Annotated in this window: 57 protein-coding genes and 1 tRNA gene (1 of these 58 cut by a window edge); 36 read left to right on the top strand and 22 right to left on the bottom strand. The window is 65.4% G+C overall.

The genetic code is table 11. The features are described 5' to 3' along the window. On the top strand, window positions 1-706 hold the 3' portion of the coding sequence (locus AOP77_RS03105; protein WP_062209219.1) for a ribose-phosphate diphosphokinase. Its footprint begins 275 nt before the window's first position; 706 of the gene's 981 nt are visible here — the last part of the coding sequence; its start codon lies off the left edge, out of view; its stop codon occupies window positions 704-706. Between the two features lie 38 nt (window positions 707-744). Here AOP77_RS03105 and AOP77_RS03100 read toward each other — a convergent pair whose 3' ends face one another. The 3 genes from AOP77_RS03100 to AOP77_RS03090 all read right to left on the bottom strand — a co-directional run bounded on the left by AOP77_RS03100 (window position 745) and on the right by AOP77_RS03090 (window position 3,014). Continuing rightward, the gene (locus AOP77_RS03100) at window positions 745-1,392 is read right to left on the bottom strand and encodes a hypothetical protein (protein ID WP_062209216.1); all 648 of its coding nucleotides are present in this window, start codon (window positions 1,390-1,392) and stop codon (window positions 745-747) included. A gap of 101 nt (window positions 1,393-1,493) precedes the next feature. Continuing rightward, entirely contained in the window at window positions 1,494-2,216 is a 723-nt protein-coding gene (locus AOP77_RS03095) for a phosphatase PAP2 family protein (RefSeq protein ID WP_084622230.1), read from the bottom strand. Window positions 2,217-2,219: 3 nt separating this feature from the next. Continuing rightward, window positions 2,220-3,014 (bottom strand): DUF1206 domain-containing protein, encoded by a 795-nt coding sequence (locus AOP77_RS03090; protein ID WP_062209213.1) that lies wholly within the window; start codon window positions 3,012-3,014, stop codon window positions 2,220-2,222. A 184-nt stretch (window positions 3,015-3,198) separates the two neighbouring features. On the opposite strand from AOP77_RS03090, the gene AOP77_RS03085 reads away from it, so the two are divergent. Further along, entirely contained in the window at window positions 3,199-3,825 is a 627-nt protein-coding gene (locus tag AOP77_RS03085; RefSeq protein ID WP_062209210.1) for a 50S ribosomal protein L25/general stress protein Ctc, read from the top strand. Between the two features lie 219 nt (window positions 3,826-4,044). Beyond that, entirely contained in the window at window positions 4,045-4,638 is a 594-nt protein-coding gene (pth, locus tag AOP77_RS03080) for an aminoacyl-tRNA hydrolase (RefSeq protein ID WP_062209206.1), read from the top strand. Between the two features lie 11 nt (window positions 4,639-4,649). On the opposite strand, the gene AOP77_RS03075 is transcribed toward pth, so the two are convergent. The 7 genes from AOP77_RS03075 to AOP77_RS03045 form a co-directional block, all read right to left on the bottom strand. Beyond that, a complete protein-coding gene (locus AOP77_RS03075; RefSeq protein WP_160300032.1) occupies window positions 4,650-5,231 on the bottom strand; it encodes a hypothetical protein in 582 nt (193 codons plus the stop codon). A 282-nt stretch (window positions 5,232-5,513) separates the two neighbouring features. Continuing rightward, the gene (locus AOP77_RS03070) at window positions 5,514-6,248 is read right to left on the bottom strand and encodes an amino acid ABC transporter ATP-binding protein (RefSeq protein WP_062209200.1); all 735 of its coding nucleotides are present in this window, start codon (window positions 6,246-6,248) and stop codon (window positions 5,514-5,516) included. Beyond that, window positions 6,245-7,111 carry an amino acid ABC transporter permease gene (locus AOP77_RS03065; RefSeq protein WP_062209197.1) on the bottom strand — a complete coding sequence of 289 codons (867 nt, stop codon included), beginning with the start codon at window positions 7,109-7,111 and terminating at the stop codon, window positions 6,245-6,247. The genes AOP77_RS03070 and AOP77_RS03065 overlap by 4 nt, the downstream gene beginning before the upstream one ends. A 33-nt stretch (window positions 7,112-7,144) precedes the next feature. Further along, on the bottom strand, window positions 7,145-8,038 hold the full coding sequence (locus AOP77_RS03060) for an ABC transporter substrate-binding protein (protein WP_062209195.1): 894 nt from the start codon (window positions 8,036-8,038) through the stop codon (window positions 7,145-7,147). A gap of 63 nt (window positions 8,039-8,101) precedes the next feature. After that, window positions 8,102-8,542 (bottom strand): cupin domain-containing protein, encoded by a 441-nt coding sequence (locus AOP77_RS03055; RefSeq protein WP_062209193.1) that lies wholly within the window; start codon window positions 8,540-8,542, stop codon window positions 8,102-8,104. Beyond that, a complete protein-coding gene (locus AOP77_RS03050) occupies window positions 8,539-9,852 on the bottom strand; it encodes an amidohydrolase family protein (protein ID WP_062209191.1) in 1,314 nt (437 codons plus the stop codon). The genes AOP77_RS03055 and AOP77_RS03050 overlap by 4 nt, the downstream gene beginning before the upstream one ends. Continuing rightward, window positions 9,849-11,411 (bottom strand): adenosylhomocysteinase, encoded by a 1,563-nt coding sequence (locus tag AOP77_RS03045; protein ID WP_062209189.1) that lies wholly within the window; start codon window positions 11,409-11,411, stop codon window positions 9,849-9,851. Before AOP77_RS03045 ends, AOP77_RS03050 begins: the two co-directional genes overlap by 4 nt. A 166-nt stretch (window positions 11,412-11,577) precedes the next feature. On the opposite strand from AOP77_RS03045, the gene mfd reads away from it, so the two are divergent. Next, window positions 11,578-15,144, top strand: a complete 3,567-nt coding sequence (mfd, locus tag AOP77_RS03040) for a transcription-repair coupling factor (RefSeq protein WP_084622228.1) — start codon at window positions 11,578-11,580, stop codon at window positions 15,142-15,144. Between the two features lie 5 nt (window positions 15,145-15,149). Here the strand turns inward: mfd and AOP77_RS03035 are convergent, their stop codons facing one another. Further along, window positions 15,150-15,887 carry a GntR family transcriptional regulator gene (locus AOP77_RS03035; RefSeq protein ID WP_062209187.1) on the bottom strand — a complete coding sequence of 246 codons (738 nt, stop codon included), beginning with the start codon at window positions 15,885-15,887 and terminating at the stop codon, window positions 15,150-15,152. A 122-nt stretch (window positions 15,888-16,009) separates the two neighbouring features. Between AOP77_RS03035 and AOP77_RS03030 the strand changes: the two genes are divergently transcribed. From AOP77_RS03030 to AOP77_RS02925, 22 genes are all read left to right on the top strand, one after another. Further along, complete coding sequence (locus AOP77_RS03030) at window positions 16,010-17,116, top strand: substrate-binding domain-containing protein (protein WP_084622226.1); 1,107 nt, start codon at window positions 16,010-16,012, stop codon at window positions 17,114-17,116. Window positions 17,117-17,151: 35 nt separating this feature from the next. After that, window positions 17,152-18,240, top strand: a complete 1,089-nt coding sequence (locus AOP77_RS03025; protein WP_062209185.1) for a mandelate racemase/muconate lactonizing enzyme family protein — start codon at window positions 17,152-17,154, stop codon at window positions 18,238-18,240. Further along, complete coding sequence (locus tag AOP77_RS03020; protein WP_084622224.1) at window positions 18,240-19,370, top strand: ABC transporter permease; 1,131 nt, start codon at window positions 18,240-18,242, stop codon at window positions 19,368-19,370. Before AOP77_RS03025 ends, AOP77_RS03020 begins: the two co-directional genes overlap by 1 nt. Then, complete coding sequence (locus AOP77_RS03015) at window positions 19,367-20,389, top strand: ABC transporter permease (RefSeq protein WP_062209183.1); 1,023 nt, start codon at window positions 19,367-19,369, stop codon at window positions 20,387-20,389. The genes AOP77_RS03020 and AOP77_RS03015 overlap by 4 nt, the downstream gene beginning before the upstream one ends. Further along, window positions 20,386-21,915, top strand: coding sequence for a sugar ABC transporter ATP-binding protein (locus tag AOP77_RS03010; protein ID WP_062209179.1), 1,530 nt, complete (start codon window positions 20,386-20,388; stop codon window positions 21,913-21,915). The genes AOP77_RS03015 and AOP77_RS03010 overlap by 4 nt, the downstream gene beginning before the upstream one ends. A gap of 1 nt (window position 21,916) precedes the next feature. After that, window positions 21,917-22,906, top strand: coding sequence for an aldo/keto reductase (locus AOP77_RS03005; protein ID WP_062209174.1), 990 nt, complete (start codon window positions 21,917-21,919; stop codon window positions 22,904-22,906). Next, on the top strand, window positions 22,903-24,225 hold the full coding sequence (locus tag AOP77_RS03000) for an enolase C-terminal domain-like protein (RefSeq protein ID WP_062209171.1): 1,323 nt from the start codon (window positions 22,903-22,905) through the stop codon (window positions 24,223-24,225). Before AOP77_RS03005 ends, AOP77_RS03000 begins: the two co-directional genes overlap by 4 nt. Then, window positions 24,222-25,097, top strand: a complete 876-nt coding sequence (locus tag AOP77_RS02995; RefSeq protein ID WP_062209168.1) for an amidohydrolase family protein — start codon at window positions 24,222-24,224, stop codon at window positions 25,095-25,097. Before AOP77_RS03000 ends, AOP77_RS02995 begins: the two co-directional genes overlap by 4 nt. Continuing rightward, complete coding sequence (locus tag AOP77_RS02990; RefSeq protein WP_062209165.1) at window positions 25,094-25,945, top strand: fumarylacetoacetate hydrolase family protein; 852 nt, start codon at window positions 25,094-25,096, stop codon at window positions 25,943-25,945. The genes AOP77_RS02995 and AOP77_RS02990 overlap by 4 nt, the downstream gene beginning before the upstream one ends. Continuing rightward, window positions 25,942-26,709: an SDR family NAD(P)-dependent oxidoreductase gene (locus tag AOP77_RS02985; protein ID WP_062209162.1), complete on the top strand. Its 768-nt coding sequence runs from the start codon at window positions 25,942-25,944 to the stop codon at window positions 26,707-26,709. Before AOP77_RS02990 ends, AOP77_RS02985 begins: the two co-directional genes overlap by 4 nt. Next, window positions 26,709-27,032, top strand: coding sequence for an L-rhamnose mutarotase (locus tag AOP77_RS02980; protein ID WP_062209159.1), 324 nt, complete (start codon window positions 26,709-26,711; stop codon window positions 27,030-27,032). The genes AOP77_RS02985 and AOP77_RS02980 overlap by 1 nt, the downstream gene beginning before the upstream one ends. Before the next feature lie 11 nt (window positions 27,033-27,043). Next, window positions 27,044-28,270: an alpha-hydroxy acid oxidase gene (locus AOP77_RS02975; protein ID WP_062209156.1), complete on the top strand. Its 1,227-nt coding sequence runs from the start codon at window positions 27,044-27,046 to the stop codon at window positions 28,268-28,270. Window positions 28,271-28,325: 55 nt separating this feature from the next. Further along, window positions 28,326-28,937, top strand: coding sequence for a hypothetical protein (locus AOP77_RS02970; protein ID WP_062209153.1), 612 nt, complete (start codon window positions 28,326-28,328; stop codon window positions 28,935-28,937). Next, entirely contained in the window at window positions 28,930-29,625 is a 696-nt protein-coding gene (locus AOP77_RS02965) for a nucleoside triphosphate pyrophosphohydrolase (protein WP_236685739.1), read from the top strand. Before AOP77_RS02970 ends, AOP77_RS02965 begins: the two co-directional genes overlap by 8 nt. Window positions 29,626-29,697: 72 nt before the next feature. After that, window positions 29,698-30,981, top strand: coding sequence for a phosphopyruvate hydratase (eno, locus tag AOP77_RS02960; RefSeq protein ID WP_062209147.1), 1,284 nt, complete (start codon window positions 29,698-29,700; stop codon window positions 30,979-30,981). Window positions 30,982-31,065: 84 nt separating this feature from the next. Continuing rightward, window positions 31,066-31,857 carry an FtsB family cell division protein gene (locus AOP77_RS02955; protein ID WP_084622220.1) on the top strand — a complete coding sequence of 264 codons (792 nt, stop codon included), beginning with the start codon at window positions 31,066-31,068 and terminating at the stop codon, window positions 31,855-31,857. After that, window positions 31,854-32,393, top strand: a complete 540-nt coding sequence (locus AOP77_RS02950; RefSeq protein ID WP_062209142.1) for a DUF501 domain-containing protein — start codon at window positions 31,854-31,856, stop codon at window positions 32,391-32,393. Before AOP77_RS02955 ends, AOP77_RS02950 begins: the two co-directional genes overlap by 4 nt. Next, the gene (locus AOP77_RS02945) at window positions 32,393-33,349 is read left to right on the top strand and encodes a Ppx/GppA phosphatase family protein (protein WP_062209140.1); all 957 of its coding nucleotides are present in this window, start codon (window positions 32,393-32,395) and stop codon (window positions 33,347-33,349) included. Before AOP77_RS02950 ends, AOP77_RS02945 begins: the two co-directional genes overlap by 1 nt. 70 nt (window positions 33,350-33,419) lie before the next feature. Beyond that, window positions 33,420-33,493, top strand: a tRNA-Leu gene (locus AOP77_RS02940). Window positions 33,494-33,545: 52 nt separating this feature from the next. After that, window positions 33,546-33,914: an META domain-containing protein gene (locus AOP77_RS02935; RefSeq protein ID WP_062209138.1), complete on the top strand. Its 369-nt coding sequence runs from the start codon at window positions 33,546-33,548 to the stop codon at window positions 33,912-33,914. A gap of 99 nt (window positions 33,915-34,013) precedes the next feature. Continuing rightward, window positions 34,014-34,868 (top strand): Bax inhibitor-1/YccA family protein, encoded by an 855-nt coding sequence (locus AOP77_RS02930; protein ID WP_062209136.1) that lies wholly within the window; start codon window positions 34,014-34,016, stop codon window positions 34,866-34,868. A gap of 13 nt (window positions 34,869-34,881) precedes the next feature. Continuing rightward, the gene (locus tag AOP77_RS02925; protein ID WP_062209134.1) at window positions 34,882-35,868 is read left to right on the top strand and encodes an acetylxylan esterase; all 987 of its coding nucleotides are present in this window, start codon (window positions 34,882-34,884) and stop codon (window positions 35,866-35,868) included. Here AOP77_RS02925 and AOP77_RS02920 read toward each other — a convergent pair. Continuing rightward, window positions 35,865-36,377, bottom strand: a complete 513-nt coding sequence (locus AOP77_RS02920; RefSeq protein ID WP_152649749.1) for a hypothetical protein — start codon at window positions 36,375-36,377, stop codon at window positions 35,865-35,867. The genes AOP77_RS02925 and AOP77_RS02920 overlap by 4 nt on opposite strands. A gap of 94 nt (window positions 36,378-36,471) precedes the next feature. Beyond that, window positions 36,472-37,128 (bottom strand): peptide-methionine (S)-S-oxide reductase MsrA, encoded by a 657-nt coding sequence (msrA, locus tag AOP77_RS02915; RefSeq protein WP_062209130.1) that lies wholly within the window; start codon window positions 37,126-37,128, stop codon window positions 36,472-36,474. 101 nt (window positions 37,129-37,229) lie between these two features. Here msrA and AOP77_RS02910 point away from each other — a divergent pair, with 101 nt between their 5' ends. Further along, the gene (locus AOP77_RS02910) at window positions 37,230-38,567 is read left to right on the top strand and encodes an AI-2E family transporter (RefSeq protein ID WP_062209128.1); all 1,338 of its coding nucleotides are present in this window, start codon (window positions 37,230-37,232) and stop codon (window positions 38,565-38,567) included. Between the two features lie 84 nt (window positions 38,568-38,651). On the opposite strand, the gene greA is transcribed toward AOP77_RS02910, so the two are convergent. Both greA and AOP77_RS02900 read right to left on the bottom strand, forming a co-directional pair. After that, entirely contained in the window at window positions 38,652-39,137 is a 486-nt protein-coding gene (gene greA / locus AOP77_RS02905; RefSeq protein WP_062209125.1) for a transcription elongation factor GreA, read from the bottom strand. 100 nt (window positions 39,138-39,237) lie between these two features. After that, the gene (locus AOP77_RS02900; RefSeq protein ID WP_084622218.1) at window positions 39,238-39,651 is read right to left on the bottom strand and encodes a DUF4307 domain-containing protein; all 414 of its coding nucleotides are present in this window, start codon (window positions 39,649-39,651) and stop codon (window positions 39,238-39,240) included. Window positions 39,652-39,684: 33 nt separating this feature from the next. On the opposite strand from AOP77_RS02900, the gene AOP77_RS12215 reads away from it, so the two are divergent. Next, window positions 39,685-39,906, top strand: a complete 222-nt coding sequence (locus AOP77_RS12215) for a hypothetical protein (RefSeq protein ID WP_152649748.1) — start codon at window positions 39,685-39,687, stop codon at window positions 39,904-39,906. Here the strand turns inward: AOP77_RS12215 and trhA are convergent. After that, window positions 39,844-40,518, bottom strand: coding sequence for a PAQR family membrane homeostasis protein TrhA (gene trhA, locus AOP77_RS02895; protein ID WP_062209117.1), 675 nt, complete (start codon window positions 40,516-40,518; stop codon window positions 39,844-39,846). The genes AOP77_RS12215 and trhA overlap by 63 nt on opposite strands. Window positions 40,519-40,637: 119 nt before the next feature. Between trhA and AOP77_RS02890 the strand changes: the two genes are divergently transcribed. From AOP77_RS02890 to AOP77_RS02880, 3 genes are all read left to right on the top strand, one after another. Continuing rightward, window positions 40,638-41,402 carry an isoprenyl transferase gene (locus tag AOP77_RS02890; protein ID WP_062209114.1) on the top strand — a complete coding sequence of 255 codons (765 nt, stop codon included), beginning with the start codon at window positions 40,638-40,640 and terminating at the stop codon, window positions 41,400-41,402. Window positions 41,403-41,724: 322 nt separating this feature from the next. Further along, complete coding sequence (gene phoH2, locus AOP77_RS02885) at window positions 41,725-42,981, top strand: RNA 5'-3' helicase PhoH2 (protein WP_236685767.1); 1,257 nt, start codon at window positions 41,725-41,727, stop codon at window positions 42,979-42,981. A 106-nt stretch (window positions 42,982-43,087) separates the two neighbouring features. Next, window positions 43,088-43,678 (top strand): thymidine kinase, encoded by a 591-nt coding sequence (locus tag AOP77_RS02880; protein ID WP_062209112.1) that lies wholly within the window; start codon window positions 43,088-43,090, stop codon window positions 43,676-43,678. 30 nt (window positions 43,679-43,708) lie between these two features. Here the strand turns inward: AOP77_RS02880 and AOP77_RS02875 are convergent, their stop codons facing one another. The 6 genes from AOP77_RS02875 to AOP77_RS02850 all read right to left on the bottom strand — a co-directional run bounded on the left by AOP77_RS02875 (window position 43,709) and on the right by AOP77_RS02850 (window position 50,156). Further along, complete coding sequence (locus AOP77_RS02875) at window positions 43,709-44,548, bottom strand: siderophore-interacting protein (protein ID WP_062209108.1); 840 nt, start codon at window positions 44,546-44,548, stop codon at window positions 43,709-43,711. Between the two features lie 77 nt (window positions 44,549-44,625). After that, complete coding sequence (locus tag AOP77_RS02870; protein ID WP_062209104.1) at window positions 44,626-45,753, bottom strand: ABC transporter substrate-binding protein; 1,128 nt, start codon at window positions 45,751-45,753, stop codon at window positions 44,626-44,628. 70 nt (window positions 45,754-45,823) lie between these two features. After that, on the bottom strand, window positions 45,824-46,618 hold the full coding sequence (locus AOP77_RS02865) for an ABC transporter ATP-binding protein (protein ID WP_062209101.1): 795 nt from the start codon (window positions 46,616-46,618) through the stop codon (window positions 45,824-45,826). After that, window positions 46,615-47,646 (bottom strand): FecCD family ABC transporter permease, encoded by a 1,032-nt coding sequence (locus tag AOP77_RS02860; RefSeq protein ID WP_062209099.1) that lies wholly within the window; start codon window positions 47,644-47,646, stop codon window positions 46,615-46,617. Before AOP77_RS02860 ends, AOP77_RS02865 begins: the two co-directional genes overlap by 4 nt. Beyond that, a complete protein-coding gene (locus AOP77_RS02855; RefSeq protein ID WP_062209097.1) occupies window positions 47,643-48,635 on the bottom strand; it encodes a FecCD family ABC transporter permease in 993 nt (330 codons plus the stop codon). The genes AOP77_RS02860 and AOP77_RS02855 overlap by 4 nt, the downstream gene beginning before the upstream one ends. Window positions 48,636-48,860: 225 nt before the next feature. After that, a complete protein-coding gene (locus tag AOP77_RS02850; RefSeq protein ID WP_160300031.1) occupies window positions 48,861-50,156 on the bottom strand; it encodes a glutamyl-tRNA reductase in 1,296 nt (431 codons plus the stop codon). A gap of 52 nt (window positions 50,157-50,208) precedes the next feature. On the opposite strand from AOP77_RS02850, the gene hemE reads away from it, so the two are divergent. The 5 genes from hemE to AOP77_RS02825 all read left to right on the top strand — a co-directional run bounded on the left by hemE (window position 50,209) and on the right by AOP77_RS02825 (window position 55,246). Further along, window positions 50,209-51,306: a uroporphyrinogen decarboxylase gene (gene hemE / locus AOP77_RS02845; RefSeq protein WP_062209092.1), complete on the top strand. Its 1,098-nt coding sequence runs from the start codon at window positions 50,209-50,211 to the stop codon at window positions 51,304-51,306. Continuing rightward, window positions 51,306-52,703, top strand: a complete 1,398-nt coding sequence (locus AOP77_RS02840; protein ID WP_062209089.1) for a protoporphyrinogen/coproporphyrinogen oxidase — start codon at window positions 51,306-51,308, stop codon at window positions 52,701-52,703. The genes hemE and AOP77_RS02840 overlap by 1 nt, the downstream gene beginning before the upstream one ends. 146 nt (window positions 52,704-52,849) lie before the next feature. Then, window positions 52,850-53,524, top strand: coding sequence for a hydrogen peroxide-dependent heme synthase (gene hemQ / locus AOP77_RS02835; protein ID WP_062209086.1), 675 nt, complete (start codon window positions 52,850-52,852; stop codon window positions 53,522-53,524). Then, window positions 53,521-54,756 carry a ferrochelatase gene (locus AOP77_RS02830; protein ID WP_152649746.1) on the top strand — a complete coding sequence of 412 codons (1,236 nt, stop codon included), beginning with the start codon at window positions 53,521-53,523 and terminating at the stop codon, window positions 54,754-54,756. Before hemQ ends, AOP77_RS02830 begins: the two co-directional genes overlap by 4 nt. Before the next feature lie 7 nt (window positions 54,757-54,763). Then, entirely contained in the window at window positions 54,764-55,246 is a 483-nt protein-coding gene (locus AOP77_RS02825) for a hypothetical protein (RefSeq protein ID WP_062209083.1), read from the top strand. The last annotated feature ends 128 nt before the right edge of the window (window positions 55,247-55,374 follow it).

The following is a 55,374-nucleotide window of genomic DNA, read 5'->3' as shown; positions in this document are numbered from 1 at the left end:
GGCCATCACCGTCATCATGCCTTGCTACGGCTATGCGCGTCAGGATAAGAAGCACAAGGGCCGCGAGCCCATTTCGGCCCGCCTCATGGCCGACCTCTTCAAGACGGCCGGCGCTGACCGCATCATGTCAGTCGACCTGCACACTTCGCAGATTCAGGGATTTTTTGACGGCCCCGTGGACCACCTGTGGGCCATGCCCTTGCTCGCGCAGTACGTGCGCACCCGTGTCGCCTCGGACAACCTCACCATCGTCTCCCCTGACGCTGGCCGTGTGCGACTGGCCGACCAGTGGTCGGACTACCTCGGTGCACCGCTCGCCATCATCCACAAGCGTCGCGACCCGTCCGTGCCCAACCAGGTCAAGGTTCACGAGCTCGTGGGTGAGGTGAAGGGCCGCACGTGCGTCCTGGTGGACGACATGATTGACACTGGTGGAACCATTGTGCAAGCTGCGGAGGCGCTGTTCGAAAACGGCGCCAAGGATGTCATCGTGACCTCCACGCACGGCTTGCTGTCCGGCCCGGCCGTGGACCGTCTGCGCGACTCGGGTATCTCCGAGGTCGTCGTCACGGACACCCTGCCCATCAGCGAGGACAAGCAGTTCGACAAGCTCACGGTGCTGTCGATCGCCCCGCTAATCGCCCGCGCAGTGCGCGAGGTCTTTGACGACGGCTCGGTCACCAGCCTGTTCCAGGGCAACGTCTAGCGCCCAGTACGCTGCGGGCGTTGAGCCCGCAGCGCGCGCTAGCCGAGTAGGTCTTGCGTTGCCTTCACGTCAAAGCGGAATACATCGGCAAGATCGATACCCCGAACCGAGTCATCGGCGTAGTAGGCGATGCCCCATTCCTCAATGAAAGACTGATCTGCGAACGTGCACGGCACAAAGACCGTGTCGATGGGATCGTCTGTGTTGACCATCCCGCCGCCGGATGCATCGTCTCCGAATGATGAGGCGCCGCCAATTTGCGCGCAGAGTGCCGCTGCTGGATTGCCGCTGGGTTTGCCTTCTGGCTGAGTCTTGGCCAAGTACGCGAGGGCCGCGAGCGTGGGCTGTTCGCTGTAAAGCGTGGTGAGGTCGACGTAGATGCGGGAGTCGTCATCGCCGAGCGTTTGGAAGCGGCACACGGAGGTGGCGTCGCCGAGTTCCACCCAGGACGACTGATCGTTGTTGGTTCCGAAAGTGGGCTGACGCTCCTGAACCTCGCCCCCTTGATCGGTGCAGTAGCCTTCAGCGGCACTAGCGTTCGAACTGGAGTCAGTGCCAGCAGACGAATCGGCCGTGGGCGACGGGTTCGTGTCGCCTTCAGCGGAGCAGGCCGCCACAGACGTCGCAACCACAAGTGCAGCGGTGCCAGCGAGCAGAGGGCGGACGATCTTTTCCAGAAGTGACACGGTCTCTCCAAGGGTCGATAGCAAAAAATTCTGGTGCCATGCTAGCGCTAGGTCCACGGAGGGCAGGCTCTGACACCACGACGTCGAACCAGGTTGGTGGTCTACCGGGGTTCCATATCGCGCGTATGTGGCTGGGACCTTTTCCCGGCTACCTCGTTCGGGGCGCGCGTGGGAAGCCAGTTCCACGCGATGATCGCGCAGGTGGCGCCGATTCCCAACCCCACTACGACATCGGTGGGGTGGTGCATGCCGCGATACACGCGTGACAGCGCCATTCCGATGGGTATCAACACGCAGATGATCTGCACGGTGACGCGCAGCCACACGTTCTGGATGCGCGTCGCGCACAGGGCCACGGCTAGATACACGCTGGTGGTCGCACCGGTGTGGCCACTGGGGAAACTTGAGGTAGGTGCCGCTTGGTCCAACTGCTCGACGTCCGGACGTTCACGCCCAATCAGCAGCGATGTGGTGAGGAAGATGCTTACTTGAACGGTGAGTGAGATGGCGGGCACAATGGCGAACCACCACATCCGCGACTGCCACCAGATGAACAGCACAATGACGGCACACGTCCCCATCAAGATGGGGGTGTTGCCCATCGAGGAGATGAAGTGCGTGACCGTGTCCCACTGGTCACTCCTCGCATCGACAAACGACTCGCTGAGCGCACTCTCGTCCAGTTGGAAGACGTCGACGATGAGGAAGCCAACTCCAGCAACTGCTACCCACAGCACGATGCTGGGTAGCAAGACGCGCTTCAGAAGGCCGCGGCCTACCTCAGCGCCAGTGGGCGCAATCGTCCCAGGTCCCGGTCCTAGCATCGGCTACATCCTTGCGTAACGCGCGCGAGCAAACGAGTACAGGCCGTAGGCCGCGAACCCGATGCCCACCAGCACCACGAGAATTGGTCCGCCCGGTGCGCCAAGCAGCGTCTCCACCGCGCCGTCCAGGCCCTTGGCCTTGTCCGGGTCGGCGGTGATAGCAGCATAGGTGAAGAGCACGCCTACCACGCCAAGCGCGGCGCCCTTAGCGATGTACCCGACGGTTCCCAGGGTGCGCACGGCCTTGGACAGTTCGCGGCCGCCGGTGGCCGCGAGGTCTTGAAGGAACTTCTTGGTCCACCCCTTGTGGACGTGATAGACCGCGCCGGCGATGATGCCGAGGCCCACGGCACCCACTAGGAAGCGTCCAGCCGGTGCGGACATGAGGCTACTGGCGAAGCCCTCGCTTTGCTCGTCGCCATCGGAGCCTCCGGAGCCCATCGCAATGGAGATGGTCGTGAAGGCAAGCGCCCCGTACAGCACTGCCTTGCCGGCAGCCTTGGCGCGGTCCTTCGCTTCTTGACCGCGGTGGAAGACGTCCGCGAGCTGCCACGCGCCGAGCGCGATGAAGGCCATAGCAGAGATCCATAGGATCACGTTGCCGAGGGGGGCATCGCCGATGCTGCTGAGCGCTGTGCTTTGGTCGGCCTCGCCGCCAGAGCCAAAGCCGATCTTTGCGACGATGAAGCCCAGGAAGATGTGCAGTACGCCAGAGACGAAGTAGCCGCCACGGGCCGCCGTCTCCCACGCGTCACCGCTTTTGCCACTTCGGGCCTGAGAACTCTTATTGTTTGCCATGTCTCCAGACACTACACGCGAGCGCCCACAATGTGGCGTTGCCGGGGCCCCTTAAAAGCGGGTAGACTTGCTCAGTTCCTCGGCGAGGCTGGGCCCCCTGCGGCTTGGCGTTATCGACGCGGCAGATGCTTAAGTGGCCCCTGTCTCGCCCCGGCCACCATCTGACGTCACCAGGAGAATCAAAATGTCTGACAAGCTGAAGCTTGCCGCGGAAGTCCGCACCCAGTTCGGTAAGGGCTTTGCCCGTCGCGCACGCGCCGCCGGCAAGATCCCCGCAGTCCTTTACGGTCACGGCGGAGAGCCCGCGCACGTCCTGCTCCCCGGTCACCAGACCATGATGGCGCTCAAGCACCAGAACGCACTGTTCACCATCACTATCGAGGGCGAAGAGCCTCAGCTCGCGATCGCCAAGGACGTCCAGCGTGACCCCGTTCTGCAGATCATCGAGCACATCGACCTGCTGCTGGTCCGCAAGGGCGAGAAGATCACGGTTGACGTGCAGGTTCACCTCGAAGGCGAGTCCGCTCCCGGCACCATTCACGTGCTCGAGAACTCGTCGCTGTCGATCCTCGCAGAGGCCACGAACCTCCCCGACTCGGTTACCGTGTCGATCGAGGGCCTCGAAGAGGGCGCCAAGGTCACCGCTGGTGAGGTCGACCTCCCCAAGGGTAGCGAGCTCGCCGGCGACCCCGAGCAGCTCATCGTCGCGATCACCGTTCCTCGTGCCTCCGCCGAGGACGAGCAGGTTGAAGAGGAAGTGGCTGCAGAGGCCGCTGCTCAGGCACTTGAGTCGGAAGAGAACGACTCGTAGTCGTCTCCCAAACTCACCCGCTTTCAACGAAGCCCGTCACCTCGGTGGCGGGCTTCGTTGTGTGTGGGTGACGGTGATCGGTAGCCTCTGCACCACAATGCGCCTTGTGGCGCTGGCTCAACCTGACCGCTGTCCGAGGCGTTAGGCTCATCCATTAGTGTCGCAGCGCCCGTCGCCTCCCGCGGCGGGCGCTGCGCTTTCCCGTCGCAATGGTCAAGGATGTGTCACATGAGTGCGCTAGTGATTGGGCTGGGCAACCCCGGCCCCGAATACGCGGAAACCCGCCACAACATCGGCCAGATGGTCATCGCCGAACTGGCCCGTGCTGGCGGCGCGTCGCTGTCAGCCAACCGCAAGGTGAACGCGCGCGTCGCTCAGGTGCGCATCGGTGGCATCGGCCCTGCGGGAGTCTCGGCAACGGTCGCCACCCCGTCTTCGTATATGAACGTCTCTGGCGGGCCAGTGAGCGCACTCGCGAAGTACCTGTCGGTCGAGCCCACCGAGGTGGTGGTGGTTCACGACGAGCTGGACATTCCTTTCGGCACGATCAAACTTAAGCGCGGCGGTGGGTCAGGCGGCCACAACGGGCTGAAGGACATCACCAAGGCGCTCGGCACGCCGGACTACGTGCGCGTGCGTGTCGGAGTGGGCCGCCCGCCAGGACGCATGGACGCTGCGGCCTTTGTTCTTAAGGCGTTCAGTTCGACCGAGCGCAAAGAATTGCCAATGCTGATTAGCGACGGCGCGGATGCCGTGGAGGCCGTAGTAGTCGACGGCCTGGAGGCCGCGCAACTGCGCTTCCACACCAAGTAGCGGCAGGTGACCTAGGCGCAACCTTCTGAGTGGCGCAACTGCGGCAGGCGGCCGGACCTCACCGACGTGACCACTCCATTGCCGTCCGTCTCAAAGAGGATTCCTTCACCAGCCTGCTCGGTCCACAGGCGCTCACCGCGGGGAACGTAGAGCGAATCCTCGCGCTGCAGATCACTGCCGTAGACGGACTCGACATCGGCCTTGGTTGAACCCACGCCAAGGCCCTCGGCGGTGGTGGGGAAGGCCGAGTCGGTCTGTTCGTACGGGTCAACCATGTAGACGTCCACTGGTCCGTCGATGCCCTCGCTGGCGACCAGTACCGACATCGAGGTCAGCGGCTGGTCGGGTCCGAGCAGCCAGGCTCCGCAAGCACCACCGAAGGCCTGCTCGGATTCCTTGATGTCCGCTGAGTAGTCCACCCCAGTGACCGTACTGACCTCTGCGGGGGTCATGTCGACAGTGAGGGGGCCAATGCCGCTGGGTGTGATGGTCCACGTGGCAGGGTCACCATAGTCAGTTGGCGTAGGTGCGCTGTCCGTGGCGCTGGCGCTCGGCGAGGGACTGGCAACGGGGGTTTCGGGCGGTGCAGACATGCTTGCCGCAGGAGTGGGTGCTACGACTGTCGATGAGGGCGCGGCGGACGGCGTCGCACTAGGCGACGCCGTGGGCGAGCCGTCGGAACCGCATCCGACCAGTGCGAAAGATGCGATCGCTAGGATCGCCGCTGAAAGACGAAAGTGGGCCATGTGGCCAGACTAACAGCGGCAAAATTCCTCCGCTTTGAGATGGCGTTGACGCCGGGCCCCTCGGCCGGGCGTCGTGCGGGGTCGTGTCGAGGATTGCCTTGCGCATCAGCGGGGGAGGAGGTCTGAGATCTAACGATGCATGATGCGCGCGAGAAACTCCTGCGTCTCGGGGCGCTCCGGTGCGCTGAAGATCTGCTCGGGGGTTCCGGTCTCGAGAATGCGGCCACCGTGCATGAAGACGATGCGGTCGGCCACCGTGCGCGCAAAGGACATCTCGTGCGTCGCGATCAGCATGGTGGAGCCGCCCTCCTTGAGGTCGCGGACCAGGTCTAGCACTTCGCCCACGAGCATGGGGTCGAGTGCTGAGGTGATCTCGTCGAGCAGGAGCAGCTCGGGGTCAGTCATGATGGCGCGCACTATTGCGACGCGCTGTTGCTGACCGCCGGAGAGGCGATCGGAGTACTCGTCGACCTTGTCTCCAAGTCCGAACTTCTCGAGCAGCGCTACGCCCTTGGCGCGGGCCTTGGCGGCGGGCCATTTGTGAACCCGACGCGCGGCGAGGGTCACGTTGTCGATGACCTTCATGTGAGGGAACAAGTTGAATTGCTGGAACACCACGCCAATGCGCGCGCGGGCCTTGTCGACGTCAGTGCGGGGGTCCGTGATGTCGTCGCCGCTCAGGATCACCTGGCCGTCGTCGACCTGTTCGATGAGGTTGATGGTGCGCAGCAGCGTGGATTTTCCGGAGCCGGAGGCGCCAATGAGTACCACAACGTCGTGTTCCTCGAGTGTGAGGTCCACGCCCTTGAGCACCTCGACGTCGCCAAAGCGCTTCCACACGTTGTTCAGTTTCAGGACGCTCATACGGTGCCTCCGGACTGTTCGCGGCGGGCCATGCGCGCGGAGATGTGATCCGTGACGCGGATGACGGGGAAGGACAGGGCCACGAACAGTAGCGCGGCGACGACGTAGGGCGTGAAGTTGAAGGACTGCGCCACCTCGATTTGTGCGGCGCGGACGGCGTCCACGGCGCCCAGGACGGAGATGAGTCCCACGTCCTTCTGCATGGACACAAAGTCGTTCATGAGCGGCGGGATCACCTTGCGCAGGCCCTGGGGGATGACCACCACGCGCAGCGTCTCCGCGTGGGTCAGGCCGAGCGAGCGGGCGGCAATGCGCTGCGAGGGGTGCACTGCCTCCATGCCGGCGCGCAAAACCTCGGCGACGTACGCCGAGTAGCACAGGGTGATGGCGATTCCGCCCCAGACGCCAGCGGGCAAGCGCGGGAAGATTTCCAGTGCGGGAATGCCGAAGCCCACCAGGAACAGCACGATCAGCACGGGCACGCCTCGGAACAGATCGGTGTAGATGGTGGCGAGGGCACGCAGAGGGAACCAGACGGGTCCGCGCAGTGACCGAATTACGGCCAGCCCGGTGCCCAGTACCGCGACGCCGATGGTCGCAAAGAACAGCACCCGGATGTTGAGCCACAGACCCTGGAGTACCGCAGGCAAGCTCTCCTTTGCCACGGAGAGGTCAAAGAAGGTGGCCTTGACGCTCTCCCACCCGGGCGTGTTGATAAGAACGAGGGCGATTACGCCCACAAACAGGATGGTCGAGACGATCGCGATGAGGACGGAGCGCCCCGAGGCCTTGCGGCGGTGTTGTCGCCGCGCAAGCTCGAGTTCGCTGGGAGCCCAGGTCACCTGGGGCACTCCGTCCGTCACGTCTGTCTCACTTCTTTAGGTGTGGAGCGTGCCTTAGCTGAGGACGGGGATGTCGACCGCGGTGCTGAGCCACTCGGTCTCGATGGCGTCTAGTGTCCCATCCTCGCGCAATGCGTCGACGGCCGCAGTGACGGTCACGGTGTTGGGCGAGCCCTTGGGAAGGACAAAGCCAAACTCGTCGCCACCGGCGTGCGAGTCGAACTGGCCCACAATCACGCCGTTGTCGAGCTCGACCGAGGCGAGGTAGAACGCGGTGGGCAGGTCGGTCACGAACGCATCGATCTGGCCCGAGCTAAGTGCGAGGGCGGTGTCCTCGGTGGAGTTAAACACGGCGAGGCTGTCGGCACCGAGGGCCTCGGCGGCGACGTCGTAGCTAGTGGTACCGCTCGCGACACCCACCTTGACGTGCGACAGGTCGTCGAGCGTGGTGACAGTCGCTGCGGGCGAGCCCTCGGTGGTGAGGATTGCCTGCGAGGTCGTGTAGTACGGGCTCGAGAAGTCGACAGCGTTCTCGCGCTCAGGCGTGATGGAGAACTGCTGGATGTTCAGGTCCCAATCCTTGGGCCCGGGGGCGATCGAGGACTCGAAGGACGCGCGAACCCACTCGACGTCGTCGTGGGCGTAACCGAGCTGCTCGGCAACCGCGTAGGCAATCGCGGACTCGAATCCCTTGCCGTTCGTGGGGTCGTCGTCAACCATCCAGGGCTCGTAAGCCGGCTGGCCGGTGGCGATAGTCAGCTTGTCGGCGGTGACGGTGTCGAGAGCCGCGGTGGCGGGAGCCGATGCGGTGGCTGAGGTCGCCGGGGTCGAAGCCGCCGGGGTGGCCGAGGCATCGTCGTCCGAGGACGAGGAGCAGCCGGCGAGCGCAAGCGCGGCGATCGCGGTGGTGGCAACAATGGTGCTGCGGAACGTAGGCGTGACTGGCATGGGTTCTCCTGTGTAATTGATGAAAGTAGTGAAAACGTTGTGGCGCCATTGCCTACGCGTCAGTTAGTTTACCGGTGGGCTCGCCAGCGACCAATCCGCGAAGTCGAACCCAGGGGAGACGACGCAACTGACGAGAGCCTCAGCATCGGTCGCTAGCCGTGCCGACTGCCATACCCCCGCAGGGACCAGGAGCTGTGCGAGGTCGCCGTCGTGGTGGTTGGGGCCCAGCACGAACTCGGTTGCCTCGCCTGGCGCGTCACGTGAGCCACCAAGCGACAGCGTCAGGGAGCCCGGCCCGTGCCACAGCCAGATCTCGTCGCTCGTCACGACGTGCCATGCGCTGTGCTCGCCGGGCGTCAGGAGGTAGTGGATGCAGGTGGCGGCGGGGCGTACCCCGGCGGCTGTGTCGACCGGGCGGTCGGATGTCCACATTCGGCGGAACCAGCCGCCTTCGGGGTGGGGGGCAAGGTCAAAGGTCTCCGCGGTGCGGGGGCGGGGAGTCATGACGCCACCACACCCGTCTGCGCAGTGAACGCGGCGGTGGCGGCGCGCACGCGGCCATCAATGACGGTTGCCGCGGCCCGGCCCTCGCCGGACTCGGCGAGGATGGTGAGAGTCTCGGTGATGCCATTGACGGGAGTGTCGAAGAAGGCAAGATTCGCGATCGCACCCACCGCCAAATAGCCGGAGCGCTCGGGGCCATCGTCGAGTCCCATCGCGTGCGCCCCTCCCAGGGTCGCCGCGCGAAGTAGGCGCTCCGCCAAGTCGTCGTTGGTGTAGCCCTGCAGGCGCGCAATGCGCATCAACTCAGCCACGTCTGCCATCGGGTCCAGAGAGGGCGACGAGGACAGGGAATCCGTGCCCACCGCAATGGGGCTGCCCTCACGAAGGTAGGCGGCGACGGGCGGGGCGTCGAGGCCAATCACGGCGTTGGAGCGGGGGCACAGCGCGACCGTGGTGCCACGCGCCCGTAGAATCGCGCGGTCACGGTCAGACATGTAGACCCCGTGGGCGACGTGGCAGTCGGGGCCCAGCACGCCGAGGTGGTCAACGTAGTCAGTCGCGGAGGTACCGAACCCGGCCTGGCGCAACTCTCGCAGGCTGCCCAGCCCGGCGGTGTGCCACGGCTCGGCGTGCTCGTGCGCGAACTCGCGCTCGATTCCTGACTCTCCCAAGTGGATGTGGATCCGGCTGCCGCGCTCGCGGACGATGTCGGGGATTTCCAGCAGCGGCACGATCTCGAGTGAGTAGGGGGCGTGCGGCGACAGCCCAGTGCCGGGACGCGAAGGTAGCGAGTCGAGGGCCGCCTCTACTGCAGTGCGGCCGCCGTCGAGCCACTGCTCGTTGGTCCAGTCCAGCACCTCCCAGTACGCGATGCCGTGCATCCCCGCGTCGTGCAGCGCGTGCGCGGCCGAGGGATCGGTGACCACGTCGGCAGCGGCGGTGGTGCCGGCCTCGATCATCATGCGCGCGCCGCGGGCGGAGTCGGCGGCCCAGTCGTGCCCCAGCGAGTACACAGGGTTGAAGCCCTTGACCCAGTCCTCGAAGCCGTCGTACCGTCCCTGGCCCACCACTCCCATGCCGGTGTACTGCAGGTGAGTGTGCGCGTTGACCAGTCCGGGCATGAGGACGCCGGGCCAGCGCACGTGCGTAACCTCGATCCCACGCTCGGCCAGCGCGCGTTCGACCCACACCCGCTCACCTACGTGCAGGATGCGTTCGCCGCGCACTGCGATGGCGCCGTCAAGTATTGGCGGCGCGGTGACGGGCAGTACCAAGTCCGCCGAATACAGCGTGACGGGGAACGCGGTCATGAGATCTCCTGAGAAGAAGGGGGCACGGCCAGGCGGCCGATGCTGAAGCGTCCAGAGTGCCAGGCGTCGCCCAGGGGTGGGGCCGCCGTGGCATCGGCGCTGCTTGGGGTGATGTAGCCGGGAGGGACCGGGGTGGCCGGGGGTGTATCGAGTTTGAGTCCGCGCTCGCGCGCGGCGACTGTGCCCACGTGGGCCACCGCCGCATCGGACAGCGCGTGGACGCCTGTTCCGGGGCGGGTGCTGACGAGTTCGGAGATCGCTGCGAGCTGAGTCGCGAAGGACAGGTCCATGATCTCGATGGGGTTGCCTTCGGCGGCGGTGACATTGATGCAGCCGCCGCGGTCCAATACCAGGGTGCCGGCGGCAGCGAGGCGCTCAACGTCGCGCGCTACTGGCTCGAGCTTGTCGTCTTGAAGGGCCGCGTCGAGCGCGATCTCGCCGGGCACCCCGCCGGCGACCGCGACGGCGAACGCGTCCCGCAGCATCGGCGCGGGAACGGTGCCCGTGACGCCGGTGGCGGACACGACGAGCGCACCCGTTGCAAGGTGGGCGGCGCGGCCCACGCGGTAGCCGTCGTGCTGGGCGAGCAGGGCTCGCACGGGGTCCACCTCCGCCACGCAGACCTCGACGCCAAGCGCTCGCAGGTGGGCCGCGACGCCCACGCCCACAGGGCCGTAGCCAATCACGAGCGCTGGGCGTTCACGGATGTTGACCTGTGCGCTATCGAGCAGGTCCGCGATAGCGAACACGCAGGATTGCCCGGTTCCGTAGCGGTTGTCGAAGCCGGTTTTGGTGGCCGCGTCGTTGACGGCAATCACGGGTGTCGCGAGGACGCCTGCCGCGGACATCGCTCGCAGTGGGGTCAGGCCGCTGGTGGTCTCCTCGCTCACACCGATCCACTGCGCGACCTCGTTAGGCGCGTCCTCGTGCGCGAGCCGCACCAGGTGCGAGCCGTCGTCCACCAGCACGTCGAAGCCGCGCTTGAGGAAGCCCAGTGCCGTAGCGCGTTCCGCCTCGCCGCTGAGAGACTCGCTGCCGTCTACGGGGATGCTGCGCTCGCGTAGGACGTTGGCGACCTCGGGGTCGATCTCGTCAGGGTGGGCGTACACGGCAACTGCGGCGCCCGCGGCGGCCAGGTGCAGGGCGAGCTGGGCTGTCTTGGGCTCTAGCGTCAGGCACACGCCGACTCTCAGGCCGGACAATGTTTCCGCGGCGGCCAGTTCCGCGGCGAGTGCGCGTGTCACGGGCATGTGCGCGCCGGCGAAGTCCACGCGCCCGGCTGCGTTGCCGCGCGACTCGAGGGGCTGGCCACCCAGCGAGATCAGCGCGGGGGCATAGTGGGTGTCGATCTCGAGCAAGTCCGCGGTCACCGGCGCTCCAACTTCAGCTACTACCTGGGCGCCCAGCGCCGAGGCGATGGTGCGCAGGGAGGCGGCCACGGCATCGGCGCCAAGGACCTGAAAAGGCCGCCCGGCAACCAGCAGGTTTGTCTCGCGCGCGAACCGGCGGATGATGCGCGAGGCCTCGTCGAATGCGGAAGAGCGCGCGGGATCGGTCATGTCTCAAGTCTACGGTCGCGCGATCAGGCGAGCGCCTGCGCGTGAGCGGCGCATGTGTTCCGAGAATTGGTGCTTCCCAGCAGTCGCTCAGTGCCGACAAGGACGCGAAACCCGCACTCAGTGACTGCCAGGACGCAGGTAGGCCAGTGCCTGCAGGGGACATACGATGGTGGGTGCCGGCATTCGCCGGTTTTTCGGCGTGCCCTGGAGGACCCTCGTGACCACCCCTGTGCTTGAGCATTTGCTCGATTCGCTGACCGATGCCGCCGTGCTGCCGGCGCTCGAGTCGGTCCCGCCCGAGGCGCTGATTCAGGCAGCCACCTCCGCCGCGCCCGCCGTGGTGGCACTGGCTATTCGCGACCGCGACCGCGCGGGTGACACGTCCCCGCTCGTGGTGGTCACGGCAACTGGGGGCGACGCGGAGACGTTCCAGCACGCGCTCAACTCCTATCTCGACCCCGACACGATCGCGATCTTCCCCAGCTGGGAGACCCTCCCGCACGAGCGCCTCAGCCCGCGTTCGGACACGGTCGCGCGGCGCCTAGCGACCCTGCGCCGCGTGGTCCACCCGGTGGATGTACAGGCCGAGACCGGGCTGCCACCCGTGCGCGTGGTGGTCGCCCCCGTGCGTGCCCTCTTGCAGCCGATGGTCCCCGGGCTTGCCGACTTGGCTCCCGTTCAGGCCGCGAAGGGCCAGGTCATCGACTTGACCGAGTTCACCAACGCGTTGGGCGACGCCGCCTACACGCGGGTCGACATGGTGGAGCGGCGTGGCGAATTCGCGGTGCGCGGCGGAATCGTCGACGTGTTCGCCCCCACGGACCCGCACCCCGTGCGCATCGAGTTCTTTGGTGACGAGGTGGACTCGATCCGCTCGTTCTCCGTGGCCGACCAACGCTCCCTCGCGGACGTCGACCGGCTGTGGGCGCCGCCGTGCCGCGAGTTGCTACTGACCGACGCGATCCGCAGCCGCGCCTCCGAGTTGCGTGACCGCATCCCGGCCGCCGCGGACATGCTTGGTCGGATCGCGTCCGGCGTTCCCGCCGAGGGTATGGAGTCGCTTATCCCCGCGCTCGTGGACCGACTGGTGCCGCTCACTGACGTCCTGCCCACCAACGCGAAGATGGTGGTGATCGAGCCCGAGCGCATCGCCCGCCGCGCCGAGGATCTGCACCGCACCGCGGAGGAATTCCTGTCCGCCGCCTGGGTCGCGGCTACCGCTGGGGCCGACGCCCCGATCGAGGCCAGCGAGGGCTCGTTCCTGTCGCTCGACGAGGTCCGCGAGGGAGCGTCCGAGCGTGGCATCAGCTGGTGGGGCATCGGCCCCTTCGGAGCGGCCGATGCCGTGGCAACTGGCATATCCGAGGTCGAGGATTACCGCGGTCGCCTTTCCGTGGTGCTCGACGCCGTCCGCGCGCGGCTCGCGGATGGCTGGCGCGTGGTTATCACCGCGGCCGGAACCGGAAGTGCGCACCGAATCGTCGAGCAATGTGCGGAGGCGGAGATTCCCGCGCGCTATCAGGGAGAGTTCGAGCCAGTCGATGGCGTGGTCTCCGTGATTCCGCAGATCACGGGCGCGGGCTTCCAAGTGGCGGACGCGAAGTTATTGGTTCTGCACGAGTCGGACCTGACTGGCCGGCGGACCACCACAGCCGGGCCCAAGGTCAAGGTGCCGTCGCGCCGTCGCAACGCCGTCGACCCACTTCAACTGCGCACCGGCGACTTCGTGGTGCACGAGCAGCACGGCGTGGGCAAGTTCGTCGAGCTGACCAAGCGCACGGTGCGCGGCACCGAGCGCGAGTACCTGGTCATCGAGTACGCGCCCTCCAAGCGCGGGCACCCGGGCGACCGGCTGTCGGTCCCCACGGACCAGCTAGACCAGATCACCAAGTACGTGGGCGGCGAGGCCCCAGCGGTGTCCAAAATGGGCGGCGCGGACTGGGCGAAGACCAAGGGCAAGGCGCGTAAGGCGGTCAAGGAGATCGCGGCCGAACTGATCCGCCTCTATAGCGCCCGCATGGCGACCAAGGGACGCGAGTTTGGCGCGGACACGCCGTGGCAGCGCGAGCTCGAGGAGGCCTTCGAGTTTGTCGAGACCCCCGACCAACTCAGCGTGATCGACGAGGTCAAGGACGACATGGAGAAGGCCGTCCCCATGGACCGCCTGATCTGCGGCGACGTGGGGTTCGGCAAGACCGAGATTGCCGTCCGCGCCGCGTTCAAGGCGATTCAAAACGGCGCCCAGGTCGCGGTGCTGTGCCCCACCACGCTGCTGGTCAAGCAGCACGTCGACACCTTCACTGAGCGCTTTGGGCAGTTCCCTGTCAAGGTCGCGTCGCTCTCACGATTCCAGACAGACAAGGAGGCCAAGGAGGTCATCCAGGGCCTCTCCGATGGCACCGTTGACCTGGTCATCGGTACACACCGCCTCATCACTGGCTCGGTGCGGTTTAAGGACCTCGGCCTCATCATCATCGACGAAGAGCAGCGCTTTGGCGTCGAGCACAAGGAGACGCTGAAGGCCCTGCGCACTAACGTCGACGTACTCGCAATGTCCGCGACGCCCATCCCCCGCACACTGGAGATGGCGGTCACCGGCATCCGCGAGATGTCCACGCTGGCCACGCCGCCTGAGGAGCGCCACCCGATCCTCACGTACGTGGGCCCTCAGGAGGATGCGCAGGTGATCGCTGCCCTGCGTCGCGAGCTGCTGCGCGACGGCCAGGTCTTCTACATTCACAACTCGGTCAAGAGCATCGACCGCGCTGCCGCCAAAATCTCCGAGTTGGTGCCCGAGGCGCGCGTCGCCGTGGCCCACGGGCAAATGGGGGAGAAGGCACTGGAGCAGGTCATCGTCGACTATTACGAGAAGCGCTACGACGTGCTTGTCTGCACCACCATCGTGGAGACCGGCCTGGATATCTCCAACGCCAACACCCTGATCGTGGAACGGGCCGACACGTTCGGCCTGAGCCAGCTCCACCAGTTGCGTGGGCGCGTGGGCCGGGCACGCGAACGCGCTTACGCCTACTTCCTCTACCCGCCGGACAAGACACTCACCGAAACCGCTCACGACCGCCTGCAGACCATCGCTGCCCACACGGACCTGGGGGCCGGTATGGCCGTCGCCATGAAGGACCTCGAGATTCGCGGCGCCGGCAACCTGCTGGGCGGTGAGCAGTCAGGGCACATTGAAGGCGTGGGCTTCGACCTCTACATCCGCATGGTGGGCGAGGCGGTCGCGGGTTTCCGCGGCGAGGGCGAGGAGGAGCGCGCCCCCATGACCGTGGACCTGCCGATCGACGCGCACCTGCCCACCACGTACATCGAGCACGAGCGACTGCGCCTGGAGGCGTACCGAAAGATTGCCGATGCTGCGGACGAGGCGACCTTGGTCGCGGTCGAGGAGGAGCTGGACGACCGTTACGGCGCCATGCCGGAGCCGGTCCAGCACCTGTTCGCGATCGCCCGCCTTCGCCTGGAGCTGCGCGACGCCGGCATCACCGACGTGGTCGCGCAGGGCAAGATGGTGCGTTTCGCACCGCTCGAGTTGCCTGATTCCGCCGCCATGCGCATCAACCGCCTGTACCCCGGAACAATGATCAAGCCGGCCGTGCGACAAGTCCTCGTTCCCGCTCCCACCACGGCGCGCATCGGCGGCAAGCCCGTCGAGGGGCCGGCAGTGCTGGACTGGGTGAGGGAGGTCGTCAAGGCCACTGCGGGGGCTGCCTAGCGAAGTCAGATGGGGCTGGAGTCCCCGCCCTGCTGGGCGCGTGCGTAGGCCTCGGGGTGGTCGGCCTTGGTCCGCTCGAGCGACTTCTCAATGTGGCTGGCCATCGTGCGTTCGGCCAGGGTGCCGTCCCCCGCCACGATTGCGTCGGCGATCGCAGTGTGTTCCTCGACCGTATGCGCTCCGTAGGTGCCGTGGAAGGCGAGTCGGAAGGTGTGCAGGTGACAGTGCGTTCGTGAATACGCCTGGCGCGCCAGCTCATTGCCGGCGGCGGCGAAGATCAGGTCGTGGAAGCGGACGTCGTGACTTGACAGCAGGTTGTAGCTCCCGAAGTCACCATCGTCGGTCGATGCACGTCCGAACTCCAACTCCTTCATCAACGCGACGCGGGCTTCCGGCGTGATGCGGCTGGCCGCGCGCGCGGCGGTCTGCGGTTCGAGCAGCAAGCGTAGATCGAACAGGTCCACTACCTCGGAAAGCTGAAGAAGGTCTGTGGTGCGGTAGCCGCGCAAGGCGAACTTCTCGACCAAGCCATCTGACTCGAGGCGGGCTAGAGCTTCGCGCACGGGGGTTGGGGAGACCGCTAGCCTGCGAGCCGCGTCCTCAATATTGATGCGCGTGCCGGGGGGGATGGTGCTTTCCATGATGAGCGTGCGCAGCCGAGCGTAGACCTCGTCGGCAAGTGCCAGGCGCGGTGAAAGGCCGGCGAGCGAGGACGTGTACTCAGTGCCATCCGTGCTTGACATCGGACTGTTCCCAATCTGTTACCGGACTCGTGTTGACATCGAACTGTATATCAGTCAGTCTACATATCGAAGATCAAATAGGATCTTTGACATTGCAACGGAGCAATCATGGAGGCTCAACGATGAGTATTTACACCCACCACCGTAAGTTCGTCCTCGCGGCAGCTGCGGGCGCCGCACTCATTCTCGCGGGATGCACGTCGGCCGACACCGAGGACACCACCAGTGAGGCGCCGGCCACCTCAGCCGCACCGGAGAGCAGCGACACTGCGACCGATTCGATGGAAATGGCCGACTTCTCGTCCGTCCACGTGGCCCTCGTTCCCGGTGGCGCACACCCTTACTTCCAGCCGTGGATCGCGGCTGGCGATGATGCCAAGGCTGACTTCGGGCTAGGCGATATGGTCTATAACGAAACCGCCGAGTGGGACCAGACCAAGCAGAACGACGTCCTCAACTCCCTCGCAGCAAGCGGCACCAACGCGTTCGGAATCTTTGGCGTTTCTCCCACCGACATCAACACCACGTTTAAGACGCTGAAGGATGCCGGCTATGCGGTCGGTTCACTCGCTTCTTGCCCCGCGGGTGACGTGAATGAAGCCGACTTCTGCCTGTCGACTGACACCGAGGAAGCCGCCTACAAGGCTGCCAAGGCCGCCATCGACGCCATCGGCGGCGAGGGCACCATCGCCCACATGACCGGTAACAACGTTGACTCGAACACGCAGCGTCGGATTGTCGGAGTTGAGAAGGCCGTCGCGGAGACGAATGGTGCTGTCACGTTGCTCCCCGCAATCACGGACGTCGACGTCGACCTCACCACCGCTCAGAAGGCTGCAGCTGACCTTCTTGCTGCTAGCGGTAGCGACCTCGATGCCATCGTGACGACCGCCTACAACCCCGCAGTCGCCTCGGCGTCCGCAATCGCAGACTCCGGTCTTGACATCAAGCTCGTGGCAATCGACGACGACCCCACAATTCTCGCGGGAATCGCCGACGGATCGGTATACGGCACCATCGCGCAGAACCCCGTGGGCCAGGCCTACGTCGGATCCTGGGTGCTTGCTGAACTCTCGACCGGTAACTGCACCATGGTCACGCCAGGTGTCATCGTTGACTCCGGTTCGTTCATCGTGATCAAGGACAACGTCGAGACCTATGACGACGAGCGCCAGGCGAAGTCCACGGTAATCATGGAGGAGTTCAAGAGCAACCTGCTCAGCTGCTAGAACTCCAGCGTCACACTCCAGAGAAGGGTAGGGCTATGCCCACGATCAGTGCTGCTCGTGCGTATCTCGTCGATGTTGCTGTCGAGACCGAACGAACCGACGCGGTTCAGAGCTTCATCAAACAAGAGACCATTTTTGTTGAAATCGAGACTGATGACGGCCGCACTGGAACGGGCTATTCCTACACGATCGGCACGGGTGGTCGCGCAGTTTTGAGCATGCTGCGCGACCACCTGTTGCCCCGCCTTTCTGGTCAGGAGGCGGACCGGATCGAATCGGTTTGGATGGACCTCTTTGCCCACACGCGCTCCACCACGACCGGCGCGATCACGTCGCTAGCGCTGGCAGCGGTGGACACCGCGCTGTGGGACCTCAAGTGCCAGCGCGCTGACGAACCCCTGTGGCGCATGGCAGGCGGCTTCCGCCGTGATGTCCCTCTGTATGACACCGAGGGTGGCTGGCTTCACATCGACACCGACGAACTCGTGGCTGGTGCGGTGGCGTCCAAGGCCGCGGGCTGGTCCGGAGTCAAGGTCAAGGTCGGCAAGCCGCGCATTAACGAGGACCGCGACAGGCTCGCGGCAATCCGCGAGGCCGTGGGGCCCGACTTGGACATCATGGTCGACGCCAATCAGTCAATGACGGGGGCAGACGCGATTCGGCGCGCGCACGCCTTTGAGGATATCGACCTCGCGTGGCTGGAGGAGCCGCTGCCAGCGGACGACGTGTCCGGGCACGTACGGTTGGCCCGATCAACATCAATCCCCATCGCCGTGGGTGAATCTATGTACGCGGTCCAGCAGTTCCGTGAGTACCTCGAGCGCGGTGCCGCGTCAGTGGTCCAGGTGGATGTTGCCCGCGTAGGGGGAATCACTCCTTGGCTGAAGGTCGCGCACCTCGCCGAGGCATTCAACGTTGCAGTTTGCCCGCATTTCCTCATGGAGATTCATGTCAGCCTCACGGCGGCGATCCCGAACGGCCGCTATGTGGAGCACATCCCGCAGCTGCGCGCCGTCACCCGTACCGAGATGGAGATTGTGGATGGGCGCGCCCTCGCCCCCGAGACTCCGGGCCTTGGGATCGACTGGGACAACGACGCTATCGACAATAGGAGAGTCGCCTGATGACTACCGTGATGGCCCGTGTCAAGAAGACCGCCGCGAATCCGCGGGTCTTCCTGCTGTTTTTGATCGTGCTGCTGGTGGTGCTGTTCGGCAGCCTCAAGCCCGCATTCCTGAACGGGCCATTCGTGCTCGCGCCGCTGATGTCCTCGATTGCCATTTTTACCGTGGTGGGCCTGGCGCAGATGGTGGCGCTGTCAGTGGGCCATATGAACCTCGCGGTGGGCCAGATGGCCTCACTTGGGGCGATGGTGATGGGCCTGTGTTACGACGTCTTCCGCATGCCGTTAATCCTTGGCCTGCTCGTGGGCCTCGTCGCTGGCGCCGCGGTGGGAGCTCTCACCGGCTGGATTATCGTCAAGACGGGCGTCAACTCGTTCATCGTGACGCTGGCCATGAGCTTCGCGCTTATTGGCCTGGTGCCAGCCATGTATTCGTGGCTGAGTGAGGGTGCGGCTTTCACATCCAAGCCAGCTGGGTTGGACCTTATCGGTCGTCAGACCTTCGCCAGCATCTGCATGGGCAACACTTGCGGCACGGATGCGGTCCCGCTGATCATCTTGCCCGCCATCCTGATCATGGGACTCGTGTGGTATCTCTACAGTCGCACCCGCCTGGGCCGCGAGATCCTGGTGACGGGTTCCAACGTCAAGGCCGCCGAGCTCTCTGGTGTCCCGACAGGTCGCCGCCTCATGTTCGTCCACACGCTCTCAGGCACCCTCGCAGCCGCCGCGGGCTTCATGGTGGCCGCGTCGGTCGGGTCGTTTACACCCGCCATCGGAAGCGAGTTTATGTTGCCGTCGTTCGTCGGCCCCATCCTTGGTGGGACTCTGCTCGCGGGAGGATTCGTCTCCGTCATCGGTACCTTCCTCGGCATCACTCTGACGCTCGTCATCCGCAAGGGACTGGACCTCTTTGGGGTCGGCCTCGAAACCATGAACGTGCTGCTGGGCGTGATCCTGCTCGTCGCGTTGTCGACCGAACGATTCCGGCTCGCCTCAGGCGGCAGGCGCCGCGGTGGTGAGCGGCCCTCTGGTGAGCCGGCCCAGACTGATGACCCAGATCAACCCGACGAAGCACTCAAGGACCCACCTGAATCAGTTCAGACCGAGGACAAGGAGCTCGCGCGATGAAAGCAACAATGAGGTTCCTTTCCTCCTCTCCTAACGTCACGCTAGCCATCATTGTGGCCATGGGAGTCGTGCTGCTGGGCTTTAAGTCGGGTGGCGAGTTCTTTGGCCCCGTGTCGGTCACGACATTCTTCCGGTTCCTGGCAATTCCAATCCTCATTGGCCTCGCTCAGATGATCACCCTGAGTGTGGGGCAGCTCAACCTCGCGGTCGGCTCGATCGGCGGATTCGCCGCTTGCCTCGCGGGTGTCGTCGTCACCGACTTCGGTGTTCCCCAGTGGATTGGTGCCCTCATCGCAGTCGTCGTTGGCGGATTGGCTGGCATCGTCAACGGCGTGCTCATCGTCGTCACCAAGATCAACGGCTTCATCGTGACCCTCGCGACCATGACCATCCTGATGGGAGCGCAGTACGCACTGGTGGGCACGCGAACCATCTCGGCAGACGCGTGGCCCTCGGTCACCCAGTTTGGAAAGTCCGAAATCCTCGGCATCCCGGTGATCTTCATCATGACCCTGATCGTCGCCGGGCTCGTGAGCTTCTACTTCGCGAAGATGGTCGGTGGCCGGCGCCTGCTCGCGACGGGTGATAACGAGACGGCGGCTGAGTACGGCGGCATCTCCATCGACCGCTCCCTGATCACCGCACACGGTTTGTCCGGGCTGCTGGCGGGAGTGGCTGCATTCGTTGCCGTCGCGACGCTCCCCGGCGTCAACCAGTCTGTGGGTGGCGACTGGCTACTCCCCAGCTTCGCGGCACCGATCATTGGTGGGGTGGTGCTCACGGGTGGTGCCGTGGCGGTACTGGGTACGGTGCTGGCCGCCACCATCGTCCGCCTCGTGGACTCGGCGCGCGCCGAGTTCCAATTGGCACCCGCTTGGGTCAACCTCGTGGTTGGCGCAGTGGTGCTAGGAACCGTCGCACTTGGCCGGGTACGCGCCAACCGTGCCGAGGCGCTCATAGTTCAACAGCGGGTGAGAGCCGCGGAAGAGGCACTCGCCGAAGTGGAGGTAGTCCGATGACCGTTCCGGCGCTCGAGATCAAGAATTTGACCAAGACATTCCCCGGAGTCAAGGCGCTTGACCGTGCCACTCTCACCCTTATGCCTGGCACCGTCCACGCCTTGATGGGGGAGAACGGCGCTGGCAAGTCCACGCTCATCAAGGTCGTCACAGGAATTCTGCATGGCGACTCGGGCACCATCAACGTGTTCGGCGAGAACGTCCACTTTGACGGTCCGACCGACGCAATGGACGCGGGAATCGGCGTGGTCCACCAGGAGCGCAATGTCGTGCGCGGATTCACAGTGGGCGAGAACATCTGCCTTAGCAAGATGCCTCGTAAGGGACCGCTCGTCGACTGGCCGGAGGTCAAGATTCAGGCCAAGCGCTGCCTTGACATGCTGGACCTCGCGATCGACCCGGATACTCCTATGACGGAGTTGTCCGCCGCTCAAACTCAGTTGGTGGAGATCGCACGTGGTCTCTACACCGAGACGCGCGTACTGCTGCTCGACGAGCCGACCGCTTCGATCTCGGTGGACGAGGCCATGCGCCTCTTCCGTGTAATCGAACGGTTGAAGGCGGAGGGAACTGCCATTCTGTTTGTGAGTCACAAGCTCGAGGAGGTGTTCGAGCACTGTGACTCGATCACCGTGCTGCGCGACGGCAAGACCGTCGTTGAGTCCCAGCCGCTGGCCGGCTTCACCCGCGACGAAGTCATCGACAAGATGGTGGGCCGTGCACTCGCGCACCTCGAGGCCCCGCAGCGAAGTGTCGACATGACGACCGTGCCGGCACTCGCCCTTAACGCGCTGAGCACCACGGCGGGCCACCGCAATGTGTCGTTCGAACTCCGCCGCGGTGAGATTCTTGGACTTTACGGTTTGGTTGGCGCGGGCCGAACCGAGCTGGCGCGCTCCATCCTCGGGCTCGAGGGAGTGGTCGCGGGAACTGTAAAGGTGAAGGGCGAGGACGTCCGTATCCGGTCGGTGCGAGAGGCACTTCAGAAGTACCGCATCGGCTACGTGACCGAGAACCGCAAGGAGGAGGGGGTGTTCCTCCTCCAGCCCATCACCACCAACATCGCGGTAACAGTCTGGAGCAAGCTCGCGAAGTTCATGGGGTACGTACCGGCAAAGGATGAGCAGTCGCTCGTCGCGGAACAGGTCGCCCAACTCGATATCAAGATCTCGAGTCAGGACCAGATGGCGGGGCAACTCTCCGGTGGCAACCAGCAAAAGGTGTCGCTCGCGAAGTGGCTGGCAGCCAACACCGAAGTGCTCATCATCGACGAGCCGACGGTCGGCATCGACGTGCGTACCAAGCGGTCGTTCTACGACTTGATTTGGAAACTCGCCGACGAGGGCATGGCCATCCTATTGATCTCGTCGGACCTATCTGAGATGATCACGCTCGCGGACCGTATCGCGGTCATGGAGCGATTCGTGGTGCGCGGCGAAATCGAGAACACGCACCATTACGAGGAGATGAGTCAGGCCGTTATTCGCTTGATCCACCCCACGTCGACACCTGCCGCGGGGGAATGAGATGAAGACTCGTGCATTGCGAACAGGGTTGGAACTGACCGAGTTTGGGTTTGGTGCCGCGCAAATTGGCAACCTCTACACGGCTGTCTCCGACGAGGCGGCCGAGGCTGCGGTAAACACCGCCTGGGAGAGTGGGGTGCGCTACTTCGACACCGCGCCGCATTATGGCCTGGGACTGTCGGAGCGCCGACTAGGGCGGGCTCTCGCCAAATACCCGCGCGATGAATTTGTGCTGTCGACCAAGGTAGGGCGTCTGCTCGAGGAGACTCCTGAGAACGCCGGCGAGATGGACAATGACGCGTACGCCGTTCGCGCGGAGCGCCGTCGCGTGTGGGACTTCTCCCGCGACGGCGTCCGTCGCTCCATCGAGGCAAGCCTGGAGCGCACCGGGCTCGGCCACTTTGACATCGTGTACCTTCACGATCCCGACCAGCATTGGGAGGTGGCGTCCGCCACGGGCGCACCGGCCCTCGCGGAGCTTCGCGACGAGGGAGTGATCAACGCGTTTGGGGCTGGAATGAACCAGTCCGAAATGCTCGAGCGGTTTATTCGCGAGTGTGACGCTGACGTGGTGATGTGCGCCAGCCGTTTCACGTTGCTCGAACAGGGCGCGCTGGACGATGTCCTTCCGGCCGCACAGGAGCATGGCGCCTCCGTGGTTGCCGCGGCCCCTTACAACACTGGCTTGCTGAGTCGGGACGTGGTGCCGGACCAGGCAAAGTATGACTACGGAGACGCTCCTGCGGAACAAGTTCAACGCGCCCGCGAGATCGCAACCGTGTGCGCCTCCCACGGCGTAAGTCTGCCCGCGGCGGCCGTACAGTTCGCACTGCGTCATCCGAGCATCGTCTCGGTTGTGGCAGGCGTTCGCACCGTTTCCCAAGCGACGAGCTCGATACAACGTCTCACCGCACCCATTCCTGAGGAGCTGTGGCGCGACCTCAACTCACTTGGGCTTACTCGCTACTACCCGGAAGAGGATCCCGCATGACTATCATCACGGCGGTCACCACGCACGATGTGCGTTTCCCAACGTCCTTGACCGCCGATGGCTCGGACGCGATGAACAAGGACGCGGACTACTCCGCTGCCTACGTCGCGATCGAGACCGACGGGGATCTTGGTGGCTATGGCTTCACCTTCACGATCGGTCGCGGAAACGACCTCTGCGCCCAGGCCGCCGCCCAGTACGGCGAGGAGCTGGTGGGTCGGGATGTCGACGAGATGCTCGACGACCTTGGGGGCATCTACCGCATTCTCAAGAGCGATTCGCAGATGCGATGGCTAGGCCCGGAGAAGGGCGTGGTTCAGCTCGCACTGGGGGCCGTCATGAACGCGGTGTGGGATATGGCTGCCCGCAGGGCCGGTGTACCGCTATGGCGCTTGCTGGTCGACATGACCCCCGAGCAGCTCGTCGATGCCGCGGACCTCACGTACCTGTCCGATGTCTTGACACGAGACGAGGCAATCGAGATCCTGGCCGGTGCCCAGCCCGGGCGAGCCCAGCGAGTCGCGGACCTCGAGACCTTGGGAGGCTACCCGTGCTACACGACAAGTGCAGGCTGGCTGGGCTACAGCGACGAGAAGCTGCGGCGCCTACTGCAGGAATCCGTCGACGCCGGCTACCGACACATCAAGCTCAAAGTCGGTGCGGACCTCGAATCCGACGTCCGGCGCCTCACCATTGCGCGCGAGGTGCTCGGGTGGGATGTTGATCTCATGATCGACGCCAACCAGGTGTGGGATGTTCCGGAGGCCATTGAGTGGGTGAATCGACTCGCGGAGTTTAAGCCTAAGTGGATTGAGGAGCCTACGAGCCCCGACGACGTTCTAGGTCACGCGGCCGTGCGCCGTGGAGTCGCCCCCATCGGCGTAGCAACTGGCGAACACGGCATGAACAGGGTGCTGTTCAAGCAGATGTTCCAAGCGGAGGCGTTGGACTACTGCCAGCTAGACTCCGCTCGCCTGGCCAGCATCAACGAGATCCTTGCGGTCTATCTCATGGCTAAGAAGTTTGACGTGCCGGTCTGCCCCCACGCGGGTGGCGTGGGACTGTGCGAACTGGTCCAACACTTGTCAATCTTTGACTACGTGGCCGTGTCCGGGACGCTCGACGACCGCGTGACGGAGTTTGTCGACCACCTGCACGAGCACTTTGAAGACCCCTGCATCGTTGTCGACGGACGCTACATCGTGCCGAGCCAGCCGGGCTACAGCGCGAAGATGTTCGACCAGACGCTGGCGGAGTTCACGTTCCCGCACGGCTCGTACTGGGCCGGGAGGTTCGCGGACGAGGAGGCGAGAGTGTGACTCAGCGACGCATTATTGACGCACATACTCATATTTGGGACCTGGATCGGGCCGAGTATTCCTGGCTGACTCCGGACCTCTCCCCGATCTACAGGACGTTTCATTTAGACGAGGTAGCGCCGGACCTCGAGGCCTGCGGCATCGATTCGGTGGTGCTGGTCCAGGCCTCAGACACCGACGCCGACACCAACCACATGCTCAATGTCGCCGAGCGTAATCCAATGGTGACCGGTGTGGTGGCGTGGCTTCCGCTCGACGATGCCGACGCACTCGCGGACAGGATTGAGGTGCTGTTGGCGACTGGTTGCGTGGTGGGAATCCGCACTCTCATTCAGGACATGGCAGACGACGAGTGGATACTTCGCCCCGCCGTGCAGCCAGGACTCGACACGATTGCGGAGGCTGGGCTCAGCTTCGACTACGTCACTGCGAATCCGACCGCGCTTCGTCACGTGCCGGCGCTCGCAACCCTTCACCCCAACCTGCGCATCGTCATAGACCACCTTGGCAAGCCCCCGGTGGGTGACGACGCCGATGCCATGGGCCGTTGGCGTGGGCTGCTCGACGAGGCCGCGGCCGCGCCCAACGTGGCGGCGAAGATCTCTGGTCTGACCGCGAGCGTGGGGCCTCCCGACAACTGGACCGTTGATTCGTTTCGCCCTGTCGTTGAGACTGCAGTCGCGGCGTTCGGCGCGGAGCGCCTCATGTACGGCGGCGACTGGCCCGTGGTGAACCTCGCTGGAGGCTATGCGCGGTGGTTTGAGGGCATTTCACAGATCCTCGAGGAACTGTCCGCAGATGAACTCGATTCAATTTATTCAGAAACGGCCACCGCCTGGTACGGCCTTGACAAGAGAAAGGGCACAGTATGAAGTTTGCGCGGCTAGGCACGATGGGCGACGAGATTCCGGTCGTTGTAGACGGCGATTCGACCTATGACCTGACGTCCCTCACCCCCGACTTGGATGGCGCCTTCTGGGCGGCCGATGGTGTAGCCCGGACACGCGCCGCGCTCGCGTCGGGTGACCTGACGGAAGTTGCAGGGGCAGCGAACCTGCGTGTCGGCTCGGCCGTACCGCGCCCCCACAAGATTGTCTGCATTGGGCTCAACTACCGCGAGCACGCGGAGGAGACTGGCGCCGCCATCCCCGCGGAGCCGGTGGTTTTCATGAAGGACCCCATGACGTTGGTGGGGCCTTTCGATGACGTCTTGATCCCGCGCAACTCAAGCAAGACCGACTGGGAGGTTGAGTTGGGTGTCGTGATCGGCAAGACGGCCCGCTACCTGTCAGTCGACGAGGACCCGTTGGCCTATGTGGCCGGCTACGCCGTTTCCCACGATGTCTCGGAGCGCGAATTCCAGCTCGAGCGCGGCGGCCAGTGGGACAAAGGTAAGAGCTGTGAGACGTTCAACCCGTTTGGGCCGTACGTAGTTCCTGCCGACGAGGTCGCCGATCCCCAGGCCCTCGGACTGCGGCTCTCGGTGAACGGCACGTCGCGCCAGGATGGCACCACGGCCACGATGATTTTCTCGGTCGCGCACGTCATCCGCTACCTCAGCCAGTTCATGGTGTTGTACCCCGGTGACATCATCAATACGGGGACGCCGGCCGGCGTCGCGCTAGGCATCGAGGGCAACCCATACCTACGCGACGGAGACGTCGTCGAACTCGAAATTGACGGATTAGGGTCCGCCCGACAGGAAATGGTGCAGGCATGAGCGTGGAACTGAACGACTTTGACGGCCTCGTCGCAATTGTCACCGGAGGCGCGTCAGGCATTGGGCTCGCAGCGGCGACTGAACTCGCGAGCCGCGGCGCCACCGTGGCAGTGCTCGACCTCAACCCCGAGGTGGAAGCCCCACTCACTGGCTTCAAGGCGGATGTCTCCGATCGAGCGTCCGTGAATGCGGCGGTCGCGGCGGTCGCGGAGCGCTTTGGGGGAATCGACGTAGTTGTCAACAACGCCGGCATCGGTGCGATCGGCACAGTGGCCGACAACGATGACGAGCAGTGGGCGCGCGTGCTCAGCATTAACGTGACGGGCATGGCCCGCGTCACGGCTGCTGCGCTTCCCTACCTCCGTGTTTCGGAGAACGGGGCGGTAGTAAATACTAGTTCGATCGGTGCCACCAATGGACTGCCTGGACGCGCGTTGTACAACGCCTCAAAGGGTGCCGTGCTGGCGTTGACGTACGCGATGGCCACTGATCACGTGCGCGAGGGGATCCGTGTCAATTGTGTGAGCCCGGGAACCGTGGGGACACCATGGGTGAGCAGGCTACTAGAGCAGGCGGCGGACCCGGAGGCTGAGCTCAAGGCGCTCAACGCGCGCCAGGCAATTGGCCGGTTGGTCCTCGCCGAGGAGGTGGCGCGTGCGATCGCGTACCTCGCGAGTCCGCTCTCGGGAGCGACCACGGGCTCGTCGCTCGACGTCGACGGTGGAGTCTCCAATCTGCGGGTTCGTCCCGTGGTGGCAAAGTAATGCGCCGCGTCGCCTCCGTGATCGGGCTTCCGCCCGAGCATGTGGAGGAGTACGAGCGAATCCACGCAGCGGTGTGGCCCGCGGTGCTCGCCCAGATCAGCGCCAGCCACATCACCAACTATTCGATCTACCGCTACGGGGAATTGCTGGTGTCGTACTTCGAGTACGACGGCGAGGACTACGAGGCGGACATGGCCGAGATGGCGAAGGATCCGGAGACTCAGCGCTGGTGGGCCGTGTGCTCACCCCTACAGCGCCCTGTGGCCGAACGGGTTGAGGGCGAGTGGTGGCACGAGTTGCCGGAGATCTTCCACACGGACTGACGGGGTACTCCATGGAACGCCACTTCCCGCGGCCGGTAGAGCTTGCTCCCTTGATCCGCTTCAAGCGACCTGAGTTTGATGCCCGCAAGCGCAGGCTAGCTGCGGCTCACACCATCGCGGACCTGAGGGCCATCGCGAAGCGCAGGACTCCCAAGGGTGCGTTCGACTACACCGATGGCGCGGCCGAGGAGGAATTGTCCCTGCAGCGTGCGCGCGAAGCGTTTCAGGAGATCGAATTCCATCCGGCGATCCTTCGCGACGTGTCGCGGCTCGATACGGGATGGGACGTTCTGGGTTCGCGCGTTGAACTGCCGTTCGGCATCGCCCCCACGGGCTACACGCGCCTGATGCACTCCGAGGGCGAAGTGGCGGGCGCTGGGGCTGCCGCGGCCGCAGGTATCCCGTTCGCGCTGTCCACGATGAGCACCACCTCCATCGAGGAGGTTGCCGCCTCTACTCCCGGCGGGCGTCACTGGTTTCAGCTCTATATGTGGAAGGACCGCGAACGCTCCATGGCGCTCCTCGAGCGCGCTGCGACGGCTGGCTACGACTCGCTGTTGGTCACCGTGGACGTACCCGTCTCCGGCTTCCGGCCACGTGACAAGCGCAACGGCTTCACGATTCCGCCTGCACTCACCGCCGCGACAATCCTCAACGCCATTCCCCGGCCCGAGTGGTGGTTTAACTTCCTGACCACGCGGCGGTTGGAAGTCGCGTCGTTGACCGCCTGGAATGGCACCGCGGCAGAGCTTCACGAGACGATGTTCGACCCCGGCGCGACGTTCGAGGACCTGGCATGGATTAAGGAGCAGTGGCGGGGCAAGCTCGTGGTTAAGGGGGTGCAGAACCTTGCGGATGCACGCACACTTGCGGATCTTGGCATGGACGGCATCACCTTGTCGAACCACGGGGGTCGGCAACTCGACCGCGCGCCCATACCGTTCCATCTTCTGCCGGACGTGGTGCGCGAGGTGGGGGAGGATCTGGAGGTCCACCTCGACACGGGCATCATGTCTGGAGCGGACGTGGTGGCGGCTATTGCTACCGGCGCTAAGTTCACGATGGTGGGCCGCGCGTATCTGTATGGCCTGATGGCGGGCGGCCGCGAGGGAGTTGACCGCGCGATCGCCATACTCAAGGGCGAGATCGAACGGACCATGCGCTTGCTGGGAGTCGCGTCCCTCGAGGAGTTGAATCCGGGGCACGTCACTCAATTGCGGCGAATAAGCCCCCGGTAGGGATGTTGAGCGCCGGCATCAAGACCACCTCGGCGCCGGCGCTAGGATGAGAGCCATGAGTCACGTTCGTTCACGTCTTGTTGTTGCGGCCTTTGCGGTCCTCGCGCTCGCGGGCTGCGCGGTCCCCGGACAGGGAGCCCCCGCCGGCACCGCGTCCGAGTACCAGGGCACCACCATTACCAATGCCGACGTAGACGCCACGTTCGCCGCGTGGGCGCAGGAAACGCAGGGTGCACTGATCTCGTCGCGTGACGAGGTGTTGACCATGGAGTTGCTCCACGACGACCTCCTGGCTGCGTGCGCTGAGCGCGGCACCCCCATCCACTCCGCGGACTCCAAGCGCCTTGCTGAGCAGTGGTTTGAGGGACTCGGCATCACGGCCGAGCCAAGCGATGACTTTGTCTACGCGTTTGAGTCGCAGTTTGCTTTGGCAGTGCTCGCGATCGACGGCGGGGACGCGGAACTGAAGGCCATCATCGAGGATGCCGCTGCCGACGCCAAGATCAGCCCGCGCAACGGCGAGATCAGCGTGGACGCCTTCTTGTCCTCGGTCGCTGACGCCAAGGGCACGGCAGAGCAGCAGCAGCTCGGCGCTCAGTCTTACATTCCTTTCCAGCACGTGAACGCGTTTGTCGACGCGGACTCGTCCTGGGTAGCACGTGGCTAACGGAGTCGACCGACTCACAGAGGTCATGGACCGCCTGCGTTCACCGGGCGGGTGCCCATGGGACGCCGAGCAGACTCACGAGTCGCTCGTGCGCTACGCGATAGAAGAGACTTACGAATTCGCCGATGCGGTGGAGGTCGGCTCGCGCGCCGAAATGCGCGAGGAGTTGGGCGACGTCCTGCTGCAGGTGGTCTTCCACGCCCGCATCGCACAGGAGCATGCTGACGAGCCATTCGACCTGGACGACGTCGCCAACACGTGCGCTGACAAGTTGATACAGCGCCACCCGCACGTCTTCGACGCGGACTATGCCGCGGCGGGGGAAATTTCCGGCGACGGTTCCGCACCGCCCACCACCGCATCGGCCGTGCGCGAACGGTGGGACGACATCAAGGCTCGCACTCAGGGCCGCGAGTCCGTCATGGACGGCGTGCCCGCAGCTTTGCCCGCCCTCGCCCGCGCACAGAAGGTGCTTGGCCGCGCGACCCGCGCCAAACTGGCCGTGCGCGACCCCGCCGGCGTCAGCATCGGGCAGCAACTGTTCGCACTGGTGGCGCGAGCTCAGGCCGAGGGCGTTGACGCGGAGACTGAGCTACGCGACGCGACGCGCGCATTCGAGGCTGCGGCACGCGAGGCGGAGGCAGGCGTCACCAAAGATTCACCTGGGGCACCCCCCACCGGGACCTAGGTCGTTGCGCGGGGAGTAGTCCGCGCCGATAGACTCACAAGAGAAATCAACCAGCACTATATAAGGAGCATCATGGCCAGCATTGAGGCCGTTGGAGCCCGCGAGATTCTTGACTCGCGCGGAAACCCCACCGTTGAGGTCGAGGTAGCACTTGAGGACGGCACGTTCGCACGTGCGGCTGTTCCCTCCGGCGCATCGACCGGAGCGTTTGAAGCAGTGGAGCGTCGCGATGGCGACGACGCTCGTTACCTGGGCAAGGGTGTCGAGCAGGCCGTTGACGCGGTCATCGACCTCATCGCCCCCGAGGTCATCGGTCTCGATGCCTCGGAGCAGCGTCTTGTCGACAAGACCATGATCGACCTGGACGGTACGGACAACAAGGGAAAGCTGGGCGCTAACGCGATCCTGGGTGTCTCACTCGCCGTCGCAAAGGCCGCTGCCGAGAGCGCCGACCTTCCGCTGTTCCGCTACGTCGGCGGACCGAACGCGCACGTGCTGCCCGTTCCCATGATGAACATCCTCAACGGTGGCTCGCACGCTGACTCCAACGTTGACATCCAGGAATTCATGATCGCCCCGGTAGGCGCATCAACGTTCCGCGAGGCACTGCGCATGGGTGCAGAGGTCTACCACGCGCTCAAGGGAGTGCTCAAGGAGCGCGGGCTTGCCACCGGCCTGGGCGACGAGGGTGGCTTCGCGCCCAACCTCGAGTCCAACCGTGAGGCACTCGACCTGATCCTGGTCGCCATCGAGAAGGCCGGCTACAAGCCGGGCGAGGACGTTGCGCTCGCACTCGACGTCGCCGCCTCCGAGTTCTACTCCGAGGGCCACTACAACTGGGAGGGCGGTCAGAAGACCCCCGCCGAGATGATCGAGTTCTACGAGGGCTTGGTCAACGACTACCCACTCGTGTCCATCGAGGACCCGCTGGACGAGGACGACTGGGCCGGCTGGACCGACCTCACCGCACGTGTTGGCGACAAGGTGCAGATTGTTGGCGACGACCTGTTCGTCACGAACCCCACGCGCCTGGCTCGTGGCATCAAGGAGAAGGCTGCCAACTCGCTGCTGGTCAAGCTCAACCAGATCGGCTCGCTGTCGGAGACCTCGGACGCAGTGACCATGGCGCAGCGCGCCGGCTTCACCTGCATGGTCTCGCACCGTTCGGGCGAGACCGAGGATGTCACCATTGCGGACCTCGCGGTGGCGTACAACTCGGGTCAGATCAAGACGGGTGCCCCGGCACGTGGCGAGCGCGTTGGCAAGTACAACCAGCTCCTGCGCATCGAGGAAGAACTGGACGACGCCGCGGTCTACGCCGGTAAGTCTGCGTTCCCTCGCACCTACGACGTCTAAATCTGACGCTCGTAAAAAACTGAATTACGCGACTCGCTGCCTCGGCAGCAGTCAACTGGCGCGGCGCGCCGGGACAATGGGGGCATGTCTGCCCCCAGCCGTCCCGGCGCGCCGCGTTCGTCGTCGCGAACCACCGCGCGCCCGGGCGCAAGTGCCGGGCAGCGACCGTCAGCGCGAAGAGTAAAGGCGCCCACCACAGGCAGTGTCCGCACCAGCGGCGTGCGCAAGTCGCAGGCGCGACCCGGTGGGCCCAGCGGTCCCGGGCGCAACACCTCGATGCCCAAACCTCGCCTCGAGCCGGCCAAGGCGCGTGGCTCGTGGACGGCCATGCTGTCGTGGCGTACCGCCGTCATCGCAGGTGTAGTGATGCTCGCCCTCGCGCTGATCATGCCGTCGCTGCGGGTCTACTTTGAGCAGCAGCAACAACTTCAGGAGCTGCGCGCGGATGCGGCGGCCGCGCAAGCCGAGGTTGACGATCTGAACGGGGAGGTTGCCCGTTGGGACGACCCGTCCTTCCTAGTCGCACAGGCCCGCGAACGCCTCGCGTACGTGTTCCCCGGCGAGACCCCCTACCGCGTCGTGGATCCAGAGACGGTCACGACGGACGAGGCTGAGAAGTCCGAGTCCATCGCTGACCCAAGTCAATTTGCAGGTAACACCTGGTATGACACCTTGTGGGGCTCCATCCTGGTGGCCGGCAACGGTACCGATGCAGCAGACGATGCGCAGGCCCCGCCCGGGGCAGTTGTCCCCGAGTCATCTGCGGTGCCACGGGTCACTCAGGACGGCAATCCGTCAACCAAGAACGCGGAGAAGACCACGGATGCCGACGGCACGACTGACTCGTCGATTGCCAACGTAGACTTCTCCGAGTGAATGACACCCCCGTCCTCGCAGCCGACATCGCGGTGCTGCGCGCGCAACTAGGCCGTGAACCCAGGGGAGTGGTGGCGATCGCCGCCCGCTGCGTATGTGGCAATCCCACCGTGGTGCACACCGCCCCGCGTCTGCCTGACGGCACCCCCTTCCCCACGCAGTACTACCTCACACACCCGGATGCGACCAGCGCCGTGTCTACGCTTGAGGCCAACGGCGTGATGAAGACGATGCAGGATCGCTTGGGTCAGGACAGTGACCTTGCCGACGCTTACCGTGCCGCGCACGAGCGTTACCTCGAGGAGCGCCTCGCGCTGGGCGAGGTGCCGGAGATTCACGGCATCTCCGCGGGAGGCATGCCCGACCGCGTGAAGTGCCTGCACGTGTTGGTAGGGCACTCGCTGGCCTCCGGGCCTGGCGTGAACCCGTTGGGAGATGAGGCGCTTGCGCTGATCGCGCACCAGTGGCGGCCGGACCGCTGCACGTGCGGCGTGATTCTTGACGACGAGGCGTCCGACGACGACGGAGACAACTGATGACCCGCGTGGCAGCAGTGGACTGTGGCACCAACTCCATCCGGCTCCTCATCGCCGACGTGAGCGCGGACGGCTCGTCGCTGACGGACATCGTTCGCACCATGACGGTGGTGCGCTTGGGCCAGGGCGTGGACAAGACCGGCGAATTCGCGGCAGAAGCGCTTGAGCGCACCTTCGCTGCGGTCGACGAATACGCGGCCGCCTGCCGCGAGCACGGCGTGAGCCACATTCGCTTTGTGGCCACCTCCGCGACGCGAGATGCGCGCAATCGGGACGAGTTCATCTCCGGGGTGAAGTCTCGCCTGGGCGTTGAGCCCGAGGTCATCAGCGGCGATGAGGAAGCTGCGCTGAGCTTCAGAGGTGCCGTCAGCGTCATTGACCCCACGCGGCCAGCGCCCTATCTGGTCGTGGACCTGGGAGGAGGCTCCACGGAGATGGTTTTGGGTGAGCGTTCGCCTGCGGGCGCCCACTCGATGGACGTGGGCTGCGTGCGTATGACCGAGCGTCACCTGGTGAGCGACCCGCCGACGGCGGCAGAGATCGACGCGGCTACGGCCGACGTCAACGCGGCGTTCGACGTAGCGCTGGCACAGGTGCCGGTCGCGCAGGCCCGCTCGCTGGTGGGACTCGCGGGCACCATCACTACAGTCACGGCGCACGCGCTGGGGCTGAGCGGGTACGACCGGGATGCCATCAACGGCGCGGAGCTGTCCATCGATGCGGCCATCCGGTCCTGCGACCAGTTATTGAGCGCGACCCGCGCGGAGCGGGCGGCTATGCCGTTCATGCACCCTGGCCGCGTAGATGTCATCGGAGCCGGTGCCCTGGTGTGGCGCGTGGTCATCACGCGAGTACGCGACCAGGTCGTCGCTGCCGGGGGCTCGCTAGACGCCACCGTGACCAGTGAGCACGACATCCTTGACGGCATCGCGTTCTCGGTAGCCGCTCGCGCCTAACTGTTATTCACCAGTACTCTTCTGGAAGTACAGCAACCTCGGTACCTCGCTCGCACGCGTGAGGCGCCGCGCCCCCGTAGCCCAATTGGCAGAGGCAGCCGACTTAAAATCGGCACAGTGCGGGTTCAAGTCCCGCCGGGGGCACGTTCACTTCGTGGCGCGTAGGTTGGTACCCAACGGCAGAAGGTGGGCTCTCATGGCTGTAACAACTCGATGGATCGCGGCGTCCGCCGCGGGATTGGTGTTGATGATGTCCGGATGCTCGAGTTCCACCGCGCCTGACCCGGTGGGAACTTGGGGAGCCGCGGACAACGCCAACCCGCAGCTGATTCTGTCCAGTGACGGAACAGTCACTGGCACCGACGGCTGCAACACCCTCAACGGCAACTGGACGCTGGAGGGGGACACGGTTGAGTTTGGACCGTTCGCCTCGACGCGCATGGCCTGCCCGGATGTCGACACCTGGCTGGCCAATGCCGTCAGCGCGACCATCGACTTTGATGCGATGCACCTGATGGACAGCACCGGGGCGCAACTAGGCACGCTCGACAAGCAGGAGAGTTAAGCGCGGATTGTGCGCAGCGCGAACGTTCTTGGCGACGCCCCGCGGCACCGGTAAGATTGCGAGCGCATGACCCGCGTAACAGCCCTACAGGAGGAACCCGTGGCCAGTCCAGTCTTCAATCGTGGCAAGGAATTCCAGCCCGCGAGCGGCGCCGAGGCGCACAACGCAGCCTTGAGCGGCGCGTCCATGGGTGGTGCCGTCACCGCGACTCAGACCGCCAACCTCAACGCGCAGTTCAACGCACCGGATGCTGGCCCCGCAGACACCGGCCGCATGACCTACGAGGGCGTCATCACCAAGACCTCTGGTATTGGTCTGCTAGTCCTGCTGTTCGCCATCCCCGGCTACATGTTCCCCAACACCATCGGCATGATCGCGGGTGCGATCATCGGCATGGTCCTCGGCCTGGTTGTCGCGTTCCAGAAGCGCCCCAAGCCCGCACTGATCGCGCTCTATGCGATGGCACAGGGCTACTTCCTTGGCGCCATCACCACGTGGATCCAGGACGCGTATGACGTGCCTGGTGCCGGCCTGCAGGCGCTCATCGCCACCGGTGTGACCTTCGGCGTGGTGCTCGCCCTCTACAAGTCGGGCAAGGTTCGTTATACGCCCAAGATGCAGAAGTTCCTGATGATCGGCATGATCTCCTACCTGGCGTTCTCGCTGGTGAACGTGATGATCATGATCTTTGGCCCGAACGATGAGACCAATGCGTGGGGCCTGCGCACCTCGGTCGAGATCTTCGGCATCCCGCTCGGCGTCCTGATTGGTCTCTTCGCCGTGGTCCTGGCCTGTGTGTCGCTGATCGGGGACTTCGACTTCATCGAGAACGCCGTCAAGAACGGCATGCCGGCTTGGGTCGAGTGGAAGGCCGCCTTCGGCCTGATCGTCACCCTGATCTGGCTATACATCGAGTTCCTGCGCATCATCGCAATCTTCTCCGGACGCCGCTAGGGAGGGCCGGGCGTTGCCGCACTACGACCTTCCGCTCGCGGAGCTCGAGGCGTTCCGCCCGGACATCCGCGAACCTGCGGACTTTGACGAGTTCTGGGAGCGCACCATCGCCGAGGCCCGAACGGCCGGCGGTGAAGTGGTCCTGGAGGCGGTAGACAACCCGCTCCCGCATATCGATGTCTTTGACGTCACGTTCCCGGGATACGGCGGCCAGCCCGTCAAGGGCTGGCTACTGCGCCCCGCAGGCGTGCAGGGCGACCTACCAGCGATCGTGCATTACGCGGGCTACGGTGGCGGGCGCTCGCTCGCCATCGAGCACACGTTCTGGGCAACTGCTGGTTACGCGTACTTCGTGATGGACACGCGCGGCCAGGGCTCAGCGTGGGGTAACGGCGGCGCGACCGCGGACCCCGAGGGTTCGGGACCCTCTCACCCGGGGTTCATGACTCGCGGTATTGAGTCCCCAGAGACGTACTACTACCGCCGCGTCTTCACCGACGGCGTGCGCGCGGTCGATGCCGTACGGACGATGCCGGGGATAGATTCCTCCCGCGTCGCCATCCATGGCGGCTCGCAGGGCGGAGCCATCACGCTTGCGGTTTCGGCCCTGGTGCCCGACGTGCAGGCGGCCTGCATGGATGTTGCGTTCTTGTGTCACTTTGAGCGTGCGATCGCACTGACCGACGACAACCCGTTCGGCGAGATTCAGAAGTTCCTACGCACCCACCGTGACCGCGCCGAGCAGGTGCTCACCACACTGAGCTACTTTGACGGCGTCAACTTTGCCAAGCGAGCCCACGCACCATCGCTGTGGTCGGTAGCACTCATGGATACCATCGTGCCACCATCAACCACGTTTGCCGCTTTCAACTGGTACGGCGACCGCGCCGGTCAGGGCGTTGGCAAGGCCATGGAGGTTTACCCGTACAACGGGCACGAGGGTGGCGAGTGGCGTCAGATAGAGAAGCAGCGCGCTTTCCTCGACGGCCTCCTCTCCTAGACGGAGTCAGTGGAGCGGTAAGTGCCGCGCCATGCCTTGGGAAGTAGTTGCATCGAGCTGAGCAACCCGCGCCCTGCGAGCAACACCACCACTGCGCCAAAGAATCCGGCGGCGGCATAGGGCGCCCAGTGCAGCCACTCGGGCCTACCGTCATCCAGTACCAGTGACACAAGCGTCACCCCTATGCCGAGGACTGCCATCCACGCCATATCCGTCCGGCGCGGCCCACGTCGGTCCTCGAGGGGCAGCGGCAGCGAGATCACCGCGGCCAGTGTCAAGGCGAGCGCCGGCACTACTAGGCCAGCGCTCAGGGTGGAGAACGCAGGGTAGTCGGGCGCGGGGAAGAAAGGGCCGTCCACGGCGGTGCCATTGAGGGCACCGATGGCCATCGCGACGATGACGGGCAACACTCCCAACAGCATGATCCATAGCATCGACCAGAAGTGGAGTGCGTAGACCATTTCGAGGCGTCCCTGCGGGCGGGCTCGCCGCTCCCAGTTTGTACGCACGCATTACTCCTTCGGCCTGGCGGGGGCGTGCCGACGGGCACGCGATGCCCGCCAGTCTAGCCGCGCCGGGATGCGCGCTCAGAGGAGTTCTACGTCAGGCGCCGGCTCCGGCGTATGAGACCTGGCAGAATCCGTGGTTGCAATAGCCGCCGGGGTTTCGGTGCAGGTACCCCTGGTGGTAGTCCTCGGCATAATAGAACTGGCCGTCCCCAGCATCGGCCGCCGCGTCTATCTGGGTGGAAATGGTGCCGAAGCCCTTGTCCGAAAGCTGCGCCTGGTAGCGGTCTCGCGAGGCCTTGGCCGCGGTCAACTGTGCGTCGGTGGTGGTGAAGATCGCGGAGCGGTACTGGGTGCCCACGTCTCCGCCCTGGCGGTTGGCGGTGGTGGGGTCGTGGTTCTCCCAGAACTCGGCAAACAGGGTTTCTACTGAGACCTTGGCGGGGTCGTAGACCACCCTGACGCTTTCTGTGTGGCCGGTGCGAGACGTGCATGTCTCGTCGTACGTGGGGTGTGGTGTCCAGCCGCCCATGTAGCCGACCGCGGTGGTGTGGACGCCGTCGGTCTGCCAGAAGACGCGCTCGGATCCCCAGAAGCATCCCATCGCAAAATAGATGACCTCATATCCGTCCGGCACGGGACCCGAGAGGGGGGTGCCGAGCACCACGTGAGTGCCGGGGACAGTGATGGGGGTGTCACGTCCCGCGAGTGCCTCGTCCTTGGTCACCATGGTCGTCTTATTCAGGCCAAACATCTGGACTCCTTAGGTCTCTATGGGAGGTGAAACGCGGGCGCGGTCAAATCTGTTCCGCCTGCTTCGCGGAGTAACGGCCCTCCTGGCGTTACGCTCAGAGAATGCCACAGCAGACCGCGGATAACGCCCTCGAGATCAAGCCCTCTCACCGCACCCGCGGCGAGGAAAACATCACTGCCGGTCACGTGCCGATGGCGCTGCGGGTCACCGCGGCCTGGTCGTGGCGCATCGTGGTGATTGGTATTGTCGCCATCGCGCTGTTCACCGCATTCCTGAGGCTCTCGTCGCTGATGGTGCCGCTGATCGTCGCGCTGCTGATCGCCGCGCCCCTCGAGCGGTTGGTGACCAAGCTTGCACGCCACGGACTCCCGCGCGGCGGCGGCGCCGCGCTGACGATCCTTTCCGGTTTCCTGATCATCGTGGCTCTCGTCGCGCTCGCGGGAACCTCGATCGTGGTGGGCTTCGACGACCTGCGCGAGGCGGCCGTGAGCGGGTACGAAACCTTCATCGACTGGCTCTCCTCCGGACCGTTGCATCTCAGCGGCGAGCAGATCGACGAGGGCGTACAGAACCTCACTGGTCTGCTCCAGGACAACGCACTAGGCGTCGCCAACAGCGCGTTCGGGATCACGAGCGCCGTGGGAGGGGTGTTCGCCGGCACGATCATCGCGATGCTTGCACTGTTCTTCTTCCTCCGGGATGGCCGCCGCATGTGGGTGTGGAGCGTGAACCACATGCCCGTCGAGGATCGCCACCGCGTCGACCTCGCCGGCCTCAACGCGTGGCACACGCTCGCGCGCTACACCAAGACCTCGGCATTCGTAGCCTTCGTCGACGCAGTGGGAATCGGCATCGGCGCGTGGATCATCGGCGTCCCTTTAGCGCTGCCTATTGGCATCTTGGTGTTCCTGTTCTCCTTCATCCCGCTCTTCGGCGCCACACTCTCCGGTGTGATCGCCGTGTTCGTCGCGCTGTTCACGGGCGGCTGGAAGACTGCGCTGGTGATGCTCGCCATCGTGATTGTGGTGCAGCAGGTCGAGGGAAGCGTGTTGTACCCGTGGCTGTTCGGCAAGGCCGCCTCCATTCATCCGATGGTGATCCTGCTGACGGTCTCCGCCGGAACCCTCATCTTGGGCCTGGTAGGTGCCGTGGTGGCGGTGCCGTTGCTCGCATTCACGACAGCCTTCGTCACCGGATATAGAAAAGACTTCGATCCGGAGAAGGAGGACCCCCCTATCAGCTCCACCATCCCGATCATCGCGGACAAGTCGCGTGATGCCTTCCGCAGGGCGCGCGAAACCATTAGCCACACCACGGAGATTCGAGTGCGCAAGAACCGCCGCGACATCGCCACGGGGGCTCACCGAGATGCCGATGCCGCCACGCCGGACGACATCGCCAACGAGAGCGACGCGTCCGCCAAGGGCTACAAGGACTAGCAACACGCACGGACTCACACGCAAAAAGGCGACCCGGTGACGAGAAGTCACCGGGTCGCCTTTTTGCGTACAGAGTTGGTGGCGTTAGCCGGAGAAGGGCTCCGCGGCGGTCACCTTGACGGTGATGTCCTTGCCGTTAGGGGCGGCGTAGGTGGTCTCGTCGCCCACCTTCTTGCCGAGCAGCGCTGCACCCAGGGGGGACTGCGTGCTGAAGACGTCCAGGTCGGTGCCCTCGGCGGACTCGCGCGAACCCACCAGGAAGCGCATGGCGCGCCCAGCGACCTCGGCCTCGACAATCATGCCGGGTTCGACGATGCCGTCGTCCGCGGGTGGTTCGCCCACCGTCGCGTCGCGCAGGATCTCGCGCAACCGTGCGATGCGTGCCTCCTGCTTGGCCTGCTCCTCGCGGGCCGCGTGGTAGCCGCCGTTCTCCTTGAGGTCGCCCTCTTGGCGTCGCTCGTCGATCTCCGTGGCGATCGCGGTGCGACCCTCGCCGGTGAGGAAGTCGTATTCCTGCTGCAGGCGGTCGTAAGCGTCCTGGGTAAGCCAGGTTCCAGTCGTGTCAGTCACGTGAGTCTCCTTCTGAGCGTGACCGGCAAGAGTATCAAGAGAAACCGCGCCCGTCACCTATTGGACGCTTCCGCCCCGCCGGCCGATGCATCGGCCGGGTCTATTCGGGCGTCGCCTCGCAGTAATTCACCGTGGCGGTGGTGGCCTGCTCGGTGGTCACGATCGTGGTGGTGACCTGTTGCTCGACGCCGTCCGCGCGGTCGATGTGCGCAGTGGCGACGCCTACTTCGGCAAAGCTCGAGTTCAGTGCGCGCACGGTGCAGTCCGCGGAGGCGTCGGTGTAGAGGTAGACGTTGTAGGTGACGGTCGCCTCGGTGGGGGCGTCGGCCACAAAGCCCACGTCGGTCCAGCGCACTGGGTCGCTGGCCGTGGACAGGCCGAACCAGGCGGTGACGGCGATCAGCGCGGCGACGCCCACTCCGGACCAGATCAGCCCCTTGCGACTCATGGTGGGTCGCGCAGTCCCGCCGCTACGGCGTGGGGGCTGTGGGGTGGAGTCTGGCGAGGTCATCATGAGGCAGGATAGTACGTGAAAGAGGTGTCCAACATGACGGAATTTACAGGCGGACCGGGCTTTGCGGCATTCGTCGCGACGTTCTCCCTGGTGCTGGTGACGATTGTGCTGATGCGCTCGCTCAACAAGCAGCTCCGCAAGGTGCGCACGGCGCGCACGGATGGTGGGGCGGTCATGGAGAGCAGTGAGGCGTCAGGCACTGAAGACGACAATCGCGACGGCCGCAAAGTGGCAGGCGAATCCCGCGATAGTTAGTGCGTGGAAGATCTCGTGGAAACCAAAGTACTTGGTTGATCCGCGGGGCCATTTGGTGCCGTAGATGACGGCTCCGGCGATGTAGCACGCGCCGCCTACCGCGATCAGCGTGACGACTAGCGCGTTGCTCGCCTGGTAGAACGGTCCCAGGAAGCCGAGCGCGACGGATCCGAGGATCACGTAGAGCGGCACGTAGAGCCAGCGGGGGGCGTTCAGCCAGAACACCCTCAACAGGATTCCCCCTAGCGCCCCGCCCCAAACCAGCGCGAGCACAATGGTCGCGGTGCGTTGGTCGAGCAGCAGCACGCACAGCGGCGTGTAGGTGCCCGCAATGATCAGGTAGATATTGGCGTGGTCCATGCGCCGCAGCACGGCTTTGGCCTTGGGCTGCCAGTTACCGCGGTGATACACGGCGGAGGTGCCGAACATCATGACGGCCGTGATCGTGAAGATTGCCGAGGTGACGCGACCCGCGAGGGTGGGGGCGAATGTCACGAGCATGAGCCCCGCGATGAACACGATGGGTGCGGCTCCCAAATGCAGCCACCCGCGGAGGAGTGGTTTGTCGGGAATCGGGAGGTTCTCGGGCATGCTCTTAAGGCTGTCTTCCATGAACCTACGATACCGTAGGTTACGCCCGGGCGGTACCGTGGGAACCGGTGCGCAAAGTGAGACTGCCGCGCCGTAGAAAGAATGGCGCGCCCTCGTGGTGCCATCAGGAAAGGACGCCCATGGGTCTGAGTGACCTTGTGTACGGCACGTACGAGCGTCAGCTTGCCCGCTCACTCAAGAGCGACGGCAACACTCCTCGCCACATCGGCGTCATTCTGGACGGCAACCGGCGCTGGGCCAAGCAGGTGGGGGCGAGCGCTGCGGATGGCCACCAGCGCGGCGCGGACAAGATCACCGAAGTGCTCGAGTGGTCTATGGACGCGGGTGTCGAAGTCGTCACGCTGTGGATGCTGTCTACCGACAACTTGGGCCGTGACGCCGCGGAGCTCGACGCGCTGCTGGAGATCATCTGCACCTCCGTCGAGACCCTGGCTGACGATGGCCGCTGGCGACTCCAGCATGTGGGGGACGCATCGCTGCTTCCGGACGGGGCATCGGCTCGACTAGAGGCGGCCGCAGAGCGCACGGCGGAGGCCACCGGCTTGCACGTCAATGTCGCAGTGGGGTACGGCGGGCGGCACGAGATCGCCGATGCCGTGCGATCCTTTTTGCGCGCCGGTGCCGAATCCGGGCACTCGCTAGAGGAGGTCGCGGACTCCTTCTCCGTGGAACACATCGCGGAGCACCTCTACACCAAGGGACAGCCGGACCCTGATCTGGTGATCCGCACCTCGGGCGAACAGCGACTCAGCGGCTTCCTCATGTGGCAGAGCGCGCACACGGAGTTCTACTTCTGCGACGCCTACTGGCCAGCATTTCGTCACGTGGACTTCCTGCGCGCGCTGCGCGCCTTCGCGCAACGTGAGCGGCGCCTCGGCAAGTAGCGCGCTTTGCCCGCCACGGCATCGGCCAGAATCGCCGCGCCCGAGCGCGTGTGTCGAACAGGTAAATGGCGGCGTGTCGCGCATTGCTAGCCAATCCCAGGCGTAGCGTCAGGAGCGTGGTTAGCGCACAACGTCGCACACCAAAGGTGTCGACCTAAATCAATCGCCGTAGGGCGATGAGCGCTCTGCGGCCTTAACGCCTGGAGCACCCGTGAGCATCTCCGTCAGCACCGCCACTACCCCCTCATCAATCGTCGACGGCGCCGTCGGTCTGCGCACGTTTGTGCTCGACACTTCCGTGCTGCTGTCCGATCCCCGGGCGATGAAACGGTTTGCGGAACACGCGGTGGTGCTCCCGGTGGTCGTGATCACTGAGTTAGAGGGCAAACGCAATCACCCAGAGTTGGGATACTTCGCCCGCTCCGCCCTGCGCTCGCTCGATGAGCTGCGTGTCCAGCACGGCAAGCTCGATGCCGCCGTGGAAGTTAACGACGCCGGCGGAACGCTGCGCGTGGAACTCAACCACACCGATCCCGCAGTCTTGCCAAGCGGCTTCCGCCTGGGAGATAACGACACCCGCATCCTCGCGGTGGCGGCGAACCTGCGCAACGACGGCCTCGCGGTCACGGTGGTCTCCAAGGACCTGCCGATGCGCGTCAAGGCCTCCGCGCTGGGCATCGAGGCGGAGGAGTACCGCGCTGAACTTGCGGTCGAGTCCGGCTGGACAGGAATGCGCGAGATCAGCCTGACCGATGACCAGATGGCGTCCTTGTGGGAGCACGAGTCGATCCCCGCGCCCAGCCCGGACATGGCCGGCGAGGACTCGCGCGCTTTGCCCATTCACACGGGACTGGTGATTCACTCCGGCCGGGGAAGCGCGCTGGGAAGGGTCGCGGCCGATGGAGAGGTCCGGTTGGTACGCGGCGACCAGGAGGTCTTTGGTGTTCGCGGCAGGTCCGCTGAGCAGCGGATTGCGATCGACCTGCTGATGGACGAATCGATCGGAATCGTGTCCATGGGCGGGCGCGCCGGCACGGGCAAGAGCGCGCTGGCGCTGTGCGCGGGACTCGAGGCCGTCTTGGAGCGTCGCCAACACAAGAAGATCATGGTGTTCCGCCCGCTGTACGCCGTAGGCGGCCAGGAGCTGGGCTACCTGCCCGGGAGCGAGTCGGAAAAGATGAACCCGTGGGCCCAGGCGGTGTTCGACACGCTTGGCGCAATGGTGAGCTCCGAGGTGGTCGAGGAGGTCATGGCGCGCGGCATGCTCGAGGTGTTGCCACTGACTCACATTCGCGGGCGCTCGTTGCACGACGCGTTCGTGATCGTTGACGAGGCGCAGTCGCTCGAACGCAACGTTCTCCTCACCATGCTGAGCCGCATCGGCCAGGACTCACGGGTGATTCTGACGCACGACGTGGCCCAGCGCGACAACCTCCGCGTAGGTCGCCACGACGGTATAGCAGCGGTGATCGAGGCGCTCAAGGGGCACGACCTTTTCGCGCACGTCACGCTGGAAAGGTCCGAGCGCTCCGAGGTCGCCGCGCTCGTCACGGAGCTGCTGGAGCGCCTGGACCTCTAGCCCGCCTCCTTGAGCCCGGCATGGCAGTGTCTCGCCGGGCTCGAGGGCGCGGTAGCCTCTCTGCATGTGTTTGCCCGTTACGAGGGCAACGGCATAGGGGAGAGAAATGGCGAAGCTGTACTTCCGCTACGGGGCAATGAACTCGGGTAAGTCGACCATGTTGCTACAGGCGGCGTTCAACTACGAGGAACGCGACCAGCAGCCCCTCATTGTGAAGCCCGGGGTCGACACCAAGGCCGGGGACGCGATCACCTCACGCATCGGTGCCTCACGGCCCGTCGACATCCTGCTCGGTGCCGACCAGTCACTGCGGGACACCGTGGGAGCGAAGGCCCCGTTGGGTTCAGTCGACGCGGTGTTCATCGACGAGGCCCAGTTCCTCACCCCGGCACAGGTGGACGAGGCCTTCGTGATGGCCGTGACCGACGGCGTGCCGGTGCTCGCGTATGGACTGCGAGCCGATTTCATGACGCGCGCCTTCCCCGGCTCGCTGCGGCTCCTCGAGATCGCCCACTCGGTTGAAGAGCTCAAGACCATTTGTCGATGCGGCTCCAAGGCCGTGTTCAACGCGCGTCGAGTGAACGGCGAGTTCGTCAGCCACGGCAACCAGGTCGCCATCGACGGCGAGCACGCCGAGTACGAATCACTGTGTGGGCGCTGCTACATGGCCAAGGTGGGACCCGTCCAGCACGGTTGACGACCGCACTGCACGGGCCCGAGCGGCGGGCTACAGTCCGTGCGCCACCAGGAACGGTTCGAGCTCTTCCCAGTTCTCCTCGTCGGAGCGCTCGTCGTCCCAGATCGCCTCGTAGGCCGCGCGCTGCTCGTCGCTGAGGGCGTTGTACGTCTCCATGATCTCGGCAAGGTCGGCGTACCAGTAGCCCACAATCCGGTACCAGGTGTGGTGGCGACCCCAGTTGGTACGCAGGTATTTGCGGGCGCGACGTGACTCGGCGCTCTCGCACGCGATCCATACGTAGACGTCCTCGCCGGGCGCTTCCGCGCGGCTCATGCAGGTCTCGAGTGCGCTGGGCGAGCGGCCGTTTCCACTCACGCGCCACACGACGCGCACGGTGGCCTTGCTCGGCAGCTCGATCTTGTCGGCGAGATCAAGCAGTTCGACGATGACATCGAACTCCTCGTCGGCCGATGCTTCCTCGAGGATGCGCGCGACGGCCGGCAGGCCGGTGGCGTCGGCCAGTAGAAGACGCTTGGTGCTTCCCTCGGGCGGGCCGTAGAAGCCGCTCGCATCGCTGATGGCAACGCGGTCGCCGCTCTGGCAGTTTTTGGCCCACGAGGAGCCCAAACCGTGCCCGTGCGTGACCACGTCGAGGTCGATCGTGCCAGCCACGGCATCGTACGAACGGATGGTGTAGTGACGCGCGATGTCGTGGTCGTCCTCCCACCCCTCGGCGGGGTTGTCTCCGGGGATGTGGACGTGGACGAATTCATCGGCCTTGCCGGTGGACTCCCAGTCCGCGATGGTGCCGCCACCCAAGTGGACGCGGCGCAGGTTGGGGGTGATCTGGGTGGCACCGAGGACGTCGGCGTAGAAGGATTCAGTCATTGTGCATCTCCGGATAGTACGTGGGGAAACGGTCTAGCGGTGCCGGGCCCTCTGAGAGCGCGCGGCACCGCCGAACGCTAGGAAGCGTCCGAGTACACGGGGACCTCGGTGGCGGGGTCGCCATCCAAGGCCGCCTCGAGCATCGGCACGAACGCGTCGAGCGAATACTTGATCGCTGATGGCGAGTTGGCGAAGTACGCACCCTCGAGCACCGAGTCTGTGAGCCACATGTTGCCGCCTACCTCGGTGGAGGTGAGTGACGGGAACAGCGGCAGACCCTCAAGCGAGTCCTTCGCAGTCGGATCGGTCGCGACCTGCCACACCACAGAGTCGAGGTCGCCCAGGACGTCGAGCTTCTCGGCGCTGATCTGCAGCCAGGCTGCGTCAGTGCCCTCGACGGACGTGACGTTCAGGCCGAGGTTCGCGAGGAACTGGTTGCGGGTGTCCGAGGCTGCGTAGACGTACGCCTGACCCTCGTAGTAGCCGCCCACCTGCGTCGTCTTGCCAGCCCAGTCCGGGTGCGCTTCCTTCACTGCGGCGAACTCCGCATCGACATCGGCGAGAACCTCGGTTGCCTTATCCGACGTACCGGTGGCTTCTGCGAGAAGTGTGAGCTCGTCTGCGAGCGACACGCCCCACTCGACGGTCGCGTTGCCATCAGAACCCGTGGCAGGACGCGTGACGACCGGGGCGATGCCGGAGAGCAGGTCGAACTCCTCCGGCGACATCTCGTGGTTGGGGTAAGTCGCGACGATGAGGTCGGGATCGAAGGCGGCGATGGCTTCGGCGTCATACGCGGATGCGCCGGGCTCGAAGACCTCGGGCTCCGCCCCTGCGGCGATGCGGTCGGCGTCTGCCCAAGGGCCGGTGCCGTTGTCGTAGCCCTGCCAGCTCACGGGCACGGCAATCGGTGCCACGCCAAGCGCGTAAAGGTATTCGTGCTCGTGCGAGCCGAGCGTCACGATGCGCTGGGGCTGCGCGTCGATGGTGACGTCGCCCATCACGGTGTCGAGGGTGACGGGGAACGCGTCGCTGGCCTCCGAGGAGGCGCCTGCGCTCGCGGAGGGCTCGGTAGATGGTGCGGTGGAAGGTGCGGTGGACGCACTGTCTTCGGTGTCCGAGTCGGACGAGCAGGCCGAGAGCAGAAGCGCCGCGGCGGCTGCCAGGGACACGGCGGTCAGGCCGCGGTTGATGCGCTGGTGCATGTGATTTCCTTTGCTTAGATGTGGATGGGGGATAGTGGGCATTGGGACGTGTGAGGGACTGGTGCGTGGGTCATTGCGTGTGCCCCGGACCGCCGGACGGCACCACGATGGGGGTCCCTGTCACTGGGTCGGGGAAGACGCGGGCGTCGATGTCGAAGACCTCGCTGACGATCTTCTCCGTGAAGACCTCGGCGGGCGGGCCGGCAGCCGCCACCTCGCCCTCGCGCATCGCGATCACGTGGTGGGCATAGCGGGCAGCCTGGTCCAGGTCGTGCACCACCATCACGATGGTGCGGCTCTGGCGTTCGTTGAGGCGGTGCAGTAGGTCGAGGACCTCGTACTGGTGCGAGATGTCGAGGTACGTGGTGGGCTCGTCGAGCAACATAAGCGGGGTGTCCTGGGCGAGGGCCATCGCGATCCACGCCCGCTGGCGCTGGCCGCCGGAAAGCTCGTCTACGACTGACTCTTGGAGCGGGGTGAGGTTGGTGGAATGCAGGGCGCTCAGCACCGCAGTCTCGTCAGAGTCCGACCAGGGCCGCAGCAGCTTCTGGTGTGGCGTGCGGCCGCGCGCCACCAACTCCTTGACGGTGATTCCGGCGGGGGCGATGGGGGCCTGAGGGAGCAGGCCGATCATCTGTGCGACGTTCTTGGTGGGGATGCGATGAATGTCCTCGCCGTCGAGCACCACCGAGCCCTCCATGGGCGTCAGGAGGCGCACCAGCGCTCGCAGCAGCGTGGACTTGCCACAACCGTTGGGGCCGACGATCGCGGTGATCTTGCCATCGGGGACGTGAACATCGACGCCGCGGACAATGGGCTGGTCGCCATAGCCGATGACCGCCTTGCGGGTTTCAAGCCTGCTCATACGGGGCCTCCTCTTGATGAGCGCCAGACCAGCCACAGCAGGTAGGGCGCGCCTACGACGGCGGTGAAGATGCCGACGGGGAACTGAAGTGTTGCGGGCATGAGCTGCGACGCCTGGTCTGCGGCGAGCAGCAGGACGGCGCCCAGTAGAGCTGCCGGGATGAGTGTGACGCCGGGGCCGCGGGTGATGCGAGCGACAAGGGCTGGGGCCACGAGGGCGATGAAGCCGATGGGGCCTGTGACCGCGGTGGCTGCGGCGGCCAGCAGCACGGAGCACACCGCCAGGATCGCGCGCGAGCGGGACACGTGGATGCCGAGTGCCTTGGCGGTGTCATCGCCCATCTCCATGGTGCGCAGAGCGCGGGCGTGCCACAGAATGATGGGGAGGAGAACTGCCAGGACGGCGGCGGCGACCGTGACGTGCGTCCACGTGCTGCCGGTCGTAGAGCCGACCAGCCACGCGAGCGCCGCACCCGCATCGTGGACGTCCATGCGCGTCAAGGTGTACTGGGTGGCTGCCTGCGCCACGAAGCCGATGCCGATTCCGGTCAGGATCAGGCGCAACGGCACAATGCCCCGCCGCCAAGAAAGCGCCAGCATGAGAAACGCGGCGGTGAGGCCGCCCACGGCGGCGCCCGCTGCGGTGACCCAGAGCGACGTCCCGGACGTGAGCCACATGGTGAGGACTGCACCGGTTCCGGCTCCGGCGCTAATTCCGATGAAGTCGGGGGACGCGAGTGGGTTGCGGGTGAGCGACTGCAGGATCGCGCCTGATACGCCCAGCATGCCGCCCACCAGGATGGTGGTGAGGGCGCGCGGCGCGCGGACTTGGCCCACGATGAAGTCACCAGGCGAGCCCACGGAGATGCCGATCGCGGCCCGCAGTGAGTCGAGGAAACCGATGTTCGCCTTGCCCACGACAAGTGCGAACACGAGCAGTGAGAGCAGCGCGCCGAGCAGGACGAGCCCCACCACAAAGGTACGGCGGTGGGTGGTGATGCCGAAGGGGCCGATGCGCAGTGATCTCACAGCTCAACCACCTTCATGCGGCGTGCCATGAGCGCGAAGATCAGGCCCCCGATGAACGCCGTGGTGATGCCGACGCCGATCTCCGACGGAGGTGCGATGACGCGGCCGATGACATCACAGACCAGCACGAGCGCTGCGCCGCCAAGTCCGCTGACGACTAGCAGCCACGGCAAGGACGCGCCCACCAGCGCGCGGGCAAGGTGGGGCACGGCGAGCCCCACAAAGATGATGGGTCCGGCGGCCGCGGTGGCCGACGCTGCGAGCAGCGTAACGACCAGGATGACGATGACGCGGGTGGCACCCACACTGATGCCGAGCGCGCGGGCGGTGTCCTCGCCGAGCGCGACGGCTTCGAGCTGACGGGACACCAGCAATGCGGCGGCGATGGCGACGAGCACGATGGGCACGAGCGCCGTGACGTCGTCCGCCGAGCGGCCGGTCAGGGATCCGGCGACCCACAAGCGGTACTGCTCAAGAGTGGCGTCGTCTACCAGCAGCACGGCATAGGTGACAGAGGTCACCAGCGTGGCGAGGGCGACGCCGGCCAGCGCGAGGCGCACGGGGGCTCCCGCGGCAGCGCCCCGCGCTCCGATCGCATAGACAATAACTGCGGCAATGCCTGCGCCGATGAAGGCCATGGGCACCTGCGCCGCAAACCCGCCGATGCCGAGGGTCAGTGAGATCACCACTGCCAGTGAGGCGCCGGCATTGATGCCCAGTAGGCCGGGGTCTGCGAAGGGATTGCGCGTGAGCGACTGCATGAGGGCGCCGGCGATGGCGAGCGCTGCACCCGCAAGGAGGCCGATCACGGTGCGGGAGACGCGTAGGTCGCGGACAATCAACTGCTCGGGGTCCGTGGGGTCAAAGGAGAAGATCGCGTGCCACACGGTGCCGGGGTCGATCGGCCTCGCGCCAATCGCTAGCGACAGCCCAATAGCGACGACGAGCACCATAAGGGCGACGATCGCAATGAGGGCGCGCTTGCGCATCGGACTCCTGAAGTGTGTGGGGCGCACTTCGCTGGCGCCTAATGAGGTTCGCCTAACCTTACCTTCCAGTTGACGATTTTGCCAACGACGATGTGCCGTAAATACGACAGGCAACGTTCGCTAATTAATGTCGTTTGATGCAAGCGGCTAGCGGGTGCAGGGAACCACCGGATGGGGGCGCATCGCTCTGGCCGCACCGCCGGTAATGCAAGTGGACCCGCGTCGCTAGAGGTTGCTCGACTCCGCGTCAATCTCAACTGCTGGGCACGCGTCATTGGGCACCGCGATGTCGATGCCATAAAGAGCCTGAATCGCGTCCACGTAAGCCATTTCGGAGCCGGCCTCCGCGTGCTGGCGGGCACGGATGGTGGGGGTGTGAAGAAGGGTGCGGGCAAAGCGGCGAAGTGCGGCCTCGGTTGCGTCCGCCTTCGCGATGGTCTGGTCGTCGGCTCCAGATCCGGGTCGGATACGGGTGACCTCGCGCTCGAGCAGGCCGAAGACGTGCTCGCGCAGCGCGACCACGGCAGGGTCAAGCGCACGCGCGCCCTCACCAGCCTCGAAGCGGGCCACGGCGTGGGCCACGATGGATCGCGCGGCCTCGACGGAGTTCAGCGACTCCTCGGGAGCCTGCGCGCCAACAGTGGTGAGGTCCACCACGTGTACGTCGCGGAGGTCGGCTACTCCGGCGGCGACGTCGCGATGCAGCGCTAGGTCGACGATGGTCAGCGGCGACGAGGCGCCCGCACGCGCCGCAGCAACCATGGCCGGGGTGAGCACGATGGACTCGCCACCCGAGCACGCCAGCACGATGTCCGCGCGGCCCAGCTCGGCGGCCAGGTTCTCGAAGGAAACGGGAGTAACTCCGTGAGCCGCGCCAAAGGCATCGGCGCGACCGGAAGGGGAGTAGACGCCGGTCACGTCGGCGCCGCGTCCACGCAGGACGCCCACGCTCGACTCGGCGACGGCACCCGACCCAATGATCAGGGCGCGAGCGCCCTCCCAAGTGACCGTGGCATCGGCGAGGTCAAAAGCGACGGAGACGACGGAGCGGCCAGACGTGCCGAGTCCGGTAGAGGAGGCGACCACGCGCGACGTGCGTAGCGCGGACTGAAAAAGTCGATCCAGGCGGGGCGTCAAGTGGCCCCCGGCCTGGGCATCGGCGTGGGCGCGGCGCACCTGGCCGGAGATCTCTCGCTCCCCTACCACCATGGACTCGAGCCCGGTGGACACAGAGAAGAGGTGCTGGACGGCGTCATCGGACTCGAAGGACACCAGCGCGGACTCGACCGTCTCGGCGTCCAGCGACGTGATCTGGGTCAGAGTGCGGGTCACGGCGACGCGCGCGACGGCAGGGTCATCTGCCTCGAGGTACACCTCGAAGCGGTTGCACGTGGGGAGCACCACGGCAGCGTGCACGGAGGGCTCGCTCGCCACAATCGCCGCACCAAGCTTGTCGGAGCCGACGCTCAACTGCTCCAGTACGGCGAGGTCGCGATTGTGATGACTGGCCACTAATGACATCAATACCACCCGTCCATTCTGACACGGTCTCGCGACAAGGCAGAATTGGGGCATGACAGTTCTCACCGGATCCCTGCCCGCCGCCCACCCCAAGGCCGCAGGACTCACCTCTGACGCACCCTTGATCGCCGCCTACGAGGGCCGCACCCCGGCCCACCGACCCGTGTGGTTTATGCGTCAGGCCGGGCGCTCGCTGCCCGAATATCTGGCCGCGCGCGAGGGGACCGCGATGCTGGACGCCTGCCTGACCCCGGAGCTCGCCTCCGAGATCACGCTGCAGCCCGTGCGCCGCTACGGCGTCGATGCTGCCATCTTCTTCTCCGACATCGTGGTGCCCATGAAGGTCGCGGGCGTCGGTGTGGAGATCGCGCCCGGCGTGGGACCGGTGTTTGATCGTCCCATTCGCACGATGGCTGACGTCGACGCGCTTCCGGACCTGGGCGTTGCCGCGGACCGTGGCGCGTTCGACTCCGGTCTGGACAAGATCCGCCAGGCCGTCGAGCTGACCGTCGCCGAGCTGGGCAACACCCCGCTGATCGGCTTCGCTGGCGCGCCGTTCACCCTGGCCGCGTACATGGTCGAGGGCAAGCCCAGTCGTGACCACCTCGCGGCGCGCGAGCTGATGTTTACCGCCCCCGACGTGTGGGACGCCCTGACTACCTGGACGGCGACCGCCGCCGGGCTGTTCTTGCGCGCGCAGGTGATGGCCGGCGCATCGGCCGTGCAACTGTTTGATTCCTGGGCGGGCTCGCTGTCCGTCGAGGATTACGTGGCTCACTGCGCGCCGGGCTCGGCGCTCGCGCTCAACTACGTGGCCGACCTACCCGTGCCGCGCGTGCACTTCGCAGCCAACGGTGGCCACCTGCTGCCCGCGATGGCCGATGCCGGTGCCACTGTCCTGGGCGTCGACTACCGCACGCCGCTGGACGAGGCCAACGCGATGCTGGGCGGGCGCTTCCCGCTGCAGGGCAACATCAACCCGGCGCTGCTGCCCGCACCTGCGGACATGCTCGAGGCCCACGTGACGGACGTGCTGCGCCGAGGCGCCGAGGCCCCCGGTCACGTGGTGAACCTGGGCCACGGTGTGCCGCCGCACACCAACCCGGACTCTCTCCAGCGCATCGTCGATCTCGTGCACGTTAACGGCTGATGACGCCCGTCACGGCAGATCAGCAGGGACCCGCGCCGGAACAGTCCGTGCCGCGCGGGTACATCGGCCCGCTCGAACGCAAAACCTGGGTGGTCGTGGGTGGCGGCATTGGTGGGTTACTCGCAGCGCGCCACCTCGCGCACTGCGGGGTTGACGTCACGCTGCTGGAGGAGTCGGACTCACTCGGAGGACGGGTGTCGTCTCACGTGGTGGGCGGCTTCGACCTGGACGCCGGGGCGGAGTCCTTCGCGACGCGAGCCGGCTCCGTCGCTACCTTGCTGGGCGAGTTGGGTCTCGCCGATGCCGTGGTTTCGCCGGAGGTCGCCCCCGCCTGGGTGGTCTCTCCCCGCCGTGCTTACCCCTTGCCCAAGACCGGATGGTTGGGGATCCCGCTACGGCCGCTGCGCCGCGACGTGCGCGCCGTGCTGGGTTGGCGCGGATCGATCCGCGCCTCGTGCGACATCTTCAGGCCCATCGGCAAGGTCGACCCTTATGTGACGGTCGGCAAGATCGCACGCGAACGTCTGGGTGCGAAGGCCGTGAACCTGCTCATGCGCCCCGTGATTTCCGGGATCTATTCGCGCGCGTTGGAGGATCTGCCGCTTGCCGCGATCGCGCCGGGGTTGCCCCAGGACGTGCAGGATCATGGGTCGATCATTAAGGCCGCGCGTTCGCGGCGCTCTGTCAGCGCGGCGGGTAGCGCCGTGCAGGGAATCTACGGCGGCGTCGCGCGAGTGACCGAGGCGTTGGCCGCGGAAGTAGAGGCCCTGGGCGTGACCATCCGTACCGACGCCCCTGCATCGGCCGTAGTGCCGTACGCCGAGGGTTGGCGCGTGCATATTGACGCGAAGGGCCTGGGCGTGGCGCGCAACCTGGAAGCGGACGGCGTGACCCTCGCCGTCCCGGGGGCGGCGGCTCACGACCTGCAACCGGACATCATTGGCCGGCCCGAGATTGACGACAGGTTTGTCGCGCTCGTGACCTTGGTGTTGGACGAGCCTGCGCTGGATAGCGCGCCCCGTGGCACGGGGGTGCTGGTCTCCGGCGACGTCACGCGCGCCAAGGCGCTGACGCACGCCACCGCCAAGTGGGGGTGGCTGGCGTCCGAGGTGCAGACTGCCGAGCACCCGCACCGGCACGTGCTGCGGCTGTCATACACGATCGAGCATGGAGAGAACGTTGAAGGACATGCGCTCGAGGACGCGTCGCGGCTACTCGGAGTGAACCTCGACCCGGCTTCTGTGGTTGCGAGCAGCCAGGTCGAGTGGCACGACGCCGCGCCCGCCAAGGTGGGCTCGCTTAACCCCGCGCCTGGCCTGCACCTGGTGGGCTCCGCCGCTGGGCTGAGCGGGATCGCCGCCATTGTCGCGGCCGATGCCGTGGCCGACTACCGCTGACTGCCACCGCGCCCGCGGTCGCGGTGCGCTGGCAGTCACTGAGTGCCGAAATCTGCGCCAGAACGGCACTCAGTGACTGCCAGGGTGCAGGAGCCGATGCCGCGGCTGAGTTTCGTCCCGCGCGAAAGCCGGGGGATACTGGAGGCATGACTGATCAGCCGCATGGATTCACCCTGTTCTCCGTCCTCGACGGCCTGCTTGACGCGCCGGACGAGGCGCTCGCGGAGGTAGTCGAACACTTCGACGCCGCCGTCGAGGATCTCGCCGAGCACGACGTGGTGCTGCGTGGCATCTATGACGTCTCCGGCATGCGCGCCGAGGGAACCGTCATGCTGTGGCTCCACGGCCCAGATCTTGCGGACCTGCAGCTCGCGCTACGCGAACTGCACGCGACGGAGCTGTTGGCGGGGACCAAGCTGGTCTGGTCCGCGGCCGGAGTGCACCGCCCCGCGGAGTTCAACAAATCCCACGTGCCAGGGTTCTTGCGCGGCGAGCACGCCCGCGACTGGCTCACGGTCTACCCGTTTGTGCGCTCCTACGAGTGGTACCTGTTGCCCGAGGAAGAGCGCTCCAAGATGTTGCGCGACCACGGCATGAAAGGGGCTGCGTTCAAGGGCGTGGTCGCCAACACTGTGAGCGCCTTCGCCCTGGGCGACTACGAGTGGCTGCTGCCGATGGAGGCGGACAACGTGCTCGACCTGGTCGACGTGATGCGCGAGCTGCGCTACACCGAGGCCCGCATGCACGTGCGCGAAGAGGTGCCGTTCTATACGGGTCGCCGCATGGAGACCGCCGAGGCCGTGGAGGTCCTTGCGTCGTGAGCGAAAGCGCAACTTCCTCGCCAGACTCAGCCGTGGCATCGTCCGCCTGCAATCCTTTGGCGGCGTCAAGTCGCACGGTTCCGGCGCGCGAGTACGACGCGATCCTGCTGACGGGCTTTGGGGGGCCCGAGGGGCAGGACGACGTGATCCCGTATCTGCGCAACGTCACACGCGGGCGCGGCATCCCGGACGAGCGCCTCGAGGAAGTCGCTCACCACTACCGCGCTTTTGGCGGGGTGAGCCCCATCAACCAACAGAACCGCGACCTCAAGGCTGCGCTCGAGGCCGAGGTCGCAGCGCGAGGGCTGACGCTGCCCGTTTACTGGGGTAACCGCAACTGGGACCCTTACCTTGCGGACACTCTCAAGGTGGCGCACGCGAACGGCCACACTCGGTTGTTGGCGCTGGTCACCGCGTCCTTCTCGTCCTATTCGGGATGCCGTCAGTACCGCGAGGACCTCGCCAAAGCCATCGCCGATGCCGGGCTTGAGGGTCAGATCGAGGTCGATAAGGTGCGTCAATACTTTGACCACCCCGGGTTCGTAAATCCCAACATCGACGCGGTGTTGGGCGGACTGCGCGAGCTGCGTGGCGCCGGTCGCGCGGAGACTCCGCATGTCATGTTTGCGACGCACTCGATTCCGCTGTCCGCGTCCGATGCCTCGGGCCCCCGCGAGGGACTGCCCGACGGCACTCCTGTTGCGACGGGTGAGGCCGGCGGCTGGTACGCCGAGCAGCAGCGCGCCGTGGCCCGGTTGATCATGGCCGCAGTGGTTGAAGAGTTCCCCGAGGCTGAGTGGTCGCTGGTCTACCAGTCGCGTTCTGGCTCGCCGCAGACGCCGTGGCTCGAGCCCGACGTCAACGACGCCATCACCGCGCTGCCCGAGTCAGTGACCGGGCTGGTGATCTCGCCGATCGGCTTCGTGTCCGACCACATGGAGGTCAAGTGGGACCTCGACACCGAGGCGCTGGAGACCTGCGCCGAGCGCGGACTGGCCGCCGTGCGCGTTCCGACTGTGGGCATCGATCCGGCGTTCGTCGCCGGGTTGATTGACTTGGTCGAGGAACGCCACGCGACGGCCGATGCTCCCCAGGGTGCCGCTCGAAAGTCACTGACAGATTTGGGGCCTTGGCAGGACGTGTGCCCCGTGGACTGCTGCCGGGGCCGCGACCTGCGCCCTGTGGTAGCAGAGTTTTCCGGTGGCACCACGCCTGCCCCCGCTCACGCCTAGGAGAATCATGCTGCGCAAGTTTGGGCTGCTGGGCCCTGGACTGGCGATGCTGTGGGCGGGAATCGCCATCGCGGGCAACGTGATTGTCGCTGGCGTAAAGTTCGGCACTGACGTGCCGCGCGTGGACTTGCTGCAGGTGGGCGAGGTGCAGTTCCAGGCCGTCGGGATTGCGGAGTCCGTGGTCTGCGCGCTGTTCCTGCTGGCCGCGTGGCCGCGCCGCAAGGCCAAGGTGATCTGGCTGCTCCTGGCGCCCGTGGTGCTGTTCCTGATCCAGGAGTTCGTGGTGTTCCCGCCGCTGCACGAGCGCACGCTTGCGACCATCGCGGGCGAGGACCCAGGCGAAAGCCTGCTCCACATTGTTTACGGGGCACTCGAGGGGCTGAAGATCATTCTGCTACTCGCGATCGGTGTGATGGGCACACTGGTCCACGCGCCGCGCAGTACCGCGGTCGATCCGGCGGCTGACGCGGAGCCTGCCGTCAACGCCTAACTCGCCCCGGCATCGGCCGTCGGAAGGGTGCAGTGTTGTGGCGCTCTCGTGCGTACGTGCGTCCGTGCGCTCAGTCGGACATCCGCATAACCGACCCGTCTGAATGCACAAATTGCACCTTCAGGCGG

This window comes from Demequina oxidasica (assembly GCF_000975115.1).
Classification (GTDB): Bacteria; Actinomycetota; Actinomycetes; order Actinomycetales; family Demequinaceae; genus Demequina; species Demequina oxidasica.
The sequence above is the reverse complement of the archived record's forward strand: the minus strand, read 5'-3'. Positions and strand labels throughout refer to the sequence as shown.

What these genes read in the sequence shown, in the direction of transcription:
- AOP77_RS03020 (WP_084622224.1), top strand. Translation starts at nt 18,240, where the DNA reads ATGACTACCGTGATGGCCCGTGTCAAGAAGACCGCCGCGAATCCGCGG.
- AOP77_RS02945 (WP_062209140.1), top strand. Translation starts at nt 32,393, where the DNA reads ATGACCCGCGTGGCAGCAGTGGACTGTGGCACCAACTCCATCCGGCTC.
- AOP77_RS02850 (WP_160300031.1), bottom strand. Translation starts at nt 50,156, where the DNA reads ATGTCATTAGTGGCCAGTCATCACAATCGCGACCTCGCCGTACTGGAG.
- AOP77_RS02900 (WP_084622218.1), bottom strand. Translation starts at nt 39,651, where the DNA reads ATGATGACCTCGCCAGACTCCACCCCACAGCCCCCACGCCGTAGCGGC.
- trhA (WP_062209117.1), bottom strand. Translation starts at nt 40,518, where the DNA reads ATGGAAGACAGCCTTAAGAGCATGCCCGAGAACCTCCCGATTCCCGAC.
- AOP77_RS02890 (WP_062209114.1), top strand. Translation starts at nt 40,638, where the DNA reads ATGGGTCTGAGTGACCTTGTGTACGGCACGTACGAGCGTCAGCTTGCC.
- AOP77_RS02990 (WP_062209165.1), top strand. Translation starts at nt 25,094, where the DNA reads ATGAAGTTTGCGCGGCTAGGCACGATGGGCGACGAGATTCCGGTCGTT.
- AOP77_RS02855 (WP_062209097.1), bottom strand. Translation starts at nt 48,635, where the DNA reads ATGCGCAAGCGCGCCCTCATTGCGATCGTCGCCCTTATGGTGCTCGTC.
- AOP77_RS03015 (WP_062209183.1), top strand. Translation starts at nt 19,367, where the DNA reads ATGAAAGCAACAATGAGGTTCCTTTCCTCCTCTCCTAACGTCACGCTA.
- msrA (WP_062209130.1), bottom strand. Translation starts at nt 37,128, where the DNA reads ATGTTTGGCCTGAATAAGACGACCATGGTGACCAAGGACGAGGCACTC.
- AOP77_RS03075 (WP_160300032.1), bottom strand. Translation starts at nt 5,231, where the DNA reads ATGTCTGCACCGCCCGAAACCCCCGTTGCCAGTCCCTCGCCGAGCGCC.
- AOP77_RS02935 (WP_062209138.1), top strand. Translation starts at nt 33,546, where the DNA reads ATGGCTGTAACAACTCGATGGATCGCGGCGTCCGCCGCGGGATTGGTG.
- AOP77_RS02825 (WP_062209083.1), top strand. Translation starts at nt 54,764, where the DNA reads ATGCTGCGCAAGTTTGGGCTGCTGGGCCCTGGACTGGCGATGCTGTGG.
- AOP77_RS02840 (WP_062209089.1), top strand. Translation starts at nt 51,306, where the DNA reads ATGACGCCCGTCACGGCAGATCAGCAGGGACCCGCGCCGGAACAGTCC.
- pth (WP_062209206.1), top strand. Translation starts at nt 4,045, where the DNA reads ATGTGTCACATGAGTGCGCTAGTGATTGGGCTGGGCAACCCCGGCCCC.
- AOP77_RS02910 (WP_062209128.1), top strand. Translation starts at nt 37,230, where the DNA reads ATGCCACAGCAGACCGCGGATAACGCCCTCGAGATCAAGCCCTCTCAC.
- AOP77_RS03050 (WP_062209191.1), bottom strand. Translation starts at nt 9,852, where the DNA reads ATGACCGCGTTCCCCGTCACGCTGTATTCGGCGGACTTGGTACTGCCC.
- AOP77_RS03095 (WP_084622230.1), bottom strand. Translation starts at nt 2,216, where the DNA reads ATGCTAGGACCGGGACCTGGGACGATTGCGCCCACTGGCGCTGAGGTA.
- AOP77_RS03035 (WP_062209187.1), bottom strand. Translation starts at nt 15,887, where the DNA reads ATGTCAAGCACGGATGGCACTGAGTACACGTCCTCGCTCGCCGGCCTT.
- AOP77_RS03085 (WP_062209210.1), top strand. Translation starts at nt 3,199, where the DNA reads ATGTCTGACAAGCTGAAGCTTGCCGCGGAAGTCCGCACCCAGTTCGGT.
- AOP77_RS02875 (WP_062209108.1), bottom strand. Translation starts at nt 44,548, where the DNA reads ATGACTGAATCCTTCTACGCCGACGTCCTCGGTGCCACCCAGATCACC.
- AOP77_RS03030 (WP_084622226.1), top strand. Translation starts at nt 16,010, where the DNA reads ATGAGTATTTACACCCACCACCGTAAGTTCGTCCTCGCGGCAGCTGCG.
- AOP77_RS03070 (WP_062209200.1), bottom strand. Translation starts at nt 6,248, where the DNA reads ATGAGCGTCCTGAAACTGAACAACGTGTGGAAGCGCTTTGGCGACGTC.
- AOP77_RS12215 (WP_152649748.1), top strand. Translation starts at nt 39,685, where the DNA reads ATGACGGAATTTACAGGCGGACCGGGCTTTGCGGCATTCGTCGCGACG.
- AOP77_RS02985 (WP_062209162.1), top strand. Translation starts at nt 25,942, where the DNA reads ATGAGCGTGGAACTGAACGACTTTGACGGCCTCGTCGCAATTGTCACC.
- AOP77_RS03010 (WP_062209179.1), top strand. Translation starts at nt 20,386, where the DNA reads ATGACCGTTCCGGCGCTCGAGATCAAGAATTTGACCAAGACATTCCCC.
- AOP77_RS03060 (WP_062209195.1), bottom strand. Translation starts at nt 8,038, where the DNA reads ATGCCAGTCACGCCTACGTTCCGCAGCACCATTGTTGCCACCACCGCG.
- AOP77_RS02865 (WP_062209101.1), bottom strand. Translation starts at nt 46,618, where the DNA reads ATGAGCAGGCTTGAAACCCGCAAGGCGGTCATCGGCTATGGCGACCAG.
- mfd (WP_084622228.1), top strand. Translation starts at nt 11,578, where the DNA reads ATGGTGGGTGCCGGCATTCGCCGGTTTTTCGGCGTGCCCTGGAGGACC.
- AOP77_RS02955 (WP_084622220.1), top strand. Translation starts at nt 31,066, where the DNA reads ATGTCTGCCCCCAGCCGTCCCGGCGCGCCGCGTTCGTCGTCGCGAACC.
- hemQ (WP_062209086.1), top strand. Translation starts at nt 52,850, where the DNA reads ATGACTGATCAGCCGCATGGATTCACCCTGTTCTCCGTCCTCGACGGC.
- phoH2 (WP_236685767.1), top strand. Translation starts at nt 41,725, where the DNA reads ATGAAACGGTTTGCGGAACACGCGGTGGTGCTCCCGGTGGTCGTGATC.
- AOP77_RS02880 (WP_062209112.1), top strand. Translation starts at nt 43,088, where the DNA reads ATGGCGAAGCTGTACTTCCGCTACGGGGCAATGAACTCGGGTAAGTCG.
- AOP77_RS03045 (WP_062209189.1), bottom strand. Translation starts at nt 11,411, where the DNA reads ATGACCGATCCCGCGCGCTCTTCCGCATTCGACGAGGCCTCGCGCATC.
- AOP77_RS03000 (WP_062209171.1), top strand. Translation starts at nt 22,903, where the DNA reads ATGACTATCATCACGGCGGTCACCACGCACGATGTGCGTTTCCCAACG.
- AOP77_RS02975 (WP_062209156.1), top strand. Translation starts at nt 27,044, where the DNA reads ATGGAACGCCACTTCCCGCGGCCGGTAGAGCTTGCTCCCTTGATCCGC.
- AOP77_RS03005 (WP_062209174.1), top strand. Translation starts at nt 21,917, where the DNA reads ATGAAGACTCGTGCATTGCGAACAGGGTTGGAACTGACCGAGTTTGGG.
- AOP77_RS02970 (WP_062209153.1), top strand. Translation starts at nt 28,326, where the DNA reads ATGAGTCACGTTCGTTCACGTCTTGTTGTTGCGGCCTTTGCGGTCCTC.
- AOP77_RS03025 (WP_062209185.1), top strand. Translation starts at nt 17,152, where the DNA reads ATGCCCACGATCAGTGCTGCTCGTGCGTATCTCGTCGATGTTGCTGTC.
- AOP77_RS02980 (WP_062209159.1), top strand. Translation starts at nt 26,709, where the DNA reads ATGCGCCGCGTCGCCTCCGTGATCGGGCTTCCGCCCGAGCATGTGGAG.
- AOP77_RS03090 (WP_062209213.1), bottom strand. Translation starts at nt 3,014, where the DNA reads ATGGCAAACAATAAGAGTTCTCAGGCCCGAAGTGGCAAAAGCGGTGAC.
- AOP77_RS03055 (WP_062209193.1), bottom strand. Translation starts at nt 8,542, where the DNA reads ATGACTCCCCGCCCCCGCACCGCGGAGACCTTTGACCTTGCCCCCCAC.
- eno (WP_062209147.1), top strand. Translation starts at nt 29,698, where the DNA reads ATGGCCAGCATTGAGGCCGTTGGAGCCCGCGAGATTCTTGACTCGCGC.
- AOP77_RS02870 (WP_062209104.1), bottom strand. Translation starts at nt 45,753, where the DNA reads ATGCACCAGCGCATCAACCGCGGCCTGACCGCCGTGTCCCTGGCAGCC.
- hemE (WP_062209092.1), top strand. Translation starts at nt 50,209, where the DNA reads ATGACAGTTCTCACCGGATCCCTGCCCGCCGCCCACCCCAAGGCCGCA.